Genomic DNA, 56,374 nt, shown 5'->3' with positions numbered 1-56,374 from the left:
TTCGGGGCCCCCGCGGACGCATCCTGGTTGGTGGCCTTGGCCTCCATCTCAGCCAGGCTCGCTTCGCGCGCGCGTTCCTGCTTCTCGATTTCCGCCAGCCGTTGCGCGTTTTCGGCCTTGTTGGCCTCCATCTCGGCGTAGAAGGCCTCGCCGTCCGCCGAGCCACCGCTCTGTTCCGTCACCTCACCGCGTCGGAACAGCTGCCCGCCGCCCACGATGTGTTCGTTCGGCTGCGTCGATTGCACGGAACTGATGGCGGTCGACTTTTCCTGAAAATCGAGGCGGTCATCCCCGTTCACGTCGTATCGGCTGACCATCTCGCGCACACCGATGGAAATCGCCGCCGCCAAGCCGATGTTCACAGGCGCATTGACATCAAACTCGAGTGACGCGGCGCGCGCCTCGTCCCGGCTCTGCTCCGCTTCTTCGGCCTTCGCCTCGGCCTTCTCACGCAGGTCGCGGACCTTTTCGGCGCCCGGGTTCGTCAGGCTGCTGGACGCGTCAGACGGCTCGATCGGTCGCTCCGTCTGACCTTGCTCCGCCGCGGCCTTTGGCGACAGCGCCACGACATCTTCCACCCGGCGGGCCTCCTGGTCTTGAGGATCACCAGATTGTCGGGTAACGGATCTGACATGCGACGACAACCAACCGGTCGTGCCGACTCCCGATGCATCAGACATGACACTCGTCCTTCCTTTCTGGAGGTGGCGACGCAATTGTTCCGCGTCTGATTTTCAATCGAACGCGCTTGGACCTGTGTTGGAACGATATCAGTTTGTTTGCCGCGTTTGAAGAGCTTCGCCGCAATGGGCACGCGCGCCCCCTTAACAGACTGAAAAGTCAATAGAAAAACAACGCGATAATCGCAAGTCGATGCAAATATCCATCAATTCGAGGGTGTTCTTTCGCGGCGGCGCCCGCCCGAGTCGTTTCGAACCGGCATGGGCAAGAGACCCCGGGACGGGACGTCAGCAACCGACCTTGGCCCCCACCTCCAAGGGCAGGCCCGTTCCCAGCAAGCGCAGACGCCTCACGATGTGCGCCTGTAACCGCTCCGCCTCGACCGCGCGCACATGAAACACCAGGCCGGCCAAGGTGCCGCGACACCACCGCACGTCGGCCGGGATCGGAACGTCCAGCCCGTCCAGACTCAACGTGCCCGCAGACCCCTCGGCACCGAAACCAACATCGACACTCTGGCGCCAAGCGGCGAAATGGCCTCGACCATCACGTCAATCCAACGCCCGTCCGCCGTCCAGCGCCCCGACAGCGGCAGCGCGTGGCGACGCGCCCGGCGCCGCTCGCCTGAATGCCTCTCCTACCCGTGAGCGCGGAGGGACCGCGCCCCCCCCTCCAGCCATGAAAACCCCATCGTCTCAGTGTCCGAATGCCGGGACGTCATCTGTCGGCCAAGGCGCATCATTTTCGGGTTCATTCGATATGACAGGTAACGAAGGTGATCGAAAAGCCTGAACCGCTTCGGGTGCCGACTCCACGGGGATGAGCTGTTCGTGCCCCGCAACACGGGCCGCATCGCCCGGCGCGGGCCGAACCCGCGCGATCACCGAGGCGCGACCCGACCGTGCAACGCCGCCAATCGTCCGGAAACGGGCGCGGGTGTTCTTGACGGGTCCGGCGATTTGGCCTTTAACAGAAAAGGCGGTCAAGACGAGCGCACAAGCGGGACGGGTGTTGACCGCCGCCACCCGCCGCCACCCGCCGCCATGTTGGGCGACGCCCGGGTCATCATCGGCAGGGGCGGCGTCGTTGATGGGCTGCCACGCACCGCCGGGGAAACGAAGGTTCGTCATGAAATCTTGCCTGATCGTGGACGATTCAAAGGTCATCCGCATGGTGGCCAAAAAGATCCTCCAGGAAATGAGCTTCGAGACCGAAGAGGCGGAGGACGGCCAGGGCGCGCTCCAACTCTGCCAAGACCACCTGCCGACCGCCGTTCTGCTGGACTGGAACATGCCGGTGATGAACGGCATCGAGTTCCTTCGGGCCCTGCGGGCGATGCCGGGCGGTGATCAGCCCGTGGTCGTGTTCTGCACCACGGAAAACGACATTGAACATATCCAGGAGGCCATCGAGGCCGGAGCCAACGAATACATCATGAAGCCGTTCGACAGCGAGATCCTGCAGGCGAAGTTCGCGCAGGTCGGCCTGATCGAGGGGTAGTGGACGGAAAAACCGGCGGGCGAGCCCGTCCGGTCGGGTTGGGAAACTGGCGTGCCCAAGCAGTGTGGCGGTAAGCTGTGGGCTCCACTCGGTCGGTAACGCACGGGGCACCGAAACAGGTCAGACGGCAGCCAGGGGGTTTTGTTCTTGTCAACGTCAACGTTCAGGGGTAGCTCCAAACAGCCCGGTAATTCCGCCGAGACGCCCATTCGCGTGATGGTGGTCGACGACTCGGCCGTCGTGAGGGGTCTTGAAACGCGCCTTCTCGAGGCCGACCCACAAATCAAGGTTATCGCATCGGTCGGCAATGGCCAAGTCGCCTTGCAGACACTGGAGCGCCACGAGGTCGAGGTCGTCATTCTCGACATCGAAATGCCAGTGCTGGACGGTTTGTCGGCGCTGCCCAAGCTTCTGGCGCGCGACCCGACGCTGAAGGTCATCATGGCCTCCACGCTGACGCTGCGGAACGCCGAGATCAGCCTTCAGGCCCTGGAGGCGGGCGCGGCCGACTATCTGCCGAAGCCCGCGGCGTCTCGCGAGATCTCCGCCGACGGTGCTTTCAAACACGATCTGATCGCCAAGGTGAAGGCCCTGGGGCTGGCGCGCCGCCGCAACCAGCAGCGTCCCGGGGCCAAGCCGGGTGGCACGGGCTTCACCGCCGCGCGAACCCGCCAGGAAGCGCCGGTGAAGGCGCCGGCGGTCACCCTCCGTCAACAGGCGCCCGTTGTTCTGCGCAAGGCGCCCGTGACCGCCGAGGCGGTCGATATCATTGCCATCGGGAGTTCGACCGGCGGCCCCCAGGCGCTGTTCACCGTGCTGGGCGCGATGAAGGGAAGCGGCCCGTTGCGTCAGCCGATCCTGATCACCCAGCACATGCCGGCCACGTTCACCACCATCCTCGCCGGCCACATCAGCCGCTCGGCGGGCATGGACGCGCACGAAGGGCAGGACGGAGAGGTCATCAAGGGCGGGCAGGTCTATGTCGCGCCGGGCGACTACCACATGACGGTGGAAAGCAAGGGCACGCAGAAGGTGATCCGCCTCAACCAGGACCCGCCTGAGAACTTCTGCCGACCGGCGGTTGATCCCATGTTCCGGAGCATCGCGCGAGCGTATGGCCGTCGGACGCTCGGCGTGGTACTGACTGGAATGGGGTCCGATGGAACCAAGGGGGGTGCCATGATCGTCGAGGCGGGTGGAACCATCGTCGCGCAGGACGAAGCCACCAGCGTGGTCTGGGGCATGCCCGGGGCCATCGCCCAGGCCGGCCTGTGTACCGCCGTGCTGCCGATTGGCGAGATCGGCCCGTACATCTCCAAAATCGCAAACAAGCGCTAAGCTCATGAAACCGGACGATTTCGACTACGTCTCCAGGCTCCTGAAGGAGCGCTCGGGGTTGGTCCTGACAAAGGACAAGGCCTACCTGCTCGAAAGCCGGTTGATGCCGCTGGCGCGAAAGCGGGGGCTGAAGGGGCTCGACGAGCTCATGGTGGCGCTGAAGAAGCGTGACATCGTGCTCGAAAAGGCGGTGGTCGAGGCCATGACCACCAACGAGTCGTTCTTTTTCCGCGACAACAAGCCGTTCGATCAATTCAAGAGCATCGTGCTGCCGAACCTGTTGAAGGCACGGGCGACCAAAAAGTCCTTCCGCATCTGGTCGGCGGCCTGTTCTTCCGGGCAAGAACCGTACTCGCTGGCCATGCTGCTGAAGGAAGAAGGGGCCAAGCTGAGCGGCTGGCGTTATGACATCGTCGGCACCGACATCTCGGACGAGGTGCTGAAAAAGGCCCGCGCCGGCGCCTACAGCCAGTTCGAGGTGCAGCGCGGCATGCCCATGACCCTGCTGGTCAAGTACTTCAAGAAGAAGGACGAGAACTGGGCCATCGATTCGGCCATTCAGTCGATGGTGCAGTACAAGGAATGGAACCTGCTGGGCGACCTGAAGCCGCTCGGCCAGTTCGATGTCGTGTTCTGCCGCAATGTGCTGATCTATTTCGATCAGCCCACCAAAAGCAAGGTATTGCAGGCCATCTCCCAGATCATGGCCGATGACGGCGTCCTCTATCTGGGCGGGGCGGAGACCGTGCTGGGCATCTCCGATCACTTCAAGCCAGTGCCGGGCCAGCGCGGCATCTATGCCGTCACCAAGGGCATCGGCAAACCGTCGCTTGGCGCCCCGCAAGGGTGATGGGGGACACCCCTTCGCGGCCCGGCCCGGGGGCACGGCCCTAGAACGAAAAAAACGCCGCAGGACGCACACAACCGTCGCGACGCGGCGGGCAGCGCGCCCCATCACCGACCGAGGCGGATTGCCCCCCTATGGCAGGGCGGCCGTTTCGTCGAAGGCGAGGCATCGCCTCCGCCATCGTTGTCGTCCCCCCGATCCGCCTGTGTGTCCTCGACCGGATTGATCGCTTCCACGGTCCCTGCGTGACGAGTTCCCCTTCAGGTCCAACGCCATCGAATCAGGGCAGGCGGCCTTTTTCAACAGGCCCCGGCGAGCGGTATCAGGACTCCCGTGCGTTCAGCAGGGCCGGCGGCACCGGCATGCCCACGGTGCCCAGGACATCCGACAGGTCGGTCTTGAGGACCTCCAGGCCGTCCTGGGTCATGGACTCGCAACGGGCCACCAGTTCCGCCTGGGTGTTGGAGGCCCGCAACAGCCACCACCCCTCCTCGCGGTTGACCCGCACCCCGTCCACATCCGAGAAGGCGGCCTGCCGCTCGGTCAACACGGTCTTGACGTAATCCATGATCTCGAACTTGACGCTGTCGGGACACGGAAACCGCAGTTCCGGGGTATTCACCGGCTTGGGCATATGGTCGTACCGCAGCGCGAGCGTCAGCGGTTTCGGCCAGCGCGCGATCATGCCCAGCAGGCGCACGGCGGTGTACAGGGCGTCGTCGAAACCGAAATAGCGGTCGGCGAAGAAGATATGGCCGGTCATCTCGCCCGCCAGAGGCGCGCCGACCTTGGCCATATGTGCCTTGATGAGGGAATGGCCGGTTCGGTACATCAACGGCCGGCCGCCCAGTTCGGCGATGCGGTCGAACAGCGACTGGCTGGCCTTGACGTCGGCGATGATGGGCGCGCCGGGGTTCGCCTTCAGCACCGGCTCGGCCAGCAACGCCAGGATCTCATCGCCCCACAGGATGCGTCCCTTGCCGTCCACGACACCGATGCGGTCGCCGTCACCGTCGAAGGCGATGCCGAGATCGGCCTGTTCCTCCAGCACGGCCTCGCGCAGTTGGGTCAGGGTCGCCGGGTCGGTGGGATCGGGATGATGCGCCGGAAAGGTGCCGTCCACAGCGCCGTTCAGCACGATGTGATGCCCGGGCAGCCCGTGAAGCAACGCGCCCAGGGCGGCACCGGCGGCGCCGTTGCCGGGGTCCCAGACCACGGTCAGTTCGCGATCGCCGCCGTCCCAGTCCTCAAGCAGCCGGTCCACGTAGTCGATGGTGACGAACGTATCCTCGACGCGGCCCCGGCCGGACGAGAACGCGCCGGCGGCGGCAACGCGACCCAGAAGCGCGATATCCCGCCCGAAGAACGGCCGCTTGTTGAGAACCATCTTGAAACCGTTGTGGTCCGGCGGATTGTGCGAGCCGGTGACCATAATGCCCGCCGAGGCCTGGAGATGGTGAACCGCGAAGTACAGCATGGGGGTCGGACCCAGGCCAATGCGGTGCACCTCCAGCCCGGTCGAGGCCAGTCCCTCCACCAGGGCCTGTTCAAGCTCGGGCGAACTCAGGCGGCCGTCGCGGCCGACACACACCGACGTGCCGCCGTCCTTGGTGACGATGGACCCGAAAGCCCGGCCGACCGCCCCGGCGTCGGCCACCGACAAGGTTTCACCCAGGATCCCGCGAATATCGTACTCGCGCAGGATGCTGGGGTGCAGGGCGTGGCGGGCTCCCGCAACGGACATGGGAAACGCCTCCGCGAAAGAAAACACGGCCGGCCGGCGCGGACGCCCGAACCGGCGAAGGGGACTGCCGTCAGGTGATGACGGTCGGGCCGCCGCGCCCGGTGCGGTCCTGAATGCCGGCCAGGGCGTCGGCGGTGGCGATGAGGTCGGCCAGGGCAGCCTGGGTGTCCATGTCGTGACGCGCCGGATCGTCCTCCGGCCGTTCAATGTAGACGCGCAGGGTCGCGCCCGCAGTCCCGGTGCCGGACAGACGATACACGATGCGGGCCCCATCCTCGAACAGAATCCGGACCCCCTGCCCGCTGGCGGTGGAGCCGTCCACCGGATCGGTGTAGGCGAAATCGTCGGCGAGCATCACCAGTCGGCCGCCCTGCTTGGTGCCGAACAAAGAGGGCAGGCGGGCGCGCAGGTCGTTCATCAGGGTTTCGGCCTGCCGCTTGGGCAGGTCCTCATAATCGTGGCGGGTGTAGTAGATGCGCCCAACCCGCGCCCACAGGTCGCGCACTAGGTCCTCGACCGACTTGCCGCTGGCGGCCACGATGTTGAGCCAGAACAGCACCGCCCACAGGCCGTCCTTTTCGCGCACATGGTCGGAGCCGGTGCCGAAGCTCTCCTCGCCGCACAGCGTCGCCTTGCCGGCGTCGAGCAGGGTGCCGAAGAACTTCCAGCCGGTGGGCGTCTCGAAACAGGGAATGCCGAGCAGCGCGGCGGCGCGGTCAGGCGCGCGGCTGGTGGGCATGGAGCGCGCCACGCCGGCCACGCCCCGCGCGTAGCCGGGCGCGAGCGTGGCGTTGAGGGTCAGGGCGGCGAGACTGTCGCTCGGCGTGACGTAGAAGCGCCGGCCCAGGATCATGTTGCGGTCACCGTCTCCGTCGCTGGCCGCGCCCATGTCGGGCGCCGCATCCCCGTCGGCGAACAGGCGTTCGACCAGATCGCGGGCATGCACAAGATTGGGGTCGGGGTGGCCCTCGTTGAAGTCGTCCAGGGGCTCACCGTTGATGACCGTGCCGGCCGGAGCGCCGAGCCGGTTCTCAAGAATCTCCCGCGCGTAGGGGCCGGTGACGGCGTGCATGGCGTCGAAACACATCCGGAACCCGCCCTGGAACAGCGCCCGGATGGCGTCGAAATCGAACAAACGCTCCATCAGGGCGGCGTAGTCGGCCACGGGATCGATCACCTCGACCACCATGTCGTCCACGGTCTGCTCCCCCAGCGCCGAAAGATCGACCTCGGGCGTGTCCAGGATGCAGTATTCGCCGATCTCCCGGGTGCGGGCGTATATGGCGTCGGTGATGCGTTCCGGCGCCGGTCCACCGTTGGACGGGTTGAACTTGATGCCGAAATCGCCGTCCGGGCCGCCTGGATTGTGGCTGGCCGACAGGATGATGCCGCCCCAGGCGCCGCGCTCGCGGATCACGCAGGACGCGCCGGGCGTGGACAACAGGCCGTCCCGCCCCACCAGGACGCGGGCGATGCCGTTGGCCGCCGCCATGCGGATGATGGTCTGGATCGCGGTTTTGTTGTGGAACCGGCCGTCGCCGCCCAGAACCAGGGTGGCGCCCTGCCGGCCTGGCACGCTGTCGAAGATGGCCTGGACGAAGTTCTCCAGGTATCGCGGCTGGCGGAACACCGAGACCGTCTTGCGCAGGCCCGATGTGCCCGGCTTCTGATCGTCGAACGGGGTTGTCGGTTCCACGCGGATCGCGCTCATGGATCGGGTCTCCGCTTGCGGTCGGGATGGGGTCAGGCGTCTGGCGTCGGCCGACCCACGCTGGTGTAGCGGAAGCCGGCGGCCACCATGTCGGTCGGATTGTAGACGTTGCGCAGATCGACCATGACCGGCGCCTTCAGGACCTCCTTGACCCGATCCAGGTTCAACGCCCGGAACTCGTTCCACTCGGTCAGGATGACCAGGGCGTCGGCCCCGGTCATGACGTCGTAGGCGTCCGCGCCGTAGGTGATGTCGGGCAGCAACTTGCGGGCCTCGTCCATGCCCTCGGGATCAAAGGCGCGCACCGTCGCGCCCGCCTCCACAAGCGCCGGCACGATGTCCAGGCTGGGCGAATCCCGCATGTCGTCGGTGTTCGGCTTAAAGGTCAGGCCGAGAATGGCGACGGTCTTGCCGACGACGGAACCGTCGCAGGCGTCGATGATGCGCTCGGCCATGGCACGCTTGCGCTTCGCGTTGATGTCCACCACCGTCTCGACGATGCGCAGCGGGCTGCCCACCTCCTTGGCGGTGGTCACCAGCGCCAGCGTGTCCTTGGGGAAGCACGAGCCGCCGTAGCCCGGCCCGGCGTGCAGGAACTTCCGCCCGATGCGGTTGTCGAGGCCGATGCCGCGCGCCACGTCGTGGACATCGGCGCCGACCTTCTCGCACAGGTCGGCGACCTCGTTGATGAAGGTGATCTTGGTGGCCAGGAACGTGTTGGCCGCGTACTTGATCATCTCCGAGCTTTCCAGCGTGGTGAACACGATGGGCGTCTCGATCAGGTACAACACCCGATACAACTGGCGCATGACCGCCTGCGCGCGCTCGCTCTCGGCGCCGATGACGACGCGGTCGGGGCGCATGAAGTCCTGGATGGCCGAACCCTCGCGCAGGAACTCGGGGTTGGAGACGACATCGAAGTCGGCGTCGGGGCGTTCCTCGCGGATGATGCGCTCAACCTCGCGGCCGGTGCCGACGGGCACCGTGGACTTGGTGACCACCACCGTATACCCGTTCATGGCCCGCGCGATCTCGCGCGCGGCGGCATAGACATAGGACAGGTCGGCGTGCCCCCCGCCGCGCCGGCTGGGGGTGCCGACGGCAATGAACACGGCATCCGAGTCGGCCACGGCCGGGCCCAGATCCGTGGCGAAGGACAAGCGCCCGGCGGCGGCGTTGCTGGTCACGAGGGCGTCCAGGCCCGGCTCGTAGATGGGAATTTCGCCCCGGTTCAGGCGCTCGATCTTACCGGCGTCCTTGTCGATGCAGGTCACGGTGACGCCGAACTCGGAAAAACAGGTTCCGGACACCAGACCCACATAGCCGGTGCCGATCATCGAGATGCGCATGACGGATGGGCTCTCCCTGTACTGCGATCAGACGGGCCGAAGGGATCCAGTCCCGTTCCGATAGGTTTCCCCCGCACGCTCTACATCGAAGCCGCCCGTCAGGCCAGCGCGAAATCCGCACAACTTCAAGAAACGCGCACCCCCGCGCCCCCGATGGATCGGGGCACCGCCGCCAGCAGTTCTCTTTTGGCCGCACGGCCTCCGAAGGGAACGGCTGTGAGCCCCAGGCGCGAACCGAACGTCCTCCCCTGGATAGGCTATCTGATTCACACAACTCTACTTTTGTTCATCATTGCGAGGAGCGCAGCGCAAATTAAAACATGGGGCAATCCAGGGCGAGCCTGAGTGTTCCATGCTCTGGATTGCTTCACCCTCGTCTTGCGACGGGGGTTCGCAATGACGAGTCAAGATGTCGCGTGAGCGAAGAGCCGCCGCTTCGGCGGAAAGACGTGTGAATATGATCGCCGGAGGGGGGAGGAGAACAGGCCGGCACCGGCCGCAACCGGTGTCCTCCCGCCATCCTGAGACTTGCTGCACCGCCGCCGTGCCGCTTTCGGGCGACGACGCCTTCGCGGTAGGGTGAGACGTTCGATCCGCCTGTCCGGAAGGCCACCGTTTCCATGACCGCCGCTCCTGCTCCCCGTCCCCTGTTCTCCTGGCGCAAGCACTGGGCGCACCGCTTCGGCACGGCGCCCTTTCTGCCCATGAGCCGGGACGAGATGACCGCACTCGGCTGGGATGCCTGCGACGTTCTGCTGGTCACCGGCGACGCCTATGTGGATCACCCCAGCTTCGGCATGGCGCTGATCGGCCGCCTGCTGGAGGCCCAGGGCTTCCGCGTCGCCATCCTCGCGCAGCCGGACTGGACCAGCGCCGAGGCCTTCCAGGTCCTGGGGCGGCCCGCCTTGTTCATCGCCGTGGCCGCCGGCAACATGGACTCGATGGTCAACCGCTACACGGCGGATCGGCGGCTGCGCCACAACGACAGCTACACGCCGAACGACGAGGGCGGGCGGCGGCCCGACCGGGCCACGCTCGTCTATGCCCAGCGGGCGCGGGAGGCGTTCAAGGACACGCCCATCATCGTCGGCGGCATCGAGGCGTCCCTGCGCCGCGTGGCACATTATGACTACTGGAGCGACACCGTCCGCCGCTCCCTGCTGCTGGACGCCAAGGCTGACCTGCTGGTGTACGGCAACGCCGAGCGGGCGATTGTCGAGATCGCCCACCGCGCGGCCAAGGGCGAGCATCCGCGCGCCATGACCGACATCCGGGGCACGGCAGCGGCCCGCCCGGCGGTGCCCGAAGGGTGGACCGAGATCGACGCCACCAACGCTGACCCGCCCGTCCGGCCCGGCGATGGCCCCGCCGTGGTCCGCCTGCCTTCCTACGAGGCCGTCAAGGCCGATCCGGCGCTGTACGCCCACGCCGCCCGCGTCGTGCATCTGGAGAGCAACCCCGGCCACGCCCGCCCGCTGGTGCAGCGCCACGGCGACCGCGAGGTGTGGCTGAACCCGCCGCCCTGGCCGCTGTCCACGGAGGAGATGGACGCCCTGTACGAACTGCCGTTCGCGCGCGCCCCGCACCCGACGTACGGCGACGTGCGCATCCCGGCGTGGGAGATGATCCGCTTTTCCATCACCATCATGCGCGGGTGCTTCGGCGGATGTGCGTTCTGCTCCATCACCGAGCATGAGGGCCGGGTGATCCAGAATCGCTCCCAGGCGTCCATCCTGCGCGAGATCGAACAGGTGAAGGGCAAGACGGCGGGCTTCACGGGGGTGATTTCCGACCTGGGCGGGCCGAGCGCCAACATGTACCGGCTGGCCTGCAAGAGCCCGGACATTCAGCGCGTCTGCCGGCGGCTGTCGTGCGTCTATCCCGCGATCTGCAAGACCCTGGACACCGACCATTCGGCGCTGATCGATCTGTACCGCGCCGCCCGGGCCGTGCCCGGGGTCAAGAAGATCACCATCGCCTCCGGCCTTCGCTATGACCTCGCCGTGCGCTCGCCCGCGTATGTGAAGGAACTGGTGACGCATCACGTCGGCGGCTACCTGAAAATCGCCCCCGAGCACACCGAGGCGGGACCGCTGGCGCACATGATGAAGCCGGGCATCGGGACCTTTGATCGCTTCAAGCAGATGTTCGACCGGTTCAGCCGCGAGGCCGGTAAGGAGCAGTACCTGATCCCGTACTTCATCGCCGCGCATCCGGGCACCACGGACGAGGACATGATGAATCTCGCCCTGTGGCTGAAGCGGAACGGCTTCCGGGCCGATCAGGTGCAGGCGTTCCTGCCCTCGCCGATGGCTTTGGCGACGGCAATGTATCATTCGGGGCGGAGCCCGTTGCGGCCGCTGCGGGGCGGGCGCGGCGAGGCCGTGTTCACCGCCAAAGGCCTGCGCCAGCGCCGGCTGCACAAGGCGTTCCTGCGCTACCACGACCCGGAGAACTGGCCGCTGCTGAGGGACGCCCTGAAGCGCCTGGGCCGCGCCGACCTGATCGGCCCCGGCAAGCGCCACCTCGTGCCCGCGCACCAGCCCGCCGGCACCGGCCGCACCGGCGGCGAGGGCCAACGGACCGGCCGCAAGAAGGGCGCGCAGAGCTTCGTGACCACGGGCGCGGGGAAGGGACGGCGGGCGCGGTCGTAAGGGCGGCGGATGTCCGTCCCCATTTTTCACCCCCGCCTTGGTTTCGCGGGATGCATCCGCTATCAACGGGTCATCCCTGATCCTGTCCACCCCGACGCGGCACGGTGGCCCCCATGCTTGGCTCATCCCTGAAGTTCGGAACCAGCGGCCTGCGCGGTCTGGCGGCCGAGTTGAACGGGCCGCCGACCCAGGCGTGGTCGCGCGCGTTTCTGGCCGTGCTGCTGGACCGCGCTGCGCTGCGGCCCGGCGATGCGGTCTATGTCGGCCGCGACCTGCGGGAGTCGAGCCCGGATATCGCCGCCCTGTGCCTGTCGGCCGTCCGCGACAGCGGGCTGGAGCCAGTCGATTGCGGCGCTGTGCCGACCCCGGCGTTGGCGGCGTTCGCCATGGCGCGGGGCGCGCCGGCGATCATGGTGACGGGAAGCCACATCCCCGGGGACCGCAACGGGCTCAAGTTCTATCGGGCCGATGGCGAGATCGACAAGGCGGACGAGGCGGCCATCGTGGCGGCACACGGGGCGCTGTCGCGGGACGCGGCCCCGGCCCCGTCCGTCCCACAGACCGCCGCGCCGGATCCGGCCGCCCTGGATGCGTTCCGGGTCCGCTCCACCGGATTTCTGCCCCGGGGCGCGCTGTCCGGCCTCAGGGTCGGCGTCTATCAGCAATCCTCGGTCGCGCGCGACCTGATGATGGAAGTGCTGGCCGACCTGGGCGCGGAGGCGGTGGCGCTGGGGCGCTCCAAAACCTTCGTGCCCGTCGATACGGAGGCGCTGCGGCCGGAGGACACCGATCTGCTCGCCCGCTGGAGCCAAGAGGGCGGGTTCGATGCCATCGTCTCGACCGACGGCGACGCCGACCGCCCGCTCATCGCCGATGAGACCGGCCGGTTCGTGCGCGGCGATCTGGTGGGGGCGATCACGGCGGCCTGGGCCGGCGCCGACGTGATCGTCGTGCCGGTCACAGCCAACTCGGCGCTGGAGGCGTGCGGGCGCTTTGGGCGCGTCGCGCGCACCCGCGTCGGCTCCCCCCATGTTCTCGCCGGCATGGCGGAGGAGGCCCGCCGGGGCGCGGAGCGGATCGTCGGCTTCGAGGCCAACGGCGGCGTGATGCTGGGCTCCGATCTGGAGCGCGACGGCCGCCGCCTCGGCGCCCTGCCGACCCGCGACAGCCTGCTGCCCATTCTGGCCTGCCTGAGCGAGGTCGCGGCGCAGAGCCGGCCCCTATCCGCCATCGCCGATGACTTCGGGTTCCGCGCCGCCCTCAGCGACCGGCTCCAGAACGTCCCCCAGGACCGCAGCGCGGCGTTTGTCGCCCGCTTGATGACAGCGCCGGCGGCGGCCATCCTGTCGGAGCTTGGACCCGTCGAGACCGTCGATACGACCGACGGCGTGCGTCTGCACCTGGAGAGCGGGACCGTCGTCCACTACCGCGCCTCCGGCAACGCGCCGGAGCTGCGCTGTTACGTCGAGGCGGCGACGGCGGCCGACGCCCATGCGCTGCTCGACCGGGGCATGGCGCTGGCCGCGCGGCAGACCGCCGCAAAGCCCGAGACGCACTGATCCAGGGGGCGGATGATATCGCAGTCCCATCGCTCGACCCTGCGGTTCGGTCGCCACACCCCGTTCACTTCGTTCGTCCCCCCATCACCGGAGACCGACCGATGAAACCGATCCACCGCATTCTCCTGACCGGGGCCGCCGGTGCGCTGGGGCGGCAGTTGCGCCCGGTTCTGCCGAAGCATTGCGCGCACCTGCGCGTCACCGACGTCGCGCCGCTGGACCCGCCCGGCGCGCACGAGGAGGCGATCCAGGCCGATCTGGCCGACCCCGCTCCGGTGCTGGCGATGACCCGGGACGTGGACGCCGTGGTGCACATGGCCGGCAAGGGCATGGAGGCGCCCTTCGACGACATCCTGCGCGGCCACATGCTGGGCCTGTACAACGTGTTCGAGGGCGCGCGGAAGAACGGCGTGCGCCGTGTGATCTGGGCCAGTTCGATCCACGCCGTCGGCTTCTATCCCTTCAGCCAGGTGTTGGACAGCCGCACGCCGCCGCGCCCCGACAGCAACTACGGCACGGCCAAGGCGTACGGCGAAGGGCTGGCGCAATACTACTGGGACAAGTACGGCATCGAGTCGGTTTCCCTGCGCATCTGCTCATGCTTTCCGGAACCGAAGGACCGCCGCATGCTGTCGACGTGGCTCAGCTACGCCGACCTCGCGCGTCTGGTCGGCGCTGCCCTGACCTGCACCCGACCGGACCATTCGATCATCTTCGGGGTGTCGGCCAACGCCACCGCGCCCTATGACAACCGGTACGCCGCGCATATCGGCTACCGGCCGGAGGACACGGCCGAGGCCTACCGGGAGCAGGTGGAAGCGGCCAACCCGCCCTACGCGCCCGGCGCGCCGGAGATCGCCACGCACGGCGGCGCCTTCGCGACCTTCGGGCACTTCGACGACTGAGACCACCCGGATCGAGAGCCCGTCCGCGCGGTGTATCCGGTGCCCTGTTCCCTTGCCGCCCGAACGATGCCACGATGCGCCGCGCGGAGTGGGGCACGTCGGGGCACGCCATGGTCAACAAAAACACACCGGTGTTCGTTGTTCTCAATCAGACCGGGCTCAAGACGGCGCGACAGGTCGCGCCCGTCCTGCCGGGGGCGGAGGTCCATGGCCTGATGGGCCGGGTCCAGGGCACGGATGCCGTCTTCACGGGCGCGGTCGGCCACCTGCGCGCTCTGTTCCGGGGCCACCGGCCGATCATCGCCCTGTGCGCGACCGGCATTATCGTCCGAGCCCTGGCCCCACTGCTGATCGACAAGCGCGGCGAGCCGCCCGTTCTCGCCCTGGCGGCCGACGGCTCGTGCGTCATTCCCCTGCTGGGCGGACACCTGGGCGCCAATGCGATCGCCCAGCGCATCGCCAGCGCCCTGGGCATCGCCCCCAGCCTGACCACCGCCGGCGATCTGACGGCCGGCGTGGCGCTCGACGCGGTCCCGGACAACTGGCGGATCGAGAACCTTCCGGCCGCCCGCAAGGCCATGGCGGCCCTGATCGACGACCTGCCCGTTGGCCTGGACAGCGCGGTCGACGAGGGCCTGATCGGCTGGCTTCTGGGCGAGGGGACGGCGTTCGTCCGCCTGCGCCCCGACTCCTGCGACGAAGCCGAGAGCGGCCGCGAGCACCATGGGCCGGTGGTGCGCGTCTCCGACCGGCGCGACGCGGTGACCGCCGGGTGTTCGGCCGACCGCGCCCCGCCCCTGGTGCTGCGTCCGCCGACCCTGGCCCTGGGCGTGGGCTGCGCGCGCGGCTGCGCGCCCGACGAACTGGAGAATCTGGTCCGGGAAACGCTGGCCCACCAAGGCTTGGCCCAGGGATCGGTCGCCTGTGTCGTCTCCATCGACGTCAAGGCCGACGAGCCCGCCGTTCTGGCCCTGGGCGAGTCCCTCGACGTACCCGTGCGCTTTCTGGATGCCGAGACGCTGGAGCGCGAGACGCCCCGGCTCGCCAATCCCTCCGAAACCGTGTTCGCCGAGGTTGGCTGCCACGGGGTCGCGGAGGCCGCGGCGCTGGCCGCCGCCGGGCCCAACGGAACGCTGTTGGTCCCCAAGCGGAAAAGCCCCCATGCCACCTGCGCGGTGGCCCGGACGCCAGCCGGCATCGCGGCGGACACGGTCGGGCATCCGCGCGGGGTTCTCCATGTCGTCGGCATCGGCCCGGGGGCCGACGTCTGGCGCACGCCGGAGGTCAGCGCCGCCATCGCCAACGCCACCGATCTGGTGGGATACCGCCTGTACCTGGATCTTCTTGGCGACGGCCAGCTCGGCAAGGCCCGCCATGCCTCGGACCTGGGAGCGGAGAGCGAGCGTGTCGGCCTGGCCCTCAATCTGGCCGCCCGGGGCCGCCGGGTGGCGCTGGTCTGCTCGGGGGATCCGGGCATCTACGCCCTGGCCACCCTGGTCTTCGAACTGATGGAACGTGAGAACCGGGACGACTGGCGCCGCGTGGAGGTCACGGTCTGCCCTGGCTTGTCGGCGATGCAGGCGGCAGCGGCCCGGGCGGGAGCGCCGCTGGGGCATGACTTCTGCGCCGTTTCCCTGTCCGACCTGCTGACCCCGCGCGAGGCGATCGAGCGCCGGCTGGCGGCGGCCGCCGAGGGCGATTTCGTGGTGGCGCTGTACAATCCGGTGTCGCGCCGCCGTCGCGACCTGTTCGCCCACGCGCGCGAGGTACTGCTGCGTCACCGGCCGGCGGAGACGCCGGTGATCATCGCGCGCAACCTGGGGCGCGAGGCCGAATCGGTGTCGGTGACCACCCTGGAGGCGCTCGACATCGAGGCCGTGGACATGCTGACCATCGTGCTGGTGGGCGCCAGCACGACCCGCCAGTGGGGCGGGCGCGTCTACACCCCGCGCGGCTATGCCGGAAAGTGGCAGGACGCGGCGGACGGGACGTTTTCGGGAATGACGCCGTGACCGTCTTTTTCATCGGCGCCGGCCCCGGCGCGCCAGACCTGATCACCGTGCGCGGACAGGCGCTGATCCGCCGCTGTCCCGTGATCCTGTACGCCGGCTCGCTGGTGCCCCGCGCGGTGCTGAACGAGGCGGCGCCGGACGCGCGAGTCATCGACACCGCCCCGCTGCATCTGGAGCAGTTCCTCGACGAGATCGTGGCCGCCCACGGCGCCGGCCTGGACGTGGCCCGGGTGCATTCCGGCGACCCCAGCCTGTACGGCGCCATCGGCGAGCAGATTCGGCGTCTGGACGGGTTGGGCATCCCCTGGGAAATCGTGCCCGGCGTGCCCGCCTTCGCCGCCGCCGCCGCCACCCTGGGCCGCGAACTGACGCTGCCCGGTGTCTCGCAGACGGTGATCCTGACCCGCACGGCGACGCGCAGTTCGGCCATGCCGGAGGGCGAGGACCTGGAGACCCTGGGCCGCAGCGGCGCCACCCTGGCCATTCACCTGTCGGTGACGAATCTGGCGCATGTGGTGCGGGCGCTCACCCCCGCCTACGGCGCCGACTGTCCGGTGGCGGTGGTCCATCGGGCGAGTTGGCCGGATGAACAGGTGGTCACCGGCACCCTGGCGACCATCCGCGACTCGGTAAAGGCGGCCGGGATCACGCGCACGGCGCTGATCGTGGTCGGCCGCGTGCTGGACCCGGAGGCGGGATTCGACGACAGCCGCCTGTATGCCGCCAGCCATCATCACGTGCTGCGACCGCGCGGCGGTTGACCGCGCCCGAAGGACGGACATAGTACCGCCATTCTGATCGGGGACATGTGTCCGTCCCACCGGTTTCCCTTCCTTCTCGCCCGGACGTCCGCCATGACCCGCTCCGTTCCCGTGTCCGCCGTGCTTTCTGCGCTGATCGCCTCGCCGACGAACTGGTTGTACGCCGCCTGGGCTCATCCCATGGCCATGGTGTACATGGTGCTCGGCCTGATCGCGCTGACCCTGGAAAACGTCGGCGTGCCCGACGTGACCGTGTTCGGCGACAGCATCACCGCGAAATACCTGGTGGAGATCGGGCTGATGATCTGCGGCGTCGGCTTCGCCATGGCGGTGGCCATGGACTGGGGCCTGCGCCGCACCGGATGGTGGCCGCGTCAGATGCGCATCGTCGCCATTGCCGTCGTCACGGGCGTGGCCGCCGCCAGCCTGTTCGGCATGCCGGATGCCTTCCTGGCGCGGTTCTATCCCTATCTGTTCTGGCAGGTCGGCGCCGTTGCCCTGGCCCTGTACTTCGCCCTGCGCCCGCCCCGGGACGTCCCCACGCCGGACGCGGCACAACTGACCGGGTGGTATGGTGGCCAGCGGGTGCTGCTCAGCGCGGCGACGACCTGGGTTCTGGCGACCATCCTGGGCGCCGGTGTGACGGTGGCCCTGATCGCGCTCGACGAACTGCTGGGCTTCCACGTTTCCTCAGACGTATATGCCGAGGTCTGGATTCTGGCCTACGCGCTGGTTTGGCCGATGTCGTTCCTGGTGGGCGCCGAACTGGCGCTGCCGGAGGAAACGCACGAGCGGCGCCCGGTGCCGGAAACGCCGCCGCGCTGGATCGCGGTCACCGTGGGGTGGGCGCTGATTCCGCTGGCGCTGCTGTATCTGGTGATCCTGTACATCTATCTGGTTCAGTTGATGCTGGGCATGGCGACCGACCTCGTGAGCGTCGCCGGCCTGAACGCCGCCTACCTGGCGTTCGGTGTGGCCACCCACACGGCGGCGCTGCCGCTGGCGCGGGCCGGAAACGGCCTCGCCCTGGCCTACCGCCGCGTTTTCCCCTGGAGCGTGCCGGCCCCGCTGGCGGCGCTGATCTGGGCCTTGTCGCTGCGCCTGTTCGAGTACGGCATGACCGAGCCGCGCGCGATCCTGACCGTCGTCGTGCTGTGGCTGGTGCTGCTGCTGCTGGTCTGGATGGCACGGGGCGCCGCCGCCGGGCCGGCCACGCCCGTGGGCCTGCTGGGGGTGTTGCTGCTGCTGTCGGGCAACGGCCACTGGGGGGTCCAGTCGGTGTCGATGGCCAGTCAGGACCGCGCCCTGCGCGACCTGCTGGCCGAGCACGGCATGATGAACGAAAGCGGGCAGGCGGTGCCGGCCGTTGAGCCGCTGCCCGAGGCGCAGGCGGAACGGGTCGTGGACCTGCTGGAGTACTTCGACGAGCGGGCCAGCAACTTCCGGATCGCATACCTGTTCCCGGCCGAACAGGGGACGGCGGATGAGCGCATCGTCTATCTGGACCTGGAGTCGGTCGCGCCCCGCGTCATAACGTCCCTGACCCTGGAGGCCGAGCCGGATCGCAACACGGTACCCGTCAGCGGGTACGACGAGGTCGTGCCGCTATCCGTAATCTTCGGTGGGAACACGGACCCGATTCGCGTCGGGGAGTATGCGCTGGAGGTCGAGGGTCTGACGCTCACCGTCCGGCCGGAGGGCGGTCCGCCGCAGATGTTCGGCCTCGCCCCGCTGCTGGACGCGGCGCGGGCCGGCCGATCCCCCGAAGACCTCGATGCCACGTTGGAGGGTGTTGTTTCCCTGGCGCCCGACGTCATGGAGAGGACGGCCACCGGGGCAAACGGCTGGCGAGCGCGGCTGGCGGTCGACATGCTCAACCTGCGGCACGACGGCACCGGCGCCCCCGACGGCATGGAGGTCTTGTCGCTGGATGGCCTGCTGGTCGTGGATCGGCCGCAGGAGTGAACCCGGCGCCGGAGGGTCCCGGCTTGACAGCAGCAGTTCTCGTTGTGGCTGAGGGATATCGGTCCTGGACAACGCCGCGGGGACTCCTCCCCCCGTCGGGGGGAGGCTGGGAGGGGGGGCGCGTTGGTTTTCGCGCGGATCAAGCTTGCCGCATCAACCCCACCCCAGCCCTCCCCTATCCAGGGGAGGGAGTCCGGTTTGCGCCAAGGGCACTCGCCGGACGTCTACCAAAGGAACTGTGACCCCCGTGGGTCCATCCTGGGAACTGACGCGGGGTTGACCCGCCGTTTGCCGGATCCGCCCCACGGCCTTATAGTCGGCGCCGTTTTTCATCCTGCCCCGACACACCACCACACCGTCTGATAGGTGAGGATCATGGCGCACTGGACCCTGGATGACGTCGCCTGGGAGGCCTTTGACCCCGCCCGGGTCGATCCCGATCTGTTGTGCATCATCAAGGCCGCCGCCCTGACCGAGCGCAACAGCGCCCATTACTCGAAGTACCTGTGCAACGTCTTTCGGGGCGACGAGGCGTTCTGCGCCGAGGCCGACCGCTGGTCGGCGGAGGAGGTGCAGCACGGCGACGCCCTGGGACGCTGGGCCGAACTGGCCGATCCGGGCTTCGATTTCGAGGCGACGTTCAGGCGCTTCACCGAGGGCTATGTGATCCCAACCGACGTCGAGGACTCGGTGCGCGGCTCGCGCGGCGCCGAGATGGTGGCCCGTTGCATCGTCGAGACCGGCACCTCCAGCTTCTATTCCGCCCTGCGCGACGCCACCGACGAACCGGTGCTCAAGGACCTGTGCCGGCGCATCGCGGCGGACGAGTTCCGCCATTACAAGCTGTTCTATTCCACCCTGAAGCGCTGCCTGGAGCACGAGTCGCTGAGCCGCCGGCGCCGCCTGATGGTGGCCCTGGGCCGCATGCAGGAAAGCGAGGACGACGAACTGGCCTTCGCCTATCACTGCGCCAACACACCGGACCAGCCCTACGACCGCGCCGCCAGCAGCGCCGCCTATGGCGCGCGGGCCTTCTGCCACTACCGGCGCGGCCACATCGACCGCGCCACCGCCATGGTCATGAAGGCCGCCGGGCTGGCCCCGCACGGCCGGTTGGGCCGGGTCTTCGGCGGCGCCCTGTGGCGCTATCTGCGCTTCCGGCTGTGGCGGCTGGGCGATGAGGTGCCGCGCGCGGCCAAGCGCGCCGACGCGGCGGCGTGAGCACCTGACCCCGCATGGCCAAAGCCCCCGCCCGCACCTTCGTCTGCCAGTCCTGCGGCGCCGTCACCCCGAAGTGGGCCGGGCGCTGCGAGGCGTGCGGCGAGTGGAACACCATCGTCGAGGAAACCGCGCCGGAGCGCCCGCCCGGCGCCGGCACCGGCGGCAAGGGCGGCCGCTCCATCGCGTTTGTCGGCCTGAAGGGCGAAGGCAAGCCGCCGCCCCGGCGCCTGACCGGCATCGCCGAACTGGACCGGGTGTGCGGCGGCGGGCTGGTGGCGGGCTCGGCGTTGCTGGTGGGGGGCGATCCGGGCATCGGCAAGTCAACGTTGCTGCTCCAGGCCACCGCCGCGCTCGCCGGGGAGGCCCCCGTGGCCTACATCTCCGGCGAGGAGGCGGTGGAGCAGGTGCGCCTGCGGGCCGCTCGCCTGGGGCTGGCCGAGGCCCCGGTGATGCTGGCCAGCGCCACCAGTCTACGCGACATCGTCGCCACCCTGGACGGGCCCGACACGCCGGGCGTGGTGGTGATCGACTCGATTCAGACCATGTACGCCGACACCCTGGAGTCGGCGCCCGGCACGGTCGCCCAGGTGCGCACCTGCGCCCATGAGCTGATAAGGCTGGCCAAGCGGCGCGGCTTCACGCTGTTCCTGGTCGGCCATGTGACCAAGGAGGGCACCCTGGCGGGCCCCCGCGTCATGGAGCACATGGTCGATACCGTGCTCTACTTCGAGGGCGAACGCGGCCACCCGTTCCGCATCCTGAGGGCGGTCAAGAACCGCTTCGGCGCCACCGACGAGATCGGCGTGTTCGAGATGACCGACGCCGGCCTGATGGAAGTCGCCAACCCGTCCTCGCTGTTCCTGGCGGAACGGCGCGGCAACGTGGCCGGGGCCTGCGTGTTTGCCGGCATCGAAGGCAGTCGCCCGGTTCTGGTGGAGATCCAAGCCCTGGTGGCGTCGGCCGGCGGCGGCTCGCCCCGGCGCGCGGTGGTCGGCTGGGATTCGTCCCGACTGGCGATGGTGCTGGCGGTGCTGGAGGCCCGATGCGGCCTTGCCCTGACGGGCTATGACGTATATCTCAACATCGCCGGGGGATTGCGGGTCAGCGAACCGGCGGCCGATCTGGCGGTGGCGGCGGCCCTGGTGTCCTCGTCGACGGGGGTGCCCGTGCCGGCGGAGATGGTGGTGTTCGGCGAGATCGGCCTGTCGGGCGAGCTGCGGCCGGTCACGCAGACGGACGCCCGCCTGAAGGAGGCCGCCAAGCTCGGGTTCAACGCCGTCATGATGCCGGCTCGATCAGGGGCGCGGACGGGCGGCGGAACCGGAGGCGGCCTGGAGCGGCACGTCGTCGGCCATGTGCAGGACCTGACGGCCACCCTCGGCATGGACGGGGCCACCCGGCCGGACCGGCGCACCGGGAGGGAGAACGCATGATGGAGAACTGGCCGGTCAATCCGGTGGACATCGTCGTCCTGATTATCCTTGTGATCTCGGGGGCCCTGGCCTTCTTCCGGGGGTTCGTGCACGAGGTCCTGGGCATCGGCGCCTGGATCGGTGCCATCCTGGCCGCCATCTATGGCCTGCCGCACGCCCAGCCGTACGTCCGGCAGTACATCCCCATCGACTGGGCCGCCGACTTGGCCGCCGTGATCGTGATCTTCCTGGGGGTCCTGCTCGTTCTGTCGTTCATCACGGCCGTGATCGCCCGCCGGGTGCAGGAAAGCGCTTTGAACACCGTCGACCGCACGTTGGGATTCCTGTTCGGGTTGGCGCGCGGCGGGGTGATCGTGGTCGTGCTGTATATCGCAGCGTCCTGGCTGGTGCCGCCGGACACCCAGCCGGTCTGGGTGCAGCAGGCCCGCAGCATGCCGACCATCCAGCAAGGCGCCCAAGCCCTGGTGGCGCTGGTGCCGGAGGACCTGATTCCCGGCGAGGAGGGAACACCGGCCGAGCCCGGCGCGGAGGCCCCCGGAACCGGCCTGCTTGATCGGACCATCCGCGATGACCTGATGCGCTCCGACGAGTCGGGGCGCACCGGGGCCAACCAGTAGTGCCGGGCGCGCGCGCCAAGACCGCCCCGCGCGACCGCGCCCGTCCGGCCCATACGGAGCCACTTGTGACACCAACACCCCGCAAGGCGTCCCTCTTGCCCCCCCCTGGGACACCGCTGATCTACGATCCCGCCACCGACCGTCTGCGCGAGGCTTGCGCGGTGTTCGGCATTCTCGGCACCACCGACGCGGCGGCCCATGCCGCGCTCGGCCTGCACGCCCTGCAACACCGAGGTCAGGAAGCCACCGGCATCGTCTCCCATGACGGCGACCGCTTTAACGCCCACCGGGACCAGGGGCACGTCGGCGACGTGTTCTCGTCCCCGGCGGTGATGGACCGGCTGGTCGGCGACGCGGCCATCGGCCACAACCGGTACTCGACCACCGGCGAATCCAATCCCCGCAACGTCCAGCCGCTGTTCGCCGACCTCGACCTGGGCGGCGTGGCGGTCGCCCACAACGGCAACCTGACCAACGCCCTCACACTGCGCGACGAGTTGATCCGCAAGGGCGCGATCTTCCAGTCCACCACCGATACCGAGGTGATCCTGCACCTGATGGCCCACGCCAAGGGACGCATGGTGGACCGGCTGGTGGAGGCATTGTTGCAGGTGGTCGGTGCCTATTCTCTGGTGCTGCTGACCCGGCAGAAGCTGGTGGGCGTGCGCGACCCCTACGGGGTGCGACCACTCGTCCTGGGCCGGCGCGGCGACGCCCACATCCTGGCGTCGGAATCCTGCGCCTTCGACATCATCGGCGCCGAGTTGGTTCGTGACATCGAGCCGGGCGAAATGGTGGTGATCACCCGTGAGGGGATCGAGAGCTTCCGCCCGTTTCGCCCGGTGCAGCCGCGCCCGTGCCTGTTCGAGTACGTGTATTTCGCACGACCCGACAGCATCATGGCCGGCCGCAGCATCCACGAGACGCGCAAGGCCATCGGCCGGGAACTGGCGCGCGAGGCGCCCGCCGACGCCGACATCGTGGTGCCCGTGCCCGATTCCGGCGTGCCGGCCGCGCTCGGGTTCGCCGAGGGGGCCGGGCTGCCGTTCGACCTGGGCATTATCCGCAATCACTACGTCGGACGCACCTTCATCGAGCCGACCAACGAGATCCGTCACCTGGGTGTGCGCCTGAAGCACAACGGCAACCGCGCCGTCCTGGCCGGCAAGCGCGTGGTGCTGATCGACGATTCCATCGTGCGCGGCACCACCTCCGTCAAGATCGTGCAGATGGTGCGCGAGGCCGGCGCCCGCGAGGTGCATATGCGCGTCGCCAGTCCGCCGATCCGCCATCCCTGCTTCTACGGCATCGACACGCCGACGCAGGCGGAGTTGCTGGCCAGCCGCATGGGCGAGGAGGGCATGGCGAGTTACATCGACGCCGACAGTCTAGCCTTCGTCTCGCTCGACGGCCTGTACCGCGCGCTGGGCGAGCCGGGGCGCGACCCGAACAACCCGCGTTATCTGGACCATTACTTCACGGGAGAGTATCCGATCCCACTGGTGGACGAGGAAGGGGGAAACCGCGCCCGCCAGCTCACCTTGCTGCGGGAAGCGGGCTAGCGCGGCGCATGGCCTGGGGGAACAGGGCCGGCCGGCATGATCAGGGGCACGGGGACCAAGGGGAGAAAGACCGATGGCTGAGATCCACGGACTGGATGAGCTGCTGAACGCGCATCCATTCTTCGCCAGCATGGATCAGCGGATTCTGGACGACCTGGCGGGATGCGCCCGCAACGAGCGGTTCGACGACGGCGACACCGTGTTCAGCGAGGGCGGATTTGCCGACCGGTTCTACATCATCCGGCACGGACAGGTGGCGGTGCAAGTCGCGGTGCCCGGCCGGGGTCCGGTGGTCCTGGAAACGCTGCACGCCGACGATATCCTGGGCTGGTCGTGGCTGGTGCCGCCGTACCGCTGGACGTTTGATGCCCGCGCCGTCGGCCTGCTGCGGGCGGTCAGTCTGGACGCGGTCTGCCTGCGCGCCAAGATGGAGACCGACTCCGAACTGGGCTATCACCTGCTCAACCGGTTCGTGCCGATCATGGGCGAGCGGCTGCGGGCGGCGCGGCTTCAGCTTCTGGACCCCAGCCCGTCGGTGGCGTGACGCCGGAGACCGCTTGGTTCATTCCCTGCCCCTGGCCCTGGCGATGGACAGGGATCCGTAGGTTGGGGTGAGGTGCTGCGCACCGAACCCCAACGTTTCGGCCCGGTGTTGGGGTTCGGTGTTGGGGTTCGGTGTTGGGGTTCGCTTCGCTCACCCCAACCTACGCGTCCGCGAGCGGAGCTCGGATCATGGCGTCATGGCGTTGAGCGCCTCAATCATGCCGCGCCGAATGCCGGGTTCCATGGCGGCATGACCGGCGTCGGGCACCATGACGAGCCGGCTGCAGGGCCAAGCCTGATGCAGATCCCAGGCCGTGCGGGGCGGGCAGACAATGTCATAGCGGCCCTCGACCAGGGTCGCCGGCAGGTGCCGGATGCGCGGCAGATCGCGCAGCAACTGCCCTTCCTCTAGAAAACCGGCGTGGATCATGTAGTGCGCCTCCATCCGCGCCAGCGGCAGACAGGCCTCGGGCGAGCCCTCGGTCAGGCGTGGCACCAGCCGCGAACAGGCTTCCTCGTAGCGGCTCCAGGCCACCGCCGCCGGGCCGTGAATCGACGGTGCCGGATCGCACAGCCGCCGATAATAGCTGTGCAGCGGCGTGGCGCGCTCGTCGGCGGGCAGGAATCCCAGGAAGGCCGCGTGCGCCTCGGGGAAGATCGTGCCCATGCCCGACAGGAACCAGTCGACCTCGATCGCCCGGAACAGGAAGATGCCGCGCAGCACGAAGCCCAGGCAGTGGTCCGGAAAGGTCTGCCCGTAGGCCAGCGCCAGGGTGCTGCCCCAGGAGCCGCCCACCACCAGCCAGCGCTCGATGCCCAGGTGGCGGCGCAGGCGGTCGATGTCGTCCACCAGGTCCCAGGTGGTGTTGGCGTCCAGCGAGGCCCGGGGCGTCGAGCGCCCACAGCCGCGCTGATCAAACAGCACCGCGCGATGGCGTTTCGAATCGAAGAAGCGACGGTACGTCGGGGAGGTCCCGGCCCCGGGGCCGCCGTGCAGAAAGACCACGGGCAGGCCGTCGGGATTGCCGCACTGTTCCCAGTACAGGGCATGGCCCTCCGGCACCGCCAGCACGCCCGACTCGAACGGCGTGGCGGGCGGATGCAGATCGGGCAGGTCCGCATATCTGGTGGTGGCGTTGGCGCTCACGGCGATCCTCTGTCTCACGGTCGGTGGCGGCCGCAGGGCGTGCCCCTGCTTACGACGGCCCACCCCCCAAAGACCACCTTTTTCGATGTCGTCAGCAGGGCAATCTGGTGAACAACGCCTGCGGAGGCACCAATCCACGCGAGCGGTTTCCGCGCGAGCAGAACACGCAGACCGTCATTGCGAGGAACGAAGTCACGAAGCAATGACGGGTTTTGTGTGGGCTTCTGGCCTGGGGTTCTGTCTCGGCGAATGCATCCTCGTTCACCCGATTGCCCTGGTGTCGTCCGACCGATCAGGGCGGGGACGCGCCGCCGTCCAGATCCTCGGGACGGTCGATGTCGCGTGTGCAGGCGGGATCGAGGACCGGAACCCGGATCCGGCGGTCGGGGTGGGCGCGCAGAATGTCCCGGCCGCCGATGTCTCCGCCCAGCGCCTCCAGGGCGGGCCGAAAGCCCGCGCCCCACAGCACCGGATGACCCTCGCGCCCGGCATGGACCGGACGCACGACGGCCCCGGCGGGATCGGGCGCGGCGCGGAAGGCCGCCAGCAGAGCGGGCACGGTTCCGTCCCAGGGGCCGGGCATGTCGCCCAGGGCCACCAGCACGCCGTCCAGTCCGTCCGGCAGGGTGCGCACACCGACCGCCAGGGACCCGCCCATCCCTTCGGCGGTGCGGGAACCGCGCGCGACGGCGAACCCCAGCCCGTCGAGCGCCCCGGCCACGGCATCGGCGTCGCGTCCGACCACCGCGACCCGGATCGCCTCCGGCAACAGGGCGGCCAGCGACGCCGCGCCGTGCCTCACCAGCGGTGCTCCCGCCATATCCAGCAGCAGTTTGTTCGGCCCGCCCATGCGCCGCCCCTGCCCGGCGGCCAGCAGCACGACGCCCAGGCCCCGTCCCCGCGCGATGCCGGTCACGGCTCGTTGGCTCCCGCATTGCCGCGCTCCTCGGCGAGGATCGCCCGCAGGCCCTCGCGGTAGGTCGGATGCAGCAACCGCACGCCCAGCCGCTCCGCGACGCGGTCGGCACGCACGCGCCGGGTCTCGGCGTAGAAGCTGAGCGCCATGGGCGACAGCCCGGCGTCCTCCAGCGCCACCTCGGGCGGCGGCTCGACCCCCAGCAGCGCGCAGGCCTCGGCGACCACATCCTGGGGCGGCGCCGGTTCGCGGTCGGCCAGAGTGTAGATCGTGCCCGGGGATGGGCGGTCCACGGCGGCGGCCAGCACTTGGGCGATGTCGTCCACATGAATACGGCAGGAGACATGCCCCGGCTTGACCGCGCGGTGGGCGCGGCCGGTGCGCACGCTGTCCAGGGCGCTGCGACCCGGCCCGTAGATGCCGGACAGGCGGAACACCTCCACCGGCAGGCCGTGGTCGCGGTGCAGACCCAGCCATGCCGATTCGGCCTCCAACCGGCGGCGGGAACGCGCCTGGGTCGGCACGGTCGGGCTGTCCTCGTCCACCCAGGCGCCGCCGGTATCGCCGTAGATCCCGGTGGTCGAGAGGTACCCCACCCACGCCAAGTCCGGCGCGGCGGCGGCGAAGGCCGGCGTCATCACGTCGAGCACGGGGTCGCCGCCTTCGTCGGGCGGAACCGAGACCAGCACATGCGTCACGTCCCGCAGGATCTCCACCGGCAGCGGGCGGTCGCGGTCGAACACCCGTCCCGTGATGCCGTCCCGGGCCACGGCGGCCGCGCCCGCGTCGGTGCGGGCGGTGCCGCTCACCCGCCAGCCGCGCGCCATCATGACCCGCGCGAACCGGCGCGCGGTGTATCCCAGGCCCAGGCACAGCAGGTGGCGGTCGGACGACATGGACGGGTCTCCTTTCTGGCGTTTCGTGTCATGGCGTGACGGCGGCGCCGCGCCTGCCTATCATCCCGGGCCATGGCGCACGCCGCAACGACGTCGCAGAAACACGGGGGACGGCCATGGACCTGTTGAGGGATACGGCCAAGGCGGGGGTTTGGGTCGCCGGGCTGGCCCTGGGCCTGACGGTCTCGGCCACCGGCGCCCGGGCCGCCGATCTGCCCATCGAGGATCCGCCGGCCGCGTACGCCCAGTGCATGGCTCTGGCAGAGGACCGGCCTCGGGATGCGTTCGGCGCCGCCGTGTCCTGGGAGGGGCTGGGCGGCGGCGAGGCGGCGCGTCACTGCGCCGCCGTCGCCCTGTTCCATATGGGCGCCTTCGCCGAGGCGGCAAGCCGTCTGGAAGCGCTGGCCCGGGAGAGTCGGCAGGCGCTGCCGCTGCGCCTGGATCTGCTCGCCCAGGCCGGCACGGCGTGGCTGTCGGCCGGCCGTCCGGGGCAGGCGGAGGTGGTTCTGGGCACCGCCATCGACCTCGCCGCGCGGCCCGACGAGGGCGTGCCGGCCCTGCTGCCCGGACTGCTGCTGGACCGGGCCACGGCGCGCGCCGACCAGGGCCGCGACTTGGAGGCGGCCCGCGACCTGGACCGCGCCCTGGATCTGAGTCCGGGCGATGCCGAGGCGCTGGCCCTGCGTGCCACCACGCTGCGCCGCCTGGGAGAACTAGACGCGGCGGCGGCCGATGCCCAGGCGGCGCTGGCGGCCCATCCCGACCATCCGGCGGCGCTGTTGGAGAGCGGCAATATCCTGCGCCTTCAAGGGAATCCCGACGCGGCGCGGGCAGCGTGGCTGCGGTTGATCTCGGTGGCGCCGGACGGGCCGGAGGCGGCGGCGGCGCGCGAGAACCTGGCGCGCCTGGACGTCGGCGCCGGAGACCCCTGACCCTCTTTTTTTGAGGTTGGTTTTATGCAATTATCTCAAGAGGCTGGACGGCATTCTTGTGGTCGCGCAAGAGGTTTGTTAGGCTTTGCGCTTGATCCTTTTGCGATGTACACTGATTTTCATCCTTATCCTTAAGGACACGGGAACGGGACGGATGGCTACGGGCGGCACGGGAAAGGGACGCGGGTCCGGTCGGGGAACCGCTCAGGGGACCACCAAGAGCGGTCCCCGCAAGCGCGCGCCGGCGTCCAAGTCGGCCGCGAAGGGAACCACGACGACCCGCGCCCGGACCGCGACGAAGCCCGCCAAGGCGGCCGCCACGAAGGCGACGGCCTCCAAAAAACCGACGACACCGAAAAAGGCCGCCTCCCGGGCCTCGACCCGCAAAAGTGCGCGGAGCGGGCCGGCCTGGGCCGTGTCCGGAAACCGGGGGGCGCGCCATGTCATGGGGTCCAGGCGCGGGGCGATCAGCCGTCGCGCCATGGCCGGAGGGGCGGTGCTGTTCGCGGTCGGCCTGATTGCCGGCCTGAGGCTGCGCCCCGAGGCCCCCGAGGCCCCGGCGACGACCAGCGTGCCAATGCCCCCGCGCCGCCCACCGCCCGGCACCGTGACGCTGGCCGATGTGCCCGACGCCTCCGCCGTGCGCATCGACATGCCCATGGCCGAGGGAGCGTCGCCCGAGGTGCTTCATGCCCCCGCCGCGCCGGCGCGCGTCGTGGTGCCGGATCGATCCATTCTCGCCAGCCGTTTGCCCGAACCCGCGCCCGTGCCCGGCCACAAGCCCGAGCAGGGCCATCACCCGCTCCCCGGAGTGTCCCCCGAAGTATCCATGGCGTCGAACCCGACGCCGGCAGGCGCGGCCCCGGCCTTGGCCCCGGCGGCTGGACCGATGCCGATCACGCCGGCCGGCCTGACCACGCCTGCCGCGCCGCGCGCGCCGCTGTGGCTCGCCAACGCGCTGAACGTGCCCGACCCGGGACGCCACCCCATGGTCGCGGTGGTGATCGACGATCTGGGCCTGGACCGTGCCCGCACCCAGCGGGTGCTGTCGCTGCCGGGACCGCTGACGCTGTCCTTCATGTCCTACGCCAAGGATCTGCCGGCGCAGGCAGCGGCCGGACGCGCGCGCGGCCACGAACGCATGCTGCACATGCCCATGCAACCGAGCAGCGCCGGCATTGATCCGGGACCGGGCGCGCTGATGGTCGAACAGGCGCCGGACGAGATTCGGCGCCGGCTGGAACGCGCCCTGGCGGGGTTCTCCGGATACATCGGACTGAACAACCACATGGGCTCGCGCTTCACCGCGAACGCCGCCGGGATGCGGGTGGTGATGGAGGTGGCGCGGCGCCGCGAGTTGCTGTTCCTGGACAGCCGCACGACGGGATCGTCGGTGGCGCCCCGGCTGGCCCCGGCGGCCGGCGTGCCCTTCCTGGAGCGCACGGTGTTTCTGGATCACGACCCGCAGCGCGGGGCCGTGGACCGGCAACTGGCGGCGCTGGAGCGGCTGGCGTCCCGCCATGGCCACGCGGTGGCCATCGGCCATCCCCGCGACGCCACCATCGCCGCCCTGGCGGCATGGATCGAGCCGGCCCGGGCACGCGGCCTTGCCCTGGTACCGGCCAGCGCCATCGCCCGCTTCGCCCGGTCGGCGTAGGGCCGCGCCACGAACCGCTCGTCTGTCGGCGAGGCGAAGGACGACCTTCGCCCAACCGCCCCGGGCGGGCTCAATCCGCCGGAACGAAACACGATCCCGCGGGACCGAAGAAAAACGCCCCACCGAAGCCGGCAGGGCGTTTTCCTCATTGGCGAATTTTGGTAGCGGAGGAGGGACTCGAACCCCCGACACGCGGATTATGATTCCGCTGCTCTAACCAGCTGAGCTACTCCGCCACGGACGAGGTGCTTGAAAAGGGAGCGGATATATACGGTCCGGCCCGCGCCGTTGTCAAGCGCGGGACCGTGGCCGATGTCCCATGTCTTGACGGCCGGACAGGGCGGGCGTAAGCGAAGGTCATGATCGCCTCCCGCCATGCCGCCCTGGTCGCGTTGCGCCAAGTGCTTGATCGACGCCGGCCCCTGGACGAGGTGCTGGGCGGCGCCGTGGCGGGGCTGGAGGCGCGCGACCGCGCCTTCGTTCATTCCCTGGTCGCCGCCACCCTGCGTCACCTGGGCCGCATCGACGCCCTGCTGGACCGCTGCCTGCAACGGCCGCTGCCGCCGAAGGCGCGCCCGGTGCGTCATGTGCTGCGGCTGGGCGCGGCCCAGCTTCTGGTGCTGGGGATGCCGTCGCACGCGGCCGTCTCGACGGCCGTCGATCTGTGCGTGGCGGCGAAGCAGGGCGGGCACAAGGGGTTGGTCAACGCGGTGCTGCGCCGGCTCGACCGCGAGGGGCGGGCGTGGTGGAACGCCCAGGACGCCCCGCGCCTGAACACGCCGGATTGGCTCTGGAAACGCTGGCGCACGGCCTATGGGGAAGAGACCGCGCGGGCCATTGCCGCCGCCCATCTGCTCCCGGCGCCACTGGATCTGACGCTGCGCGATGCGGCCGGGGCGGCGCTGTGGGCCGACCGCCTGGGGGCCGCGGTCCTGCCCACGGGCAGCCTGCGGCTGCCGCCCGACCATGATCCGGTTGTCAAGCTTCCGGGCTACGCCGAGGGAGCGTGGTGGGTGCAGGACGCCGCCGCCGTCCTGCCGGCGCGTCTGCTCCGCGCGCGGCCGGGGATGCGCGTGCTCGACCTGTGCGCCGCGCCGGGCGGCAAGACCCTGCAACTGGCGGCGGCGGGCGCCGAGGTCACGGCGCTGGACCGCTCGGACGGCCGCCTGAACCGGGTGCGCGAGAACCTGGACCGTACCGGCCTGACGGCGCGGCCGGTCGCCGCCGACGTGCTGACCTGGAGCCCCGACGGGGAACCGTTCGACGCCGTTCTTCTGGACGCGCCCTGTTCCGCCACCGGCACGCTGCGCCGCCACCCGGACGCGCTGTGGCTGAAGACGCCGGAGGCCGTGGCCGGCCTGGCCGAAACCCAGGCGGCGCTGCTGGACGCCGCCGTCCGCCTCGTACGGCCCGGCGGGGTGCTGGTCTACTGTGTCTGTTCGCTGCAACCGGAGGAAGGGCCGACGGTGGTGGCCGGCGCCCTGGAACGGCATGCGGCCCTGTCCCGAGACCCCATTACGCCGGAAGAGGTGGGCTGCCTTGGCGACCTGATCACGCCCGACGGCGACCTGCGGACGCTGCCCTGCCACTTGGCGGAGGTTGGGGGCATGGATGGGTTCTACGCAGCGCGGATGGTGTGGACCGGCTCGTCTTCTGGCGTTGGATGATCCGTCCCGAAATGTCAGCAGTTCTCATTTTGGCCGCACGGCCTCCGAAGTGAACGGCTGGGCGCCCCAGGCGCGAACCGAACGCCCTCCCCTGGATAGGCTATCATATTCACATATCTTCACTTATGCTCGTCATTGCGAGGAGCGAAGCCCAAATAAAATATATGGGGCAATCCAGGGCGGATACTTGCGTTTTGTGCCCTGGATTGCTTCACCTTCGTCTTGCGACGAGGGTGAAGCAATGACGAGTCAAGATGTCGCGCGAGCGAAGAGCCACCGCTTCGGCGGAAAGACGTGTGACTACGATAGCCTCCGGGGGGAGGAGACGGGCGGCACGCTCCGGACCCGAATCATTCATCCGGATCCCGTATGAGAGGATCGTGTTGCGATGTTTCAACGTCTGAAGACCACCCTCATCAATGAGGCCAGAACGTTCGCCCAGATCCGCACCGCCGACCGCCCCTGGCACATGCCGGTGGCGGCGGCCCTGGCCACCGGGGCACCGATGCTGACCGGCGCGTGGTTCGGACACGTGGAGTTCGGGCAGGCCTCGGCGCTGGGCGGGCTGGTGCTGATCTACCTGCCGCCGACGCCCCTGTCGCACCGCATGCTTGTCCTGATGGCCTGCGCCTTCAGCCTGACCGCCTGCTTCACCCTGGGGGTGATCAGCCACTTCTTCCCCCCGGTCATGATGCCGGCGCTGTGCTTCATTGCCATCATGGCCCTGATGGTGGCGCGCTTCTACGGCCTGGGCATGCCCGGCGCGCTGTTCTTCGTCATGGCGGCGTCCATCGGCGCCTACTTGCCGCTGGAGGTGATCGAGGTCCCGCTCTACGTGGGGCTGGTCAGCATGGGGTGCCTGCTGTCCTGCATCATCGGGTTCGCCTACAGCCTCTACGATCTGCGCACCCGCGCGCCGAAACCGGTGCCGCCGCGCCCGGATCCCACCTTCGACTTCATCATCGTCGAGCCGGTGATCATCGGCGCGTTCGTCGGACTGGCCCTGGTCCTGGCGCAGATCCTGGACATGGAAAAAGCCTACTGGGTGCCGGTGAGCTGTCTGGCGGTCATCCAGGGCGCCTCGTCGCTGCGGGCGGTCTGGGAGCGCCAGCTCCACCGACTGGTGGGCACGGCCCTGGGCGTGCTTCTCGCCGGCGTCATCCTGTTGGTGCCGCTGACGCCCTGGACGTTGGCCCTGATCATGATGGCGCTGTCCTTCGCGATCGAGACGATCGTGGTGCGCCATTACGCGTTCGCCGTGGTCTTCGTCACGCCGCTGACCATCCTGCTGGCGGACGCCGCGCACCTGGATGAAACGGGTGCGGCAGGCGCGCTCATGAGCGCCCGTTTCCTGGATACGGTCCTGGGCTGTCTGGTGGGCCTCGCGGGCGGAGTCTGCCTACACAACAGCGGCGTCCGGGACCGGGTTCGCCGCGCGCTGCGGCGCCTGATCCCGGCCCGTCTGGCCGATGGGGGAGCCGCATAGCCACCCGGCGAGTTCGGGAACGCCGCCCGCACACGGCGTTCCCGCGGGAACATGATCCAGAGAACTCGCCGCTGCTGCGCGACGCCTTGAAGCGCCCGGACCGCGCCGACCTGATCGGCCCGGGCAAGCGCCCCCTCCCCTCGTGCCGGCGTATCAGCCCGCCGGCGCACGGGTCGCGGGAAGGGGACGCAGAGCGTCGTGACCACGGGCGCGGTCAGACGTAATGCGCCTCCAGCGGCGCGAAGCCGTTGAAGCCGACGGTGGAATACGTGGTGGTGTAGGCGCCGGTGGACAACAGCCGCAGCCGGTCGCCGGCCTTCAGTGACAGTGGCAGGCGGACGCCGGCGCGGTCGTAGAGCACATCCACGCTGTCGCAGGTGGGACCGGCCAGCACGACCGGGCCGTCCGGCTCGCCGTCCGTCGCGTCCGGCGCGGTGATCGGATAGCGGATGGCCTCGCCCTCGGTCTCCGCCAGCCCGTTGAAACGCCCGGCGTCGAGGAACACCCAGCGGCGCGCCTCCGTCTCGTCCTTGCGGGCCACCAGCACCACCTCGGTCTCCAGCACGCCGGCATCGCCGACCAGCCCGCGCCCGGGCTCGACGATCAGCCGGGGCGGGGCGTCGAACAGGCGAGCCACCGCCTCGCGAATCCGCGCGCCATACGCCGCCACCTCCGGCACTGGCCGGGTGTAGCGGGTCGGCAGGCCGCCCCCCAGGTTCACCATGGACGGCGCCAGACCGTCCGCGCGCAGGTCGCGGAACAGGTCCGCCACCGGCGCCAGGGCATGGTCCCACTGCGCCGGATCGGTCTGTTGCGAGCCGACATGGAACGACAGCCCGACCGGCTCCAGGCCCAACCGCGCCGCCAGCCGCATCAGGTCGCGCGCCATGGCCGACGAACAGCCGAATTTGCGCGACAGCGGCCATTCGGCCCCGGCGTTGTCGGTCAGCAGGCGGCAGAACACCTGGGCACCGGGGGCATGGGCGGCGATCTTGCGCAGCTCCTCCTCGGCATCGAAGGCGAACAGACGCACACCGCGCTCGTGCGCGGCGGCGATGTCGGCCGCCTTCTTGATGGTGTTGCCGTAGGACAGGTGCGCCGGATCGGCCCCCAGGGCCAGGCACAGGTCGATCTCCGGCAGGCTGGCGGTGTCCAGGCGCGCGCCCAGACCGATCAGCCGCGCCACCAGGGGCGGCGCCGGGTTGGCCTTGACGGCGTAGTACACCTCCGCCTCGGGCAACGCGGCCCGCAGGGCGTGATAGTTCGCCTCGACCACGTCAAGGTCCACCACCAGACACGGGGTGGCGGGCCGGCGGTCGAGGAAGGCGGCGATCTTGCGCGTCAGGCCGGGCGCGACCCACTCCGGAGGGCGACGCACGACCGTCAGCGCGGGGCCGCATGGCGCCGGCTCCGGCAGCCGGCAGGCGGGCGGGGGCGCGCAGGACGGATCCGCGCGCAGGGCAATGGAGGACATCGGCCATCTCCACGGGGGAACGCGGGCGCGGGCGCACCCGCGACCGTCATACATCAGGAAACGGTCCCCGGATCAGACGACGCCGCGCTTGTGCTCGGCGATCTGGCTCCGGGTGGTCTCGAAGGCATCGCGGAACACCTGGATCGTCTTCATGGGCTCGGCGTCGCCGCACATGAAGATGTCCAGCGCCGCGTAGCCGCATTCGGGCCACGTGTGGATGCTGATGTGGGATTCGGCCAGCACCGCCACCCCGGACACCCCGCCGTTGGGCGAGAAGTGGTGCAGGTGGATGTGCAGCAGGGTGGCGCCGGCGACCCGGACGGCCTCCCGCATGGCCTGTTCGACACGCTCCAGATCGTCGATGCCCTTGGCCTCCCAAAGGTCGAGGATCAGGTGCCGGCCCGCGAATGTCAGCCCATTCTCGGTAATGAAGTGGTCTAGCCTGTCCTCGCTCATGGGCGGCTCGTTGGGAACGGCCTTGAGGTGGACGGACGGAACGGATCTTACCTCTGCTCGGGCTGCGTGGGCCTCCGCTTCAGTATTCACCGCCAATTGGGGGGACGCATAGCGCATATTCCAGCTCCCTCAAACCAGCGTTGAACCCGAAGGGTCTTGTTTCGTCGAACAAGCCTCATCTGTGGTTGGTGCCAAAAAAGCGAGACGCACCGGTCGGCCCCTGACAAGGGCCGGGTGCGTCCGCAACGGGCGAGCACCATACGGGTTTTGATGGGGTGCGCAAGTGAAATCGGGACCCCCTCAAAACCCCATCATCGGCGCCATCATGCGCGGCAGCAGGCCGGAGAAGCGCAACGGCGCGTCGGTGCCGATGACGCAGATGCAGTCCTCGCCCGAATCGGCGATGGGCTGGTGGTTGTCGTCACGGTCCAGTTCGGCCAGATCGCCGGGCGTGAACCGGCCCTGCTCGTCGGAGAACGAGCCCTGGAGCACCACCGTCAGTTCCAGGCCGGCATGCCCGTGATGCGGCAGCACCCGCCCCGGGGAGATGCGCAGAAGTCGCGCCGTGTCGCGCCCCTTGGGCCGCTGCATCAGGTCGAGCTGGCGCACCCCCGGCGCCACCCACTGCCACCGGGCGTGGGCGATATCGCCGACATAGGCCCGGATCGGCGCCGGCAGCCGAATCCCGTCCTGCCCGGCCTGTCGGGCCGGCGACGAGGTCGCACGGCGCCGCGTCACGGGCGTCGGATCGGCCTGCGCCGACATCGGCGCGTCCAGACGGGCCAGCACGGCGGACAGGGCGCCCTCCGACAGCTTCACCGCCGCGCTGTCCTCCAGCAGGGCGCCGCCCATGGCTTCGGCGTCCGCCACCACGCCCCGGCACGCGGGGCAGTACGTCATGTGTGTCGCGATCAGCAGCGACAGCCCCTCGCCCAGTTGCCCGGCGGCATAGGCGAGCAGTAGCGCCTCGCTGGGGTGGTGCTTCACGGTCATGCCAACTCTTCTCCAACCAGGGCCTTGACCTTGCGGAAGGCCAGACGCAGACGGGATTTCACGGTGCCGAGCGGAATCTCAAGGCGCTCGGCGATCTCGGAATGCGGAATGTCCTCATAGAACGACAACGTGAGCACCTCGGCCTGCTCGGCCGGCAGGGTCGCCATGGCCTCGCGAATGCGGGTCTGTACCTGCGCCGTGGTCAGGTGCGCCTCGGCCGACGGCTCGGGCTCGCCCACCAGCATGGGATCCTCGGCGTCCGGCTCGGGCCGGCGCTCGCGCCGCAACACGTCGATGCGCCGGTTGCGGGCGATGGTGAAGATCCAGGTGCTGACGGCGGCCTTGGACGGGTCGAATTGCGCCGCCTTTCGCCAGACCGTGAGCATCACGTCCTGGGCCAGATCCTCGGCCTCGCTCTCGGCCGCCCCCTGGCGCATCAGGAACCCCTTCACGCGCGGCCCGAAATGCTCGAACAGCGAGACAAAGGCGCCCTGGTCCTGACGTTCGGCGACCGCCCGGACCCAACCGGTCAGGGCGTCGGCGTCCACCGCGAGACTGGTCATGCGCTCACCTCCCCGTTCCCGGGGAGCGGACCCAGCGGGAGATCGACCCGCGGCGCGCGCGGAGAGAACCTCGGGTGCAAGCATCGGTTCGGCTGCCACGTCGTCATATCCGACCTTTCTTACGTCCGCATGGGACACCGGATCACAGGCGCGTCACATTTCTCCGTCCTTGGACGCGCCCAAAGTCCGATTTCCCAACCCAAGCTCCCGCTCTTCCCTCGCGGAAACCCTAACAGCGCATCTCCGACTTGGGTACTGGGAACATGGTCGCGCCGGCCCCACCTTCAGTGATCCGGGCCGGTTCGCAGGGCGTAAACGGGACCAGGATTGGGTCACTGTGCCGAATACGGGCATGAATCGGGACGAGAACCGCGGGGTTCAAGGGGAATCGCCACCATGACGTCACAGGCTGCATCGACCGCGCCACCCGGGGCCATCGCCCCCGGACAGGGGCCACGCCGAACCATCGCCGTGATCGGCACCGGCATTGCCGGCATGAGCGCCGCCTGGCTGCTCAGTCAGCATCACCAGGTTACGGTCTACGAGCGCGGCGATTACATCGGCGGGCACTCCAACACCGTGGAGGCCCCGGGCCGAGACGATCAGGCGGTGGCCGTCGATACCGGCTTCATCGTCTACAATGAGCGGAATTATCCGAACCTCGTGGCGCTGTTCGACCACCTCGGCGTCCCGACCAAGGACAGCGACATGAGCTTCGGCGCCTCGCTGGACGACGGTGGGCTGGAGTACTCGGGGGACGGCCTGAGGGCGCTGTTCGCCCAACCCATGAACGCGGCACGGCCGCGTTTCTGGTCGATGATGCGCGATCTGGTGCGCTTCTATCGGCAGGCTCCGGCTTTTCTGGCCGATCCGCGGTCGGAGCACATGACCCTGGGGGAGTATCTGAACGCCCACCGCTACGGCCGTCCGTTCATCGAGGACCACCTGCTGCCCATGGGCGCGGCCATCTGGTCCACGCCGGTGGCCGACATGCGGGACTATCCGGCCGCCGCCTTCATCCGCTTTTTCGACAATCATGGCCTGCTGCGCCTGACCGACCAACCGCTGTGGCGCACCGTGGACGGCGGCAGCCGGGAATACGTGCGCCGGCTGACCGCGCCTTTCGCCGACCGAGTGCTTCTGAACACCAAGGTGGTGCGCATCCGGCGCGAGCAGGGCAACGTGCGGGTCGATGACATGCGCGGGGAGTCGCGCGTGTTCGACGACGTCGTGCTGGCGTGCCACGCCGACGAGGCGCTGGCCCTGCTGGCCGACCCCGACGATCGCGAACGCACGATCCTCAGCGGCTTCCGCTACACCCGCAACCGCGCCATTCTGCACACCGACGCCAGCCTGATGCCCAGGGCGCGCCGGGCATGGTCGAGTTGGAACGCCATCGTCGGCCGCGAGGCGGGAGATCCACCCACCGTCTGCGTGACCTACTGGATGAACCGGTTGCAGGGCCTTGAGACCGAACGGCCCCTGTTCGTCACCCTGAACCCGCCGCGCGAGCCGGCGGTGGGGTCGGTGGTGCGGGGGTTCCTGTACGACCATCCGCTGTTCGACCGAGCGAGCTTGGCGGCGCAGAAGCAGGTCTGGCGGCTCCAGGGCCACCGGCACACCTGGTTCTGCGGCGCCTACATGGGTGCCGGCTTCCACGAGGACGGGCTTCAGGCCGGACTGGCGGTGGCCGAGGCGGTGGGCGGCGTGCGCCGGCCCTGGCGGGTTGAGAACGAAAACGGCCGCATCTCCTGGGACGGGCAGATGGAAACCGCGCACGCGGAGGCGGCGGCATGAGCGACACCGTCCGGTCCTCCGCCCTGTATGCCGGCGCGGTGCTGCACCGCCGCCTGAAGCCCAAGCGGCACCGCCTGGACTATCGCGTCTTCTCGCTGCTGCTGGACCTTGATGAACTGCCGGCGCTGGACCGGGACCTGCGCTGGTTCGGGCATAATCGGTTCGCGCCCTTGAGCTTCCACGACCGCGACCACGGCCCCGGCGACGGCCGGCCGCTGCGCGCCTGGATCGAGTCCGAACTGGCCACCGGCGGCATCGACCTGGGCGGCGGGCCGATCCGCGTGCTCTGTTATCCCCGCCTGTGGGGCTACGTGTTCAACCCCCTGACCGTCTATTTCTGTCACCACAAGGACGGCCGCCTGGGCGCCATCCTGCATCAGGTCAGCAATACGTTCGGGGAACGGCATTGCTATCTGATCCCGGTGGACGCGGCGGAGGCGGCGGGCAAACTGGTGCGCCAGACCTGCGACAAGGAATTCTATGTCTCGCCCTTCATGCCCATGGAAACCACCTACCACTTCCGCATCCGCCCGCCCGACGAGAAGGTCGCCGTGGCCATCCAGCAGACCGATACCGAGGGCACGGTGCTGCATGCTTCCTTCACCGGGCGGCGCCGACCGCTGACGGATCGGACCCTGCGCGCCGCCGTGACCCGCCACCCGCTGATGACGCTGAAGGTGATGGCCGGCATCCACTGGGAAGCGCTGTGGCTGTGGCTGAAGGGCCTGCGCATCGTACCGCGCGGCCCGGCGCCGTCCCATCTGGTGACGGTGGTCCGCCCGCGCGAGGCGGATGCGCCCTGACGACCTGACCCCACTCCAAGATCAAGAGACGCCGCCATGTCCGATTCGTCTGCCTCCGCCGCGACCGCGCGCCTCCCCCTGGTCCGCGCCGCGCGTCGGCGCCTGCCGGGCGAGGGCGCCCTGTGGACGCTGGCGCTGGACCGCCTGAGCGCGCGGCTGGCCCGGGGGCGGCTGACCCTGATCCGACCGGACGGCCGGGCACGGGTGCATACCGGGGCCGAGCCGGGGCCGGAGGCGACCGTGCTGCTGCGCTCGCCGCTGGCGGCGCGGCGGCTTCTGCTCGGGGGCGCGCTGGGATTCGGCGAGGCCTACGTGGCCGGGCTGTGGGACACGCCGGACCTGGACGCGGTGCTGCGCCTCGTTCTGGTCAACGAGGACCGCATCGGCATCGCCGAACCCGGCTCCGCGCTGGCGCGGCTGGTCCAGCTCTGGCGGCACCGCCGCAACGCCAACACCCGATCCGGCAGCCGGCGCAACATCGCCTATCACTACGACCTCGGCAATGCGTTCTACGGCGCGTGGCTGGACCCATCGATGACCTATTCGGCGGCGCTGTGGGGTGACACGCCGAACCTCTCCCTGGAACAGGCCCAGGCCGCCAAGTATCGCGCGCTGTGCCGGGCGCTCGACCTGCAACCCGGTCAGCACGTTCTGGAGATCGGCTGCGGTTGGGGTGGGTTCGCCGAGATCGCGGCCGGCGAGTTCGGCTGCCGGGTCACCGGACTGACCCTGTCGCGCGAACAACTGGCGTATGCGCGCGACCGCATGGCGGCGGCCGGGCTGTCCGAGCGTGTCGAGGTGCGCCTCCAGGACTACCGTGACGTGACGGGCTCCTTCGACGCCGTCGCCTCCATCGAGATGGTCGAGGCCGTGGGCGAAGCGCACTGGCCGCTGTTCTTCGACACCGTGCGCGACCGCCTTCGGCCCGGCGGACGGCTGGCCCTTCAGGCCATCGTGATCGAGCCGTGGCGCTTTCCCGAGTACCGGGTGACGCCGGACTTCATCCAGACCCACGTTTTCCCGGGCGGTATGCTGCCGACGGTGCCGCATCTGCGCGACGGCCTCGCCGAGGCCGGCCTGACGGTGACCGACACCCACGGCTTCGGCGCCGACTACGCCCGCACGCTGGACCTGTGGCGCGCAGCCTTCATCGCCGCGTGGCCCGACATCCTGGCCCTGGACGCCGGCTTCGACGAGCCGTTCCGGCGGTTGTGGCTGTATTACCTGGCCTACTGCAAGGCCGGCTTCGCGCACGGCAGCATCGACGTCATTCACCTGACGGCGGAGCGGCCGGCATGAGGCGGCGCCCGCTGCTCTGGAGCGCCCTGGGGCTGGCGGCTCTGCTCGTCACCATTGTTGTCTTCGTCTGGAAAGGGGGCGATTCCATGAAACCGTCCGACTTCGCCGCCGCAGAACCAAAGCTGGTTCTGGAGGAGTACTTCGCCGGCCACACCGAGGCCTGGGGCATCTTCGTGGACCGCTTCGGCACCCTGCGGCGCCAGTTCCGCGTCTCCATCGAGGGGACCTGGGACGGCGGCATGCTGAACCTCGACGAGCGGTTCGACTACGCCGACGGAGAGAAGGATCACCGCGTCTGGCGCATCACCCGCACCGGCGACGACACCTACGAGGGGTTGGCCGACGACATCCTGGGCGTGGCCACGGGGCGGGTGGCCGGCAACGCGCTGAACTGGACCTACGACATGAACCTGAAGGTCGGGGACAGCACCTGGAAGGTCCATTTCAATGACTGGATGTGGCTGCAACCCGGCGGGGTGCTCATCAACCGGGCCACGGTGTCCCGCTGGGGCCTGGAGATCGGAACCGTCACCCTGTTCTTCCGGCGCGACGGGGCGGAGGGGTAAGACGAAGTCCGTTTGATTCGTTCGCAAATGCGTAGGTTGGGGTGAGTGCAGCGAACCCCAACGCCATTCGGTTCTGGGGGCCGAAACGTTGGGGTTCGGTGCGTGGCCCCTCACCCCAACCTACGAAAAGCCGGTTGAAAAACGGGAACCGATCAAGCGGTTTTCGCATGAGACGGCCGGCTTGGCCGCGCCGTCTCAACAGCAACGCCCCGACGGTCGATGCTTGTCGTCCACCACAAAGACCCCACCTTTCGGTTAGGACGGATCACGACATATAGGGGGGGGCCATCAATGACGTCCAAGGTCTACTGGGCCGCGCGGGATCTCGCGACATCGCCCTTGGGGAACCACCACTTCATTCTCGTGGTGCAGGGCACGCCGACGATCACGTCGACGATGAGCGTGAAATGGCAGAACTGTGCCGGCACGGAGTTCATCACCATCGCCACCTTCGCGAAAAAACTAGGCGGCAAGACACGTCTCATTCTTGGCTACAACGAAACATCGGACGTTCATTCGGTCAAGGAAGTGCTGAACCCCAGTATCACAAGTTTTTTCCGACCGGACTTTGACCTTGCGAGGCACGAGGTCAAGCCGCCGAATGGAAACACTGTGAGCGGTTTTGTCCGTAATATTATTATGAAGGCCGAGACCTACAAGAAGAACGAGGCAATAAAGAACGTCCCCTACAGCCTGATCGACGAGAATTGCGCGTGCTGGGTCAACAGCCTGTTCAAGGCGTGCGGGGTCCCCAAGAAAGCCCGAATTGCGGCCGGCGAGTTCCCGGGCTTTGACTGGGGCGAGGAAGACGAGATCGACGCCAGCTACTTCACCTGAGGGCAACGCGCGGATGGCGGCGCGGCCTTGGCGGACGCCATGGCGACCATGGCCCCGACGTTGCCGACTCCGGCCGCCGGCTGAAGGCGAAACACTCCGGCGCGCAGCGCACCGATCCTTCGCCGCGAATCGCCCCATTTCCGGAAGCCGGGCACTGCATCGGGTGGGCCCGAACACACACAACCCGGCCCGCGACGGAAACGGGGGCCGGGTCGGAATTCCGGTCGAACCGGGAAACCGGTGCAGGGTCAGGGGCAGGGCACCTCAGGCGGCGGCCTTGGTCCAGTACGAGTCGAACGGCAGCGGGTCGTATAGGCGGCCCAGCGCGTCGGCGAGCACGTCACGGCGCACGCCAAGGGCCATGGCCCAACGGCTCATCTGCTCGCACGGCAGGCGCAAGCGCCCCGCCTCGACGTCCGTCACGAACGCCTCGGTCGCGTTCAGCAGGTGCTCGGCCAGTTCGGCCGACGTGATCTCGCGGCTTTCCCGAAGTTGGCGGAGGTGGAACCCGCCCGCGCGCAGACGCGCGTAAGTCTCCGGTGTGAATGAAACTCCTTCCTCGGTCATGCCCACGGCAGCCTCCTCGAACGACGACCCGACAAATGCGGTCATCAAAGTGCGATAGTCGAAACGTGATGAAACGCGATAACACTAGGACGTCTTGACGCCTTGTGCCAAACCCGGCGGACGCATAACTGTCATGCGCCGGAAACAATTCCCGTCGGAAAGCGCCGCCGCTCCCCCACCTAGCCGGGGCGCCATCCTTATCAATCTGACAAAAATGTGACCGATTGGCAATCCCGTTTCGCGGTGCAGCATGTCCGGCGGCCGGCGCCGCAAGGGATTTGCATTCCGCCGCGTTCGCCTTAAGACCATGGAGTCTCAGATCCACCCGTGCAGGAGTGACCACCGCCATGTCCGAGTTCGTCGTTCCACCGCACCCTCGCACCTGCCTGCCCGTCGCCGGTGAGACCGGACGCTTCCCCGTAAGGCGCGTTTTCTGCGTCGGCCGCAATTATGCGGACCACACGCGGGAGATGGGGGATGACCCGACTCGGAGCCCGCCGATCTTCTTTACCAAACCAGCGGACGCCGTGCTGCCGGAGGGCGGCGAGGTCCCCTACCCCCCGGCCACCGCCGACCTGCATCACGAGGTGGAACTGGTGGTCGCCCTGAAGGGCGGCGGTCGGGGCATCCCCACGACGCGCGCGCTGGACGCGGTCTACGGCTATGCCGTCGGCATTGATCTGACCCGGCGCGACCTTCAGGCCAAGGCCAAGAAGGCCGGCGAGCCATGGGACGCGGCCAAGGGCTTCGACCTGGGCGCGCCGGTCGGTGTGCTCTCGCCGTTGGAAAGCCTGGACGGCCACCCGACGCAGGGGCGGATCCAACTGTCCGTCAATGGCACGATCCGACAGAACGGCGATCTGTCCCAGATGATCTGGTCGGTGCCCGAGATCATCCATCACCTGTCGGCGCTGTGGGAATTGCAGGCCGGCGACCTGATCTTCACCGGCACGCCGTCCGGCGTTGGCCCGTGCGGACCGGGCGACGGCCTGGAGGCCCTGGTCGGCGGTCTGGCGCCGCTTCAGGTCACGCTCGTCGCGCCCCGGTCATGACCGCCGGCACGCCCAGCGATCCCAACGACCTGACCCCGGGAGAGGCCGCCGCCGAACTGGCGCGGCTGGCCGAGGAGATCGCGCGGCACGACGCGCTCTATCACCAGCAGGACGCGCCGGAGATCAGCGACGCCGACTACGACGCGCTGCGCGCCCGGAACGACGCCATCGAGGCGCGCTTCCCGGAGCTTGTGCGCGAGGACAGCCCGTCGCGCCGGGTGGGCGCCGCCCCGGCCACCGGCTTCGGCAAGGTCCGCCACGCCGTGCCCATGCTGTCGCTGGCCAACGTGTTCGACCGCGCCGAGGTGGCCGAGTTCGTCGGCGGCATCCGCCGGTTCCTGCGGCTGGACGCGGACGAACCGTTGGCCCTGGTGGCGGAACCGAAGATCGACGGCCTGTCGGTGTCGCTGCGCTACGAGGACGGCCGTCTGGTGCAGGCGGCGACGCGCGGCGACGGCACCGAGGGCGAGGACATCACCGCCAACATCCGCACCCTGGACGAGGTGCCCGACCGCCTGACGGACGACGATCCGCCGCCGGTGGTCGAGATTCGCGGCGAGGTGTACATGACCCGCGCCGACTTCCTGGCGTTCCGGGAGCGTCAGGTCGCGGCGGGGGAGAAGAAACCGCCCGCCAACCCGCGCAACGCGGCGGCCGGCTCGCTGCGGCAGAAGAATCCGGCGGTCACGGCCGGGCGGCCGCTCAGCCTGTTCGCCTATTCCTGGGGCGAGGTGCGGGGGCTGGAGGTGGCCAGCCACCACGACTTTCTCGACCGGCTGCGGGCCTGGGGCCTGCCGGTCAATCCGGAAACGCGGCTGTGCGCCGATGTCGAGGCGGCGGTGGCGGCCTATGACGATCTCGCCGCGCGGCGGGCCGATCTGCCGTACGACATCGACGGCGTGGTCTACAAGGTGGACCGCGTAGACTGGCAGAAACGCCTGGGCTTCGTCAGCCGGGCGCCGCGCTGGGCGACGGCGCACAAGTTCCCGGCCGAACGGGCGCGCACGGTGCTGCGGTCCATCGACGTCCAGGTCGGCCGCACCGGCGCCCTGACCCCGGTGGCGCGGCTGGAGCCGGTGACCGTGGGCGGCGTGGTGGTCTCCCGCGCCACCCTGCACAACGAGGACGAAATCCGCCGCAAGGACATCCGCGAGGGCGACACGGTGGTCATCCAGCGGGCCGGCGACGTCATCCCGCAGGTGGTGGAGGTCGTGGCGGACGCCCGGCCGGACGGCGCCGAACTCTTCGTGTTTCCCGACCACTGCCCGGTGTGCGGGTCCGAGGCGCCGCGCCCCGAGGGCGAGGCGGTGCGTCGCTGCTCCGGCGGCCTGATCTGCCCGGCCCAGGCGGTGGAGCGGCTGAAGCATTTCGTCTCCCGCGACGCCTTCGACATCGAGGGACTGGGCGCCAAGGCCATCGAGTCGTTCTTCGCCGACGGCCTGATCCGGGGGCCGGCCGACATCTTCCGGCTGGAAGACCGCGACCGGGAGGGCCTGACCCGGCTCAAGAACCGCGAGGGCTGGGGCGAGACCTCCGCCGCCAACCTGTTCCGGGCCATCAACGACCGCCGCACCGTCAGCCTGGAGCGGTTCATCCATGCCCTGGGCATCCGGCAGGTCGGGCAGGCGACCGCACGCCTGCTGGCCGGGCATTACGGCTCGCTGGAAGCCTTGCGCGCCGCCATGGCCGAGGCCCAGGACCCGGATAGCGAGGCGTACGCCACCCTCATCAACATCAACGATGTGGGCACCAGCGTGGCCAAGGACATCCTCGCCTTCTTCCACGAGGACCATAACCGGCAGGTCCTGGACGATCTGGCGGCGCAGTTGGACGTGCGCCCATTCGAACGCGCGGAGAGCGTCGGCGACAGCCCGCTTTCCGGAAAGACCGTGGTGTTCACCGGCACGCTGGAAACCCTGTCGCGCGCCGAGGCCAAGGCCCGCGCCCAGGCCATGGGCGCCAAGGTCACGGGCAGCGTCTCCGCCAAAACCGATTATGTGGTCGTCGGCGCCGACGCCGGGTCCAAGGCCGCCAAGGCTCGCGACCTGGGCGTGACCACGCTGAGCGAGGCCGAGTTCCTGGAGATGGGCGCGGGCGGGGGGCAACGCCCGTAGCCCGTAGGTTGGGGGGAGCGGAGCGAACCCCAACATTGGCTGGATTCGTTGGCCGGGTCCGTTGGGGTTCGGCGCGTCGCACCTCACCCCAACCTACGAGTCGGCGGCCGACGGGACCTGAACGAATCAAGCGGGTTTCGTATCCATTTGGTCTCCCGAGCCCGGGGAGGGCGTTCGACCCGTGTTCAACGCCAAGGAGCGAAGGTCCCGGCCTGATCCGCTTTTCAACCAACCAAAAAAAAAGTCCTTGGCGGCGCACGCGCGCCCTGGCACCAGAACAAACATCGAACGGGGAGACGTGTGACCGGACCTTGGCGGTCCTTGTCCCCTCCCCGTTTCGTTTGTTCCCCACCAGTCAGGGAGACCGCCCGATGGGAGGCATCTTCTCGCCGCCGTCCCCGCCCCGGCCGCGCGTCATCACGGTGCCGCAGCCGGCGCCCCCTCCTCCGTCGCCGCCCAGGCCGAAACCGGCGCCGGCGCCCGATCCCGCCCCGGACCCGCTGTCGGAAGCGGCCCCGAAGGACGGCGAGGATGCGGAAAACGCCGCCCAGGAGGCCGCCCGCCAGAAACGGGAGGCCCAGGAACGCGCGGCCCGGGGCTGGCGCTCCACCGTCAACACCTCCTACCGGGGGGTGCTGTCTCCGATCCAGACCGCCGGCCGCGTCGGCATGAAAACGCTGCTGGGAGACTGAGCCCATGGATCGGCATGCCCCGCCGGGGCAGGGCGATGACGACGCCGTCACCGTCCTGCTGCGGCGCTACCGCGCGGCGCTGAACCGCCGCCGGCATTGGGAGGGCACGTGGCGCGACTGTTCCGACCACGTCCTGCCGCACCGCGAGTCCGCGCTCGGCGACGCCACGCCGGGCGCGGCGCGCGGCGAACACCTGTTTGACGGCACCGCGCCCGACGCCGTCGATCAGCTCGCCGCCAGCATGGTGGCCCAGTTGACCCCGCCGTGGTCGCGTTGGTTCGAGCTGAGCGCCGGGGCCGACCTGTCCGAGGATGAACGCGCCCGCATGGCGCCGACCCTGGAGCACGCCGCCGAGGTGCTCCGCGCCCAGTTCGCGGCGTCGAACTTTGCCGTGGAGGTGCATCAGGCGTATCTCGATCTGGTCACCCTGGGCACCGCCTGTCTGGCTTTCGAGGAGGCGCCCCCCGGCGAGGCCAGTGCCTTCCGCTTCGCCGCCGTGCCGATGGCCGAGGTGGCGCTGGACGAGGGGCCGGGCGGCCGCCTGGACACCGTATTCCGGCGCGTGCGGCTGTCGCTGCCGGCGCTGCGGGCGCGCTATCCGGACGCCGTGTTGCCCCCGGACCTGGAGCAGCGCGCCCTGCGCGAGCCCGATCTGGAGGTGGCGGTGCTGGAGTGTGTCGTCCCGGACGGGCATGGCTACGCCTACACCGCGCTGCTGGCCGGCGCGGGCGACGGCACGGCCCTGCTCGACGGCCCGGCGGCGGCCACGCCGGAGGTTCTGGCGCGCGGTCGCTTCGGCGTCTCGCCGTACCTGTGCTTCCGCTGGCTGAAGGCGCCGGGGGAGGTCTACGGCCGCTCCCCGGTGATGAAGGCGTTGCCGGACATCAAGACCGCCAACAAGGTGGTCGAACTGGTGCTCAAGAACGCCTCCATCGCGGTCACCGGCATCTGGCAGGCCGATGACGACGGCGTGCTGAACCCGGCCACGGTGCGGCTGGTGCCGGGAACCATCATCCCCAAGGCGGTCGGCTCGTCCGGGCTGACGCCGCTGCGGGCGGCCGGGGACTTCGATGTCTCGCAACTGGTGCTGGACGACCTGCGCCGGCGCATCCGCCATGCCCTGCTCGCCGACCGGCTGGGCCAGCCCGACAGCCCGGGCATGACGGCCACGGAGGTGGTTCACCGCGCCGCCGAGATGTCGCGGGTTCTGGGGGCCACGTATGGACGGTTGCAGTCGGAACTGCTGACGCCCCTGGTGCGGCGCGGGCTGGCGATCCTGCGTCGGCGCGGCGAGATCCCGCCGATCCGGCTGGACGGGCGGTTGGTGGACCTCACGCATGCCTCGCCGCTGGCTCAGCAGCAACGCCTGACCGACGCCCAGACCACGCTGTCGTGGATCAACGCCGTGCTCGGCCTGGGCGAGGCCGGGGCGCGGGTCATCGACGTGGAGGGCGCGGCGCGCTGGCTGGCCCAGACGCTGGGGGTGCCGGAGGCGGCGTTGCGGCCGGTGGCGCCGCCGCCGTCCGGCCCGGCGCCGTCGGGACCGCCACCCGACTGGACGGCGCTGGCCCGCGACCTGGGCGCCGCGCTCGCCGGCGGCCCGACACCGGGAGGACCGCCCCATGCCGGCCCCTGAGTCCGAGGCTAGGTCCTGGTCCTGGCCCTGGACCGAGTCCGGATCACCCGATCCGATCCCGGAGGCAGGCGAGGACCGGGCCGCCCTGGCCCGCGCCTGCGCCCGCCTGTTCACGCACGACGACGGCCGGCGCCTGCTGGCCCACCTGCGCGCCCAGACCGTCGGGCGGCACCTGGGGCCGGAGGCCTCCGACGCCGCGCTGCGCCACCTGGAGGGTCAGCGCGCCCTGGTCGCCCACCTTGAGCGTCTGATCGCGGAGGGACGGACGCCGGGTTGACCACCGCGTTCCGTTCCCGACCCTGTCCCCACCACAGGAGACCCATCATGGATCATCCCTTTCCGCCCGGCGTGGCCGGCGCGGCGCGCTTTCCCATGCCCGGAACCCCCATCGCCGCAACGTCCATTGCCGACGCACCGGCGGTGTCCGATGTGATCATGCGGTTCATCGATCCGGGCACCGGACAGGTGAACGTGCCGGCATTGATCGCGGCCTTCGAGGATCTCGCGCGGCGCCTGCCGGGCATGGTCACCGTGCCCGGCCCGGACGCCGACATCGACACTTGCGTCCGCTTCCGCCGCGCCCTGGGCATTCCGGACACCCCGGACGGCTACCGCGTCTCCGTCGGCCATCCCGGGCTGGCGGTCGATCCCGAGGTCAACCAGAGGCTCCACGAGGCCGGGTTCACGCCCGAACAGGTCCAGCTTGTCTATGACCTCGCGGTCGAGCGCGTCATGCCGGTGATCGAGGCCATGGGCGAGACTCACCGCGCCGAAACCGACCTTGCCGCGCTGGTCGAGCACTTCGGCGGCGAGGAGCGCTGGGCCGAGGTCAGCCGCCAGGTGTCGGCCTGGGGCAAGGCGCATCTGCCGGAGGATGTCTACCGAGCGCTGGCCTCCACCCGCGAGGGCGTCATGGCGCTGTTCCGCATGATGGCCGAGGGCGAGCCCACGCTGGCGGCCGGTGGTGGCGCTGGCATGCCCGCCGGGGGCGCGCCCGGCGAGGAGGACCTGAAGGCCCTGATGCGCGACCCCCGCTACTGGAAGCAGCGCGACCCGGCCGTGGTGCGCCGCGTCGCCGAGGGCTTCCGCCGGCTCTATCCGGGCGGAGTCTGAGCCCGCCCGTTGTTCCGCCGTAGGGCCGTAGGGCGGGTTCGCGCCGCAGGCGCAACCCGCCGTATGCATCGGTCTTCGCGGCGGATTGCCCCGCTTCGCGGGTCGAATCCGCCCTACGGTGTTCGATCCCTCCCGAGGACAAGGAATCCCGCCGATGTCGATCACCATCGACCAGTCGTTCATCAAGCATTTCCAGGCCGACGTCCATCTGGCCTACCAGCAGATGGGCTCCAAGCTGCGCAACACCGTGCGCGTCAAGGACAACATCAAGGGCGCCTCCACCGTCTTCCAGAAGGTCGGCAAGGGCACCGCGTCCACCAAGGCGCGCCACGGCATGGTTCCGGTCATGAATCTGGACCACACCCCGGTCGAGTGCGACCTGGAGGACTACTACGCCGGTGACTGGGTGGACCGGCTCGATGAACTGAAGACCAACATCGACGAGCGTCAGGTTCTGGTGAACGCCGGGGCCTATGCGCTCGGCCGCAAGACCGATGAGTTGATCATCACCCAGTTGGACACCTCGACCAACCATGCGCTCGACGGCACCACGGCCCTGACCCTGACCAAGATCATGGAGGCGTTCGGCAGGCTCGGCGCCGCCGACGTGCCGGACGACGGCGAGCGCTACGCCGTGGTCGGCTGGCAGCAGTGGTCGGAGCTGATGCAGATCGACGAGTTCTCCAACGCCGACTATGTGGGCGCCGAGGACCTGCCGTGGCGCGGCACCCAGGCCAAGAAGTGGCTGGGCACGCTGTGGTTCCCGCACTCGGGACTGACGCTGAATGGCACGGTTCGGCACTGCTACTGGTACCACAAGACGGCCATCGGCCACGCCATCGGCGCCGACGTGCAGAGCGACATCACGTGGCACGGCGACCGCGCCGCGCACTTCGTCAACAACATGATGAGTCAGGGCGCCCGGCTGATCGACGCCGAGGGCGTCGTTTCCCTGCGCTGCCTGGAAAGCTCGTAACGCGAGGTCCAAGGGTCCGTAGGGCGGATCCGCCCCGCGAAGCTGGGCAATCCGCCTCGTCGGTGATCGCCGCGCGGTGCACTGCCCGCCGCTTCGCGGCGGTCGAGTGCACCCTACGACCCACGGTGTCCACCTGCATTTCCAGAAGGAGTCCCCGACCATGGCCTTCGCGCCTCAGGATCTGTCCGTGCTGTGCTACAGCAACGGCTTCACGCTTTGGCACTACACCACCGCCGACGACGCCGTGACCGGCGCCAACTATTTCGACCCGGCTTCGCCCTATGTGCGCCTCGGCGACATCATCGTCTGCAACACCGACACCGACGGCACCCCGGCGGCGGCGTTCTACCGCGTCTCCGCGAACACGGGCGGGGCGGTGACGGTGGCGGCGGTGTAGGACCGAACGCATCGCGGCCTCGCATTTCCTCGACGGCGATGTATCATCATGATACTTTTGCGTTGAGCTTTCCGGTCCGGGAGCCCCGTTGTGTCCGGCGATGAAACGACCGTGTCTGGCAGGGGTGGGCCGTCGGCGCGCCCATGGACCCGGGCACAAGCCACGGCCCGTATCCGGGCGTTGGCGGGTGGCACAGGCCTTGATCTTCCGTTCACCCGCCATGCCCTGGAGCGGATGGACCTGCGGGACATCTCGACGTTCGATGTCCTCGCGGTCCTCCGCAACGGGTTCGTCCATGCGGATCCGGTCGCGGGCAACCGTCCAGGGTCGTTCGTCTATGCGATGGAGGCCAGAATCCAGGATCACGGTGGCCGGACGATCAGGGTGGTGGTCGCGGTTGATCCGGAGCGAACACGGGTCAAGATCGTCACCGTGATGTTCGTGGATGAAAGCGGGTAGTGGGAACGGTTCGCGCGGAGACTCGTCATGGCTGGATCGACGACACAGGATGATCTCTACCACTTCACCGAATGCGGCCTGGACGACGTCTGGGTCGAGGGTGTGGAAGAGACGGTGGACGAGGACGGCGATACGGTGCTTGTCGTGCCCCGTGTCCAGGCCCTTCACCGCCTGATCGTGCGCGCGCTGATCGGACGCGACGGGCCGCTGATCGGGGCCGAGGTCAAAGCCATTCGCACGGAAATGGGCCTGACCCAGGCCGAGCTCGGCGACCTGCTGCGGAAGGAAGCATTGACGGTGGGACGGTGGGAGCGTGGCGAGACACCCATCGATCCGAACGCCGATGCCGTGCTGCGTCTGGTCTCCAACGAACGCCTTGCGCTCGGGCGAGCCGAGAGCGCCGAAACCACGGCAAGGCGTTGCGCCGCCCCCCGCGACGGAACGCCGATCATCATCCGCCGGAACGACCTGGACCGGTTCTTCCTACCCTCGGCGGCCTGACCCGCCCGTCCGTCCCGACGCCCAGACCTGACCGACCCCCGCCCCTTCCGGGCGGGGGTTTTTTGTACCGTCCGACGAAAAGGGTGACCCTTTTCGTCGGGCGGCCGGCGTGACCACGCCGGCGCGGCGAAGCCGCGGAGCCGCGCGCCCCGCAGGAGCGCTACGGCGAGAAAAACAAAGACTCATCATAGCCCCCGGAGGGCCCCCCATGCCGCTGTCCGCCGTTGCCATCTGCTCGCGCGCGCTCCTCAAGCTGGGCGCGCGGCCCATCACCAGCCTGGACGAGGGCACCGCCGAGGCCGAGGTCGCCCAGGCGCTGTACGCGCCGGCGCGCGACGCCCTGTTGTCGGTCCATCCGTGGTCGTTCGCCACCGCCCAAGTGAGCCTTGCCCGCCTGTCCGCCGCACCGGTGGCGGACTTCACGTACGCCTACCAGCTTCCGGCCGACCATCTGCGCACGCTGTCGGCGGGCGGGGCCGGCCGGGGCGCCGGCCTGGTCTACCGCCAGGCCGAGGACCGGCTGTGGACCGACGCCGGGGCGGTCTTTCTGACCTACATCTTCCGCCCCGACGAAAGCGCCTTTCCGCCCTTTTTCGTCGAGGCGCTGTCGGCGCGACTGGCGGCCGAATTCTGCCTGCCGCTGACCGAGAGCACCAGTCGCGGCGAGTTGCTGCACACGCTGGCCGAGGCCGCCCTGCGGCAGGCCCGCCTGCTCGACAGCCAGCAGGACACACCGCCCGCCCTGTCCCACTTCCCCCTGGTGGAGGCACGCGGATGACCCGCGTCAACACGACCCAGACCAACTTCACGGCCGGCGAACTGTCGTCCGACCTGTACGGTCGCTCGGACCTGCGCGCCTACGTGAACGGCGCCGCGAAGCTGCGCAACGTCTTCCTGCGGCCGACCGGAGGTGTGTCGCGCCGCGACGGCCTGCGCCACATCGCCAGTCTGCCCGGGCGGGCGCGGTTGATCTCGTTCGAGTTCAACACCGAGCAGAGCTACCTTCTGGTGCTGACGGACGGCCGCCTGGATGTGTACCTGGACGGCACCTACGCCTTCCACACCGTGGCGCCGTGGACCGCCGCGCACCTGCCGGAACTGACCTGGACACAGATGGCGGACACGCTTCTGGTGGTCCATCCGGAGGTCGAGCCGCGCCGCATCACGCGGGCCTCGCACACAAGCTGGACCCTCCGCACCTGGGACTATCCCACCGAGGGTGACCGCGTTTACGAGCCGTATTACCGCTTCGCCAATCCGCTCATCAGCCTGACGCCGTCGAGCACGGTGGGGTCGGTGACGCTGATCGCCTCGTCGGCGGTGTTCACGGCGGATCATGTGGGCACGCGCCTGTTGCTGCGCGGCAAGCCGGTGTCGATCACCGGATACACGTCGGGTACCGAGGTCGCCGCCACCATCCACGAGGAGATCGAGAACGCCAACGCCACCCGCGAGTGGGTGGAACAGGCGCTGTCGTCGGCCCATGGCTACGCCCGCAGCGTGACCTTCCACAAGAACCGCTTGGTGATCGGCGGATCGCGGGATGTGCCGCACCACATCTGGATGTCCCAGGTGGGCGACCTGTTCAATTTCGACACCGGCGAGGGCCTGGACGACGAGGCCATCTCGTTCGAGCTGCTGTCGGATCAGCTCAACGCCATCCGCGCCGTCTTCTCGGCCAGCGATCTGCAGGTCTTCACGTCGGGCGCGGAATGGGTGGTCGCGGGCGCCCCCCTGACGCCGAAGAGCGTGACCACGGCGCGCCAGACCCGCATCGGTACCCTGGGGCCGCACAGCGTGCCGCCGCGCCGGGTGGACGGAGCGACGTTGTTCGTCGGCGCCACCGGCCGGGACCTGCGGGAGTACCTGTTCACCGATCTGGAGCAGGCCTATCAGGCCGCCGATCTGGCCCTGTTGGCGCGGCACCTGATCCGGGACCCCGTGGACATGGATTACGATCCGGTGCGCCGGTTGCTGCATGTGGTCATGGCCGACGGGACCCTGGCGACCATGACCAACTACCGGGCCGAGCGCATCACCGCCTGGATGCTCCAGGAGACGGACGGCGCGATCCATGCCGTCGCCGAGGTCGGCGGCGCGGTCTACGTGGCCGTGGACCGCGAAAACGGGGTCGGCCTGGAGCGGTTCGACGCCGATGTGCCGCTGGACGCCGCGTTGCCGGGATCCGACACCACCCCGCGCCAAAGCTGGAGCGGGCTGGATCACCTGAACGGGCGCACGGTGCGCATTCTGGCCGACGGCGCCGACGCCGGCACCAAGACCGTCTCCGGCGGCTCCGTCACCCTGGACGGTCCAGCCAGTGCGGTCATCATCGGCCTGCCCTTCACGCACGAGATCGCGCCGTTGCCGCCGGCCATCGACGGCGGACGCGGCGGCGGCCCGGGCACGCTGATCCGGCTGATCCGCGCCACTTTCCGACTGCGCGACACCGCCGCCCTGTGGGTGGACACCGGCGACGGCCCGCGCGCCCAGCCGTTCCAGGCGCTGGGATCGCATGCCGTGCTCGATCAACCGCCGACGCCGGTCACGGGCGATCTGTCGATCCGCGCGCTGGGCTGGCAGCGCGATCCCATGGTGCCGCTGTGGCGGGTCGTCCAGGACGCGCCGCTGCCCTGCACCGTTCTCAGCGTCACCAGCGAAGTGAAGGTCACAGACTAATGGCTCAATTCGCCACCATCTTCATCCCGTTCGCGCTGCAGGCGGCCAGCACCGCCTGGCAGCAGTATCAGCAATACGAGGTCTATGAGGCCGAGCAGCGCCAGCGCGCCGCGGTCAATCAGGCCAGCGCGGAAGCCGCCCACGCGGAGTCCCAGGCCACCGCCCGGCATACGGCCGCCAGCGCGGAAAGCGCCAACCGCGCCGCCTGGGCGGCGCACGACCGGCAAGCCGGGGCCATCGCCCGGGACACCGACGCCGCCATCCAAGCCCTGAACCGGACCTTCGCCCGCACCGAACTGGAACGCGCCGACGCGTTGCGTCACGCCGGTGCCAGCCAGCGCGCACGGTTCGCCGACGCCGGCCTGGACACAGGATTCGGCTCGGCGCGGGCCGTGCTCGCCGGACTGGGGGCGCGCGAGGCGGAACAAACGCGCCGCGACCATGCCGATCTGGGCGCCGAGACCGCGGCCCGGCGCGACGCCGCGCGGGCGCGGATCTCGGCGGACTGGGACGCCACCGCCGACGAGACGGCCGATCGCACCTACCGGTCCAACCTGGACATCTGGAAGCGGCAGGTCGCGCTGAACAGCCGCCTGCGGACCATGGGGATCCAACAGACGGCGGCGGAGCAGCGCGACCTGCTCGACCTCACGCTCAGCAACCAGCGGGCCGCGCTGGGACTGGTCGACGCCGGCCTGGACGCGCTGGGTCGCGGCCTGTCCTGATCTCCACCACCCTACCGGAGCCTTCCCGCATGACCGCGCACATCCAGATCGGGGATATCCGCCCCCGCATTCAATACGTGGGGGACGGGACACAGACCGCGTTTCCTTACCCGTTCCCAGTCTTCTCCGAGGGTGACCTGCGCGTCTACTTGGACGACACCCGGGTGACCTCCGGCTTCTCCGTGACCGGCGCCGGAGAGTCCGACGGCGGCACCGTGACCTTCGCCAGCGCCCCGGCCAGCGGTGCGCGGGTCACCCTGGTGCGTCACCTGGACATCCAGCGGGTCACCGACTTTCAGGCCGGCGGGCCGCTGCGCGCGGCCGCGCTGAACGACGCCCTGGACACCCTGACCGCCGTGGACCAGCAACTCGACGACGGGCTCCGTCGGACCGTGCGTCTCGCGCCGGGTGCCGGCGAGGACGCCGACCTGACGCTGCCGGCTCCGGCCCCGGGCGCCATCCTGGGCTGGAACGCGACCGCCACCGCCCTGGTGAACGATCCGCTCAACACCGCCGGACTGACGGACGCCATCGCGGCCGTCATGGACGCCAGCGGCGTCGCCGGTGAAATCCCAGGCCTTGCCGCGCGGGCGGAAACCTGGGCCGATGACGCCGCGCTGTCGGCCTGGATGGCCACCGTCTCCGGCGGTGGAGGGGCGGGCGATGGCGTCGGCCCGGGCGACGACATCACCGTCGCCAGCCTGACCATCACCGGCACCGTGTCCGTCGGCGGCGCCCTGGTCGTGGCCGGAAGCGCCATGTCTGTGTGGGGCCAATCCCTCATGGCCGCCGCCGATGCCGCCGGCGGGCGCACCCTTCTGGATCTGGGCTCCGCCGCGACGACGCAGGCGGCGGACTACGCCACCGCCGTGCAGGGCCTGACGGCCGACAGCGCCGTGCAGCCGGGCGATAGTGTGCGCCTCGCCACGGTCGACTACACCGTCGGTCGTTTCATCGTCGGCGCCGCCAGCGTCGGTGCGTCGCACACCGTGGACCTGGGCGACGGCGAGTTTCGGCGCCTGACCCTGACCGACGACACCGCGTTCACGCTGCCCGATCCGCCGGCCGGGCGCGGGTATTCAATCACGCTCAAGTTGATCCAGGACGCCACCGGCAGCCGCGCACCGACCTTCGCGCAGGCCGATGCCACGGCGGCGAAGTGGCTCGGCGGCGCCGCGCCCCCATGGCGGACGGGGGCCGGGGCGTTCGACCTTGTGACGCTGACGCACGACGGCACCGACCTGATCGCCGCGCATGTCGGAGGGGTGGGCTGATGCTGGCACAAGCCGCGTTGCGATCCGTGCCGGTGTCCGCCGGGATCACGCCCCTCTTCCAGGCCGGCGCGATCCAGGCGCCGGCGGCGTTCAGCCGGGCGTCGGCGGCTTGGCTGGACCTGACCGCCCACGCCATCGACGTCCCCCGGATCAACGGCAGCGCCCTCCTCATCGAAGGCGCGGCGACCAACCTCGCCCCCTATAGCGAGGATGTCGCGCAGTGGGACGCCATCACCATCACGGTGGGCGCCGCCACGCCCCCCGGAGACACCGGGCTCGCAAAGACGCTCACGCTGGT

At 69.5% G+C, this 56,374-nt stretch carries 54 protein-coding genes and 1 tRNA gene (1 of these 55 cut by a window edge); 39 read left to right on the top strand and 16 right to left on the bottom strand.

Annotation, left to right across the window (positions count from 1 at the left end; translation table 11 throughout):
• The 3 genes from BLS85_RS03640 to BLS85_RS18600 all read right to left on the bottom strand — a co-directional run.
• Positions 1-680 carry the 5' portion of a hypothetical protein gene (locus BLS85_RS03640; protein WP_143027079.1) on the bottom strand. Its footprint begins 82 nt before the window's first position, so only the first 680 of its 762 coding nucleotides appear in the window; its start codon is at positions 678-680; its stop codon lies beyond the left edge, outside the window.
• A gap of 288 nt (positions 681-968) precedes the next feature.
• The gene (locus tag BLS85_RS03635) at positions 969-1,154 is read right to left on the bottom strand and encodes a hypothetical protein (RefSeq protein WP_092782323.1); all 186 of its coding nucleotides are present in this window, start codon (positions 1,152-1,154) and stop codon (positions 969-971) included.
• A gap of 222 nt (positions 1,155-1,376) precedes the next feature.
• Complete coding sequence (locus BLS85_RS18600) at positions 1,377-1,853, bottom strand: hypothetical protein (protein ID WP_176793328.1); 477 nt, start codon at positions 1,851-1,853, stop codon at positions 1,377-1,379.
• Here BLS85_RS18600 and BLS85_RS03630 point away from each other — a divergent pair.
• The 3 genes from BLS85_RS03630 (at position 1,810) to BLS85_RS03620 (ending at position 4,369) form a co-directional block, all read left to right on the top strand.
• Positions 1,810-2,181 carry a response regulator gene (locus BLS85_RS03630; protein WP_092782320.1) on the top strand — a complete coding sequence of 124 codons (372 nt, stop codon included), beginning with the start codon at positions 1,810-1,812 and terminating at the stop codon, positions 2,179-2,181. The two genes, BLS85_RS18600 and BLS85_RS03630, sit on opposite strands and share 44 nt — an antisense overlap.
• Positions 2,182-2,397: 216 nt before the next feature.
• Positions 2,398-3,519, top strand: coding sequence for a protein-glutamate methylesterase/protein-glutamine glutaminase (locus BLS85_RS03625; RefSeq protein WP_092782317.1), 1,122 nt, complete (start codon positions 2,398-2,400; stop codon positions 3,517-3,519).
• Positions 3,520-3,523: 4 nt separating this feature from the next.
• Positions 3,524-4,369, top strand: coding sequence for a CheR family methyltransferase (locus BLS85_RS03620; protein WP_092782315.1), 846 nt, complete (start codon positions 3,524-3,526; stop codon positions 4,367-4,369).
• Between the two features lie 319 nt (positions 4,370-4,688).
• On the opposite strand, the gene pgmG is transcribed toward BLS85_RS03620, so the two are convergent.
• The 3 genes from pgmG to BLS85_RS03605 all read right to left on the bottom strand — a co-directional run bounded on the left by pgmG (position 4,689) and on the right by BLS85_RS03605 (position 9,170).
• Entirely contained in the window at positions 4,689-6,110 is a 1,422-nt protein-coding gene (gene pgmG, locus BLS85_RS03615; protein ID WP_092782312.1) for a phosphoglucomutase/phosphomannomutase PgmG, read from the bottom strand.
• Between the two features lie 70 nt (positions 6,111-6,180).
• On the bottom strand, positions 6,181-7,821 hold the full coding sequence (locus BLS85_RS03610) for an alpha-D-glucose phosphate-specific phosphoglucomutase (protein WP_092782309.1): 1,641 nt from the start codon (positions 7,819-7,821) through the stop codon (positions 6,181-6,183).
• 32 nt (positions 7,822-7,853) lie between these two features.
• Entirely contained in the window at positions 7,854-9,170 is a 1,317-nt protein-coding gene (locus BLS85_RS03605; RefSeq protein ID WP_092782306.1) for a UDP-glucose dehydrogenase family protein, read from the bottom strand.
• Between the two features lie 620 nt (positions 9,171-9,790).
• On the opposite strand from BLS85_RS03605, the gene BLS85_RS03600 reads away from it, so the two are divergent.
• From BLS85_RS03600 to BLS85_RS03550, 11 genes are all read left to right on the top strand, one after another.
• The gene (locus BLS85_RS03600) at positions 9,791-11,824 is read left to right on the top strand and encodes a YgiQ family radical SAM protein (protein ID WP_092782303.1); all 2,034 of its coding nucleotides are present in this window, start codon (positions 9,791-9,793) and stop codon (positions 11,822-11,824) included.
• Positions 11,825-11,937: 113 nt separating this feature from the next.
• Positions 11,938-13,383 (top strand): phosphomannomutase, encoded by a 1,446-nt coding sequence (locus tag BLS85_RS03595; protein ID WP_092782300.1) that lies wholly within the window; start codon positions 11,938-11,940, stop codon positions 13,381-13,383.
• Positions 13,384-13,484: 101 nt separating this feature from the next.
• The gene (locus BLS85_RS03590; RefSeq protein ID WP_092782297.1) at positions 13,485-14,288 is read left to right on the top strand and encodes an NAD-dependent epimerase/dehydratase family protein; all 804 of its coding nucleotides are present in this window, start codon (positions 13,485-13,487) and stop codon (positions 14,286-14,288) included.
• Positions 14,289-14,362: 74 nt separating this feature from the next.
• Positions 14,363-16,300 (top strand): precorrin-3B C(17)-methyltransferase, encoded by a 1,938-nt coding sequence (cobJ, locus tag BLS85_RS03585; protein WP_245699061.1) that lies wholly within the window; start codon positions 14,363-14,365, stop codon positions 16,298-16,300.
• Positions 16,297-17,061 carry a precorrin-4 C(11)-methyltransferase gene (gene cobM, locus BLS85_RS03580; RefSeq protein WP_092782294.1) on the top strand — a complete coding sequence of 255 codons (765 nt, stop codon included), beginning with the start codon at positions 16,297-16,299 and terminating at the stop codon, positions 17,059-17,061. Before cobJ ends, cobM begins: the two co-directional genes overlap by 4 nt.
• Before the next feature lie 93 nt (positions 17,062-17,154).
• Entirely contained in the window at positions 17,155-19,026 is a 1,872-nt protein-coding gene (locus tag BLS85_RS03575; RefSeq protein WP_176793335.1) for a DUF4153 domain-containing protein, read from the top strand.
• Between the two features lie 375 nt (positions 19,027-19,401).
• Entirely contained in the window at positions 19,402-20,247 is an 846-nt protein-coding gene (locus BLS85_RS03570; RefSeq protein ID WP_092782288.1) for an acyl-ACP desaturase, read from the top strand.
• 14 nt (positions 20,248-20,261) lie between these two features.
• Entirely contained in the window at positions 20,262-21,680 is a 1,419-nt protein-coding gene (gene radA / locus BLS85_RS03565; RefSeq protein WP_092782285.1) for a DNA repair protein RadA, read from the top strand.
• Complete coding sequence (locus BLS85_RS03560; RefSeq protein WP_092782282.1) at positions 21,677-22,297, top strand: CvpA family protein; 621 nt, start codon at positions 21,677-21,679, stop codon at positions 22,295-22,297. The genes radA and BLS85_RS03560 overlap by 4 nt, the downstream gene beginning before the upstream one ends.
• A gap of 116 nt (positions 22,298-22,413) precedes the next feature.
• Positions 22,414-23,859 (top strand): amidophosphoribosyltransferase, encoded by a 1,446-nt coding sequence (purF, locus tag BLS85_RS03555; protein ID WP_092783149.1) that lies wholly within the window; start codon positions 22,414-22,416, stop codon positions 23,857-23,859.
• 73 nt (positions 23,860-23,932) lie between these two features.
• Positions 23,933-24,403 carry a cyclic nucleotide-binding domain-containing protein gene (locus tag BLS85_RS03550; protein WP_218128277.1) on the top strand — a complete coding sequence of 157 codons (471 nt, stop codon included), beginning with the start codon at positions 23,933-23,935 and terminating at the stop codon, positions 24,401-24,403.
• 186 nt (positions 24,404-24,589) lie between these two features.
• Here the strand turns inward: BLS85_RS03550 and pip are convergent, their stop codons facing one another.
• The 3 genes from pip to BLS85_RS03535 all read right to left on the bottom strand — a co-directional run bounded on the left by pip (position 24,590) and on the right by BLS85_RS03535 (position 27,361).
• A complete protein-coding gene (pip, locus tag BLS85_RS03545) occupies positions 24,590-25,549 on the bottom strand; it encodes a prolyl aminopeptidase (protein WP_245699060.1) in 960 nt (319 codons plus the stop codon).
• A 292-nt stretch (positions 25,550-25,841) separates the two neighbouring features.
• Positions 25,842-26,465 carry a nucleotidyltransferase family protein gene (locus BLS85_RS03540; protein WP_092782279.1) on the bottom strand — a complete coding sequence of 208 codons (624 nt, stop codon included), beginning with the start codon at positions 26,463-26,465 and terminating at the stop codon, positions 25,842-25,844.
• Positions 26,462-27,361, bottom strand: a complete 900-nt coding sequence (locus BLS85_RS03535; RefSeq protein ID WP_092782276.1) for an SDR family oxidoreductase — start codon at positions 27,359-27,361, stop codon at positions 26,462-26,464. Before BLS85_RS03535 ends, BLS85_RS03540 begins: the two co-directional genes overlap by 4 nt.
• A gap of 116 nt (positions 27,362-27,477) precedes the next feature.
• Between BLS85_RS03535 and BLS85_RS19600 the strand changes: the two genes are divergently transcribed.
• Entirely contained in the window at positions 27,478-28,293 is an 816-nt protein-coding gene (locus BLS85_RS19600; RefSeq protein ID WP_092782273.1) for a tetratricopeptide repeat protein, read from the top strand.
• 204 nt (positions 28,294-28,497) lie between these two features.
• Here BLS85_RS19600 and BLS85_RS03525 read toward each other — a convergent pair whose 3' ends face one another.
• A complete protein-coding gene (locus tag BLS85_RS03525) occupies positions 28,498-28,740 on the bottom strand; it encodes a hypothetical protein (RefSeq protein WP_092782270.1) in 243 nt (80 codons plus the stop codon).
• Between BLS85_RS03525 and BLS85_RS03520 the strand changes: the two genes are divergently transcribed.
• A complete protein-coding gene (locus BLS85_RS03520; RefSeq protein ID WP_092782268.1) occupies positions 28,739-29,950 on the top strand; it encodes a divergent polysaccharide deacetylase family protein in 1,212 nt (403 codons plus the stop codon). The two genes, BLS85_RS03525 and BLS85_RS03520, sit on opposite strands and share 2 nt — an antisense overlap.
• A gap of 159 nt (positions 29,951-30,109) precedes the next feature.
• Here BLS85_RS03520 and BLS85_RS03515 read toward each other — a convergent pair.
• Positions 30,110-30,186 (bottom strand) — tRNA-Met (locus tag BLS85_RS03515).
• Positions 30,187-30,309: 123 nt separating this feature from the next.
• Between BLS85_RS03515 and BLS85_RS03510 the strand changes: the two genes are divergently transcribed.
• The 3 genes from BLS85_RS03510 to BLS85_RS03500 all read left to right on the top strand — a co-directional run bounded on the left by BLS85_RS03510 (position 30,310) and on the right by BLS85_RS03500 (position 33,327).
• Positions 30,310-31,617, top strand: coding sequence for an RsmB/NOP family class I SAM-dependent RNA methyltransferase (locus BLS85_RS03510; RefSeq protein ID WP_092782266.1), 1,308 nt, complete (start codon positions 30,310-30,312; stop codon positions 31,615-31,617).
• Positions 31,618-32,005: 388 nt separating this feature from the next.
• Positions 32,006-33,103 carry an FUSC family protein gene (locus BLS85_RS03505; protein WP_143027077.1) on the top strand — a complete coding sequence of 366 codons (1,098 nt, stop codon included), beginning with the start codon at positions 32,006-32,008 and terminating at the stop codon, positions 33,101-33,103.
• Complete coding sequence (locus tag BLS85_RS03500; protein ID WP_092782264.1) at positions 32,986-33,327, top strand: DUF3362 domain-containing protein; 342 nt, start codon at positions 32,986-32,988, stop codon at positions 33,325-33,327. The genes BLS85_RS03505 and BLS85_RS03500 overlap by 118 nt, the downstream gene beginning before the upstream one ends.
• Here BLS85_RS03500 and BLS85_RS03495 read toward each other — a convergent pair.
• From BLS85_RS03495 to BLS85_RS03480, 4 genes are all read right to left on the bottom strand, one after another.
• Positions 33,318-34,448 (bottom strand): type III PLP-dependent enzyme, encoded by a 1,131-nt coding sequence (locus BLS85_RS03495; protein ID WP_176793384.1) that lies wholly within the window; start codon positions 34,446-34,448, stop codon positions 33,318-33,320. The genes BLS85_RS03500 and BLS85_RS03495 overlap by 10 nt on opposite strands.
• A gap of 201 nt (positions 34,449-34,649) precedes the next feature.
• Positions 34,650-35,033 (bottom strand): adenosylmethionine decarboxylase, encoded by a 384-nt coding sequence (speD, locus tag BLS85_RS03490; protein ID WP_245699059.1) that lies wholly within the window; start codon positions 35,031-35,033, stop codon positions 34,650-34,652.
• Between the two features lie 300 nt (positions 35,034-35,333).
• Positions 35,334-36,026 carry a ChrR family anti-sigma-E factor gene (locus tag BLS85_RS03485; RefSeq protein ID WP_092782256.1) on the bottom strand — a complete coding sequence of 231 codons (693 nt, stop codon included), beginning with the start codon at positions 36,024-36,026 and terminating at the stop codon, positions 35,334-35,336.
• Positions 36,023-36,589, bottom strand: coding sequence for a sigma-70 family RNA polymerase sigma factor (locus BLS85_RS03480; protein ID WP_092782253.1), 567 nt, complete (start codon positions 36,587-36,589; stop codon positions 36,023-36,025). The genes BLS85_RS03485 and BLS85_RS03480 overlap by 4 nt, the downstream gene beginning before the upstream one ends.
• Before the next feature lie 396 nt (positions 36,590-36,985).
• Between BLS85_RS03480 and BLS85_RS03475 the strand changes: the two genes are divergently transcribed.
• The 5 genes from BLS85_RS03475 to BLS85_RS03455 all read left to right on the top strand — a co-directional run bounded on the left by BLS85_RS03475 (position 36,986) and on the right by BLS85_RS03455 (position 41,891).
• Complete coding sequence (locus BLS85_RS03475) at positions 36,986-38,386, top strand: NAD(P)/FAD-dependent oxidoreductase (protein ID WP_092782250.1); 1,401 nt, start codon at positions 36,986-36,988, stop codon at positions 38,384-38,386.
• Positions 38,383-39,189: a DUF1365 domain-containing protein gene (locus BLS85_RS03470; protein ID WP_092782247.1), complete on the top strand. Its 807-nt coding sequence runs from the start codon at positions 38,383-38,385 to the stop codon at positions 39,187-39,189. Before BLS85_RS03475 ends, BLS85_RS03470 begins: the two co-directional genes overlap by 4 nt.
• A gap of 36 nt (positions 39,190-39,225) precedes the next feature.
• Positions 39,226-40,488, top strand: a complete 1,263-nt coding sequence (locus BLS85_RS03465) for an SAM-dependent methyltransferase (protein ID WP_092782244.1) — start codon at positions 39,226-39,228, stop codon at positions 40,486-40,488.
• Positions 40,485-41,054 carry a DUF3833 domain-containing protein gene (locus BLS85_RS03460; RefSeq protein ID WP_281242478.1) on the top strand — a complete coding sequence of 190 codons (570 nt, stop codon included), beginning with the start codon at positions 40,485-40,487 and terminating at the stop codon, positions 41,052-41,054. Before BLS85_RS03465 ends, BLS85_RS03460 begins: the two co-directional genes overlap by 4 nt.
• Before the next feature lie 291 nt (positions 41,055-41,345).
• Positions 41,346-41,891 (top strand): hypothetical protein, encoded by a 546-nt coding sequence (locus BLS85_RS03455; RefSeq protein ID WP_092782241.1) that lies wholly within the window; start codon positions 41,346-41,348, stop codon positions 41,889-41,891.
• Between the two features lie 264 nt (positions 41,892-42,155).
• On the opposite strand, the gene BLS85_RS03450 is transcribed toward BLS85_RS03455, so the two are convergent.
• Complete coding sequence (locus tag BLS85_RS03450; RefSeq protein WP_092782239.1) at positions 42,156-42,458, bottom strand: helix-turn-helix domain-containing protein; 303 nt, start codon at positions 42,456-42,458, stop codon at positions 42,156-42,158.
• A gap of 347 nt (positions 42,459-42,805) precedes the next feature.
• On the opposite strand from BLS85_RS03450, the gene BLS85_RS03445 reads away from it, so the two are divergent.
• The 15 genes from BLS85_RS03445 to BLS85_RS03375 all read left to right on the top strand — a co-directional run.
• The gene (locus BLS85_RS03445; RefSeq protein WP_092782236.1) at positions 42,806-43,510 is read left to right on the top strand and encodes a fumarylacetoacetate hydrolase family protein; all 705 of its coding nucleotides are present in this window, start codon (positions 42,806-42,808) and stop codon (positions 43,508-43,510) included.
• Positions 43,507-45,624, top strand: a complete 2,118-nt coding sequence (ligA, locus tag BLS85_RS03440) for an NAD-dependent DNA ligase LigA (protein WP_092782233.1) — start codon at positions 43,507-43,509, stop codon at positions 45,622-45,624. The genes BLS85_RS03445 and ligA overlap by 4 nt, the downstream gene beginning before the upstream one ends.
• Positions 45,625-45,995: 371 nt before the next feature.
• The gene (locus BLS85_RS03435; protein ID WP_092782230.1) at positions 45,996-46,316 is read left to right on the top strand and encodes a hypothetical protein; all 321 of its coding nucleotides are present in this window, start codon (positions 45,996-45,998) and stop codon (positions 46,314-46,316) included.
• A gap of 4 nt (positions 46,317-46,320) precedes the next feature.
• A complete protein-coding gene (locus BLS85_RS03430) occupies positions 46,321-47,952 on the top strand; it encodes a portal protein (RefSeq protein WP_092782227.1) in 1,632 nt (543 codons plus the stop codon).
• Positions 47,939-48,229, top strand: a complete 291-nt coding sequence (locus BLS85_RS03425; protein ID WP_245699058.1) for a Bbp19 family protein — start codon at positions 47,939-47,941, stop codon at positions 48,227-48,229. Before BLS85_RS03430 ends, BLS85_RS03425 begins: the two co-directional genes overlap by 14 nt.
• Before the next feature lie 47 nt (positions 48,230-48,276).
• Complete coding sequence (locus BLS85_RS03420; protein WP_245699057.1) at positions 48,277-49,065, top strand: capsid assembly protein; 789 nt, start codon at positions 48,277-48,279, stop codon at positions 49,063-49,065.
• Positions 49,066-49,219: 154 nt separating this feature from the next.
• A complete protein-coding gene (locus BLS85_RS03415; RefSeq protein ID WP_092782224.1) occupies positions 49,220-50,041 on the top strand; it encodes a phage capsid protein in 822 nt (273 codons plus the stop codon).
• A gap of 160 nt (positions 50,042-50,201) precedes the next feature.
• Positions 50,202-50,438 carry a hypothetical protein gene (locus BLS85_RS03410; RefSeq protein WP_092782221.1) on the top strand — a complete coding sequence of 79 codons (237 nt, stop codon included), beginning with the start codon at positions 50,202-50,204 and terminating at the stop codon, positions 50,436-50,438.
• Between the two features lie 90 nt (positions 50,439-50,528).
• Positions 50,529-50,897: a DUF4258 domain-containing protein gene (locus BLS85_RS03405; protein WP_143027076.1), complete on the top strand. Its 369-nt coding sequence runs from the start codon at positions 50,529-50,531 to the stop codon at positions 50,895-50,897.
• Between the two features lie 27 nt (positions 50,898-50,924).
• Positions 50,925-51,398, top strand: coding sequence for a helix-turn-helix domain-containing protein (locus BLS85_RS03400; RefSeq protein ID WP_092782215.1), 474 nt, complete (start codon positions 50,925-50,927; stop codon positions 51,396-51,398).
• A 208-nt stretch (positions 51,399-51,606) separates the two neighbouring features.
• Positions 51,607-52,176 (top strand): phage connector family protein, encoded by a 570-nt coding sequence (locus BLS85_RS03395; protein WP_092782212.1) that lies wholly within the window; start codon positions 51,607-51,609, stop codon positions 52,174-52,176.
• Positions 52,173-54,077, top strand: a complete 1,905-nt coding sequence (locus BLS85_RS03390) for a phage tail protein (protein WP_092782209.1) — start codon at positions 52,173-52,175, stop codon at positions 54,075-54,077. The genes BLS85_RS03395 and BLS85_RS03390 overlap by 4 nt, the downstream gene beginning before the upstream one ends.
• Positions 54,077-54,802, top strand: coding sequence for a hypothetical protein (locus BLS85_RS03385; RefSeq protein WP_092782206.1), 726 nt, complete (start codon positions 54,077-54,079; stop codon positions 54,800-54,802). The genes BLS85_RS03390 and BLS85_RS03385 overlap by 1 nt, the downstream gene beginning before the upstream one ends.
• A gap of 29 nt (positions 54,803-54,831) precedes the next feature.
• Positions 54,832-56,076 carry a hypothetical protein gene (locus BLS85_RS03380; RefSeq protein WP_092782203.1) on the top strand — a complete coding sequence of 415 codons (1,245 nt, stop codon included), beginning with the start codon at positions 54,832-54,834 and terminating at the stop codon, positions 56,074-56,076.
• Positions 56,076-56,374 (top strand): hypothetical protein (locus BLS85_RS03375; RefSeq protein WP_143027075.1); only part of this gene is annotated, 299 nt, incomplete at its 3' end. The genes BLS85_RS03380 and BLS85_RS03375, both read left to right, overlap by 1 nt.

The organism is Rhodospira trueperi (assembly GCF_900101965.1).
In the GTDB taxonomy this organism is placed as follows: domain Bacteria; phylum Pseudomonadota; class Alphaproteobacteria; order Rhodospirillales; family Rhodospirillaceae; genus Rhodospira; species Rhodospira trueperi.
The sequence above is the reverse complement of the archived record's forward strand: the minus strand, read 5'-3'. Positions and strand labels throughout refer to the sequence as shown.

Coding starts and splice junctions, on each gene's coding strand:
- BLS85_RS03470 (WP_092782247.1), top strand. CDS start 38,383: ATGAGCGACACCGTCCGGTCCTCCGCCCTGTATGCCGGCGCGGTGCTG.
- BLS85_RS03485 (WP_092782256.1), bottom strand. CDS start 36,026: ATGACCGTGAAGCACCACCCCAGCGAGGCGCTACTGCTCGCCTATGCC.
- BLS85_RS03385 (WP_092782206.1), top strand. CDS start 54,077: ATGGCTCAATTCGCCACCATCTTCATCCCGTTCGCGCTGCAGGCGGCC.
- BLS85_RS03475 (WP_092782250.1), top strand. CDS start 36,986: ATGACGTCACAGGCTGCATCGACCGCGCCACCCGGGGCCATCGCCCCC.
- BLS85_RS03590 (WP_092782297.1), top strand. CDS start 13,485: ATGAAACCGATCCACCGCATTCTCCTGACCGGGGCCGCCGGTGCGCTG.
- BLS85_RS03510 (WP_092782266.1), top strand. CDS start 30,310: ATGATCGCCTCCCGCCATGCCGCCCTGGTCGCGTTGCGCCAAGTGCTT.
- BLS85_RS03595 (WP_092782300.1), top strand. CDS start 11,938: ATGCTTGGCTCATCCCTGAAGTTCGGAACCAGCGGCCTGCGCGGTCTG.
- BLS85_RS03390 (WP_092782209.1), top strand. CDS start 52,173: ATGACCCGCGTCAACACGACCCAGACCAACTTCACGGCCGGCGAACTG.
- BLS85_RS03620 (WP_092782315.1), top strand. CDS start 3,524: ATGAAACCGGACGATTTCGACTACGTCTCCAGGCTCCTGAAGGAGCGC.
- BLS85_RS03560 (WP_092782282.1), top strand. CDS start 21,677: ATGATGGAGAACTGGCCGGTCAATCCGGTGGACATCGTCGTCCTGATT.
- BLS85_RS03575 (WP_176793335.1), top strand. CDS start 17,155: ATGACCCGCTCCGTTCCCGTGTCCGCCGTGCTTTCTGCGCTGATCGCC.
- BLS85_RS03460 (WP_281242478.1), top strand. CDS start 40,485: ATGAGGCGGCGCCCGCTGCTCTGGAGCGCCCTGGGGCTGGCGGCTCTG.
- BLS85_RS03430 (WP_092782227.1), top strand. CDS start 46,321: ATGGATCGGCATGCCCCGCCGGGGCAGGGCGATGACGACGCCGTCACC.
- radA (WP_092782285.1), top strand. CDS start 20,262: ATGGCCAAAGCCCCCGCCCGCACCTTCGTCTGCCAGTCCTGCGGCGCC.
- speD (WP_245699059.1), bottom strand. CDS start 35,033: ATGAGCGAGGACAGGCTAGACCACTTCATTACCGAGAATGGGCTGACA.
- BLS85_RS03455 (WP_092782241.1), top strand. CDS start 41,346: ATGACGTCCAAGGTCTACTGGGCCGCGCGGGATCTCGCGACATCGCCC.
- BLS85_RS03465 (WP_092782244.1), top strand. CDS start 39,226: ATGTCCGATTCGTCTGCCTCCGCCGCGACCGCGCGCCTCCCCCTGGTC.
- BLS85_RS03605 (WP_092782306.1), bottom strand. CDS start 9,170: ATGCGCATCTCGATGATCGGCACCGGCTATGTGGGTCTGGTGTCCGGA.
- BLS85_RS03420 (WP_245699057.1), top strand. CDS start 48,277: ATGGATCATCCCTTTCCGCCCGGCGTGGCCGGCGCGGCGCGCTTTCCC.
- BLS85_RS03410 (WP_092782221.1), top strand. CDS start 50,202: ATGGCCTTCGCGCCTCAGGATCTGTCCGTGCTGTGCTACAGCAACGGC.
- cobJ (WP_245699061.1), top strand. CDS start 14,363: ATGCGCCGCGCGGAGTGGGGCACGTCGGGGCACGCCATGGTCAACAAA.
- BLS85_RS03535 (WP_092782276.1), bottom strand. CDS start 27,361: ATGTCGTCCGACCGCCACCTGCTGTGCCTGGGCCTGGGATACACCGCG.
- BLS85_RS03415 (WP_092782224.1), top strand. CDS start 49,220: ATGTCGATCACCATCGACCAGTCGTTCATCAAGCATTTCCAGGCCGAC.
- BLS85_RS03625 (WP_092782317.1), top strand. CDS start 2,398: ATGGTGGTCGACGACTCGGCCGTCGTGAGGGGTCTTGAAACGCGCCTT.
- BLS85_RS19600 (WP_092782273.1), top strand. CDS start 27,478: ATGGACCTGTTGAGGGATACGGCCAAGGCGGGGGTTTGGGTCGCCGGG.
- BLS85_RS03570 (WP_092782288.1), top strand. CDS start 19,402: ATGGCGCACTGGACCCTGGATGACGTCGCCTGGGAGGCCTTTGACCCC.
- BLS85_RS18600 (WP_176793328.1), bottom strand. CDS start 1,853: ATGCGGATGACCTTTGAATCGTCCACGATCAGGCAAGATTTCATGACG.
- ligA (WP_092782233.1), top strand. CDS start 43,507: ATGACCGCCGGCACGCCCAGCGATCCCAACGACCTGACCCCGGGAGAG.
- BLS85_RS03520 (WP_092782268.1), top strand. CDS start 28,739: ATGGGGTCCAGGCGCGGGGCGATCAGCCGTCGCGCCATGGCCGGAGGG.
- BLS85_RS03630 (WP_092782320.1), top strand. CDS start 1,810: ATGAAATCTTGCCTGATCGTGGACGATTCAAAGGTCATCCGCATGGTG.
- BLS85_RS03525 (WP_092782270.1), bottom strand. CDS start 28,740: ATGACATGGCGCGCCCCCCGGTTTCCGGACACGGCCCAGGCCGGCCCG.
- pgmG (WP_092782312.1), bottom strand. CDS start 6,110: ATGTCCGTTGCGGGAGCCCGCCACGCCCTGCACCCCAGCATCCTGCGC.
- BLS85_RS03425 (WP_245699058.1), top strand. CDS start 47,939: ATGCCGGCCCCTGAGTCCGAGGCTAGGTCCTGGTCCTGGCCCTGGACC.
- BLS85_RS03610 (WP_092782309.1), bottom strand. CDS start 7,821: ATGAGCGCGATCCGCGTGGAACCGACAACCCCGTTCGACGATCAGAAG.
- BLS85_RS03450 (WP_092782239.1), bottom strand. CDS start 42,458: ATGACCGAGGAAGGAGTTTCATTCACACCGGAGACTTACGCGCGTCTG.
- BLS85_RS03550 (WP_218128277.1), top strand. CDS start 23,933: ATGGCTGAGATCCACGGACTGGATGAGCTGCTGAACGCGCATCCATTC.
- BLS85_RS03395 (WP_092782212.1), top strand. CDS start 51,607: ATGCCGCTGTCCGCCGTTGCCATCTGCTCGCGCGCGCTCCTCAAGCTG.
- BLS85_RS03400 (WP_092782215.1), top strand. CDS start 50,925: ATGGCTGGATCGACGACACAGGATGATCTCTACCACTTCACCGAATGC.
- BLS85_RS03600 (WP_092782303.1), top strand. CDS start 9,791: ATGACCGCCGCTCCTGCTCCCCGTCCCCTGTTCTCCTGGCGCAAGCAC.
- BLS85_RS03480 (WP_092782253.1), bottom strand. CDS start 36,589: ATGACCAGTCTCGCGGTGGACGCCGACGCCCTGACCGGTTGGGTCCGG.
- BLS85_RS03445 (WP_092782236.1), top strand. CDS start 42,806: ATGTCCGAGTTCGTCGTTCCACCGCACCCTCGCACCTGCCTGCCCGTC.
- BLS85_RS03435 (WP_092782230.1), top strand. CDS start 45,996: ATGGGAGGCATCTTCTCGCCGCCGTCCCCGCCCCGGCCGCGCGTCATC.
- BLS85_RS03380 (WP_092782203.1), top strand. CDS start 54,832: ATGACCGCGCACATCCAGATCGGGGATATCCGCCCCCGCATTCAATAC.
- BLS85_RS03505 (WP_143027077.1), top strand. CDS start 32,006: ATGTTTCAACGTCTGAAGACCACCCTCATCAATGAGGCCAGAACGTTC.